This is a genomic window from Roseovarius pacificus (assembly GCF_900142665.1).
GTDB lineage: Bacteria > Pseudomonadota > Alphaproteobacteria > Rhodobacterales > Rhodobacteraceae > Roseovarius > Roseovarius pacificus.
In genome coordinates this window covers 1-52,132 of the sequence record NZ_FRBR01000019.1, presented here as the reverse complement: position 1 = coordinate 52,132, position 52,132 = coordinate 1, and the positions used below count along the sequence as shown (strand labels likewise).

Genomic DNA, 52,132 nt, shown 5'->3' with positions numbered 1-52,132 from the left:
CGGTTCAGCGCTTTGTCCGCGATCGGAAGCGGGCTGGTGCCGGTTCGGGCGAGGCGTTTATCCCGCTGCACTTTGCGGCAGGTGACGCACTGCAACTGGCACTGTCAGAACAAACCGCTTGATCAATCTTTCCTGTCCGGAGCTTTATTGCTTCGGCACAAATCCCTTGTTCGCTTGATTATCACTAAGCGCCGAGGCAATAAGGCCGCTGAAATTCCTGCCCGAAACTCTAGCAAATCAGTTTAATCTGACAATGCCCGTTCAAGAAATCCCTTGCAAACAGGAGCCGTCCACAAATGACAGTGCCCCGTGAGGGCGGGGTCGGGCAGCGGGTAAGCGGCCTCAAGTCAGATCGCTCTGACACCGCCAGATGGGTTGCTCTGATACCGGCAAGTCACATATTAACAGAGGGTCACGGTTTGGCAGTGACGATCAATGACCCGCCCGGGGTTCGGCGGAAACTGCGAAAGGGCACAAGTAAATCGTGAGCGTTTCCAATCATGTGCAACAAGAGTTTTCGCGGCCTCGCGAACTCGAGCGAAATTGCTCGGTCCGTGGCACCGTAGAACTTGTGATCGACAGTTGGTCGTTTCTGATCATCCGGGAGGCATTTTTTGGTATTCGCCGGTTCGATCGTTTTCAACAGCGTCTCGGCATTCCGCGTCAGACCTTGACGAACCGGCTGAATGCGCTGATCGAGAACGAAATCCTTGTCGTTGGGAAAAAAGAAGGTGAGGCGGGCCGACAATACTTTTTCACCGAACGTGGCAAGGACCTGTTCCAGATCATGCTTTCTCTGATGGAGTTCGGGGACCGCTGGTTGAGCGGAGATGCAAAACCGCCGCTTCAGATGATCCACACGACTTGCGGTGCTGAAATGCACCCGATGACCGTTTGTTCGGAGTGTCTTGAGCCGGTCGAAACCCATACCGTTCATTTCCGGGACGGTCCTGGTGCCGGATACTCTCCTGTGTCGGAACGTCCGCGTACCAGGCGCAGTTCCGACCCCAAGGTACTGGAACGTGTCCGGCCCTGTTCGGTGGCGCGATCCCTTCAGATCATCGGCGACAAGTGGAGCTTCCTGGTTTTGCGCGAGGCCTATTTTGGTGTTCGTCGATATGACGAAATGCGCGAAAAGCTAGGGATTGCGAGCAATGTGCTTGCCGACCGTCTGGCGCGGCTGGTCGATGCCGGTGTCTTTGATCGGGTGCCATACGGCTCTGGCTCACGGCGCTGCGAGTACAGGTTCACGGATATGGGGCGTGCGCTATACAAGCCAATGATCGTGATGATGGCCTGGGGTGATCGTTGGCTCAATCCGGATGCTGCCCCCCTTCGGCTTCGGCATCGAACCTGCGGGAACGATTTCACCCCGCAGGTCGTGTGCAGCGAATGCAAGGAACCGCTCAAGGCGAATGAAACGGATTACTTCCTTCGTTATGATTTGAGCGTGCCCTGATCTTCAGTGCCGGTCAGAGTCTGGTTTCTCAATCATTGCGGCAATCCGGGCCTTGGTTTCTCCCCAGACACCGCGCCGAAAAAGCATGACGCAGGCCATGAAGATTATGCCTATGACGAGCGAGACGGGCAGGCCGCTGGTGGCGAGGAAATGTTCGAGCGCCACGACGAAGGTCGATCCGATGATCGGGCCGACGAAAGTCCCCAGCCCACCGATCAGCGTCATCAGGACGACTTCTCCGGACAGGTGCCAGGAGACGTTGTTCAGGGCAGCCAACTGGAACGACAGCACTTTGAGAGAGCCGGCCAGTCCGGACAATGTGGCAGAAAGAACGAAGGCGATCAGTTTATAGCGGGCAACGTCAAGTCCAAGCGACACAGCGCGCGGTTCGTTCTCGCGGATAGCCGCTAGGATATGTCCGAAAGGCGAATGGATGCATCGCCAGATCAACAGCATACCGAGGATGACAAAACCAAGGACGACGAAATACATCGCGCGAATGTCACTCAAATCTATTAGGCCGAGTAATGTACCGCGCGGGATCGCCTGAATCCCGTCTTCGCCGTTCGTAAAGGGCATCTGGACGGCGAGGAAATAGATCATCTGGGCCAGCGCCAGAGTGATCATGGCGAAATATATACCATAGCGCTTGATTCCGATCAGGCCCATGAAGAGGCCCAGGATAGCGGCAAAGCACATTCCTGCCAGAACAGCGATTTCGAATGGCCAGTCCCACGCCTTGGCGGTGTGGGCTGTCACATAGGCCGCTCCGCCGAAGAACGCCGCGTGGCCAAGCGAAAGCAGACCAGCGTAACCCAGTACGAGATTCAGAGCCGAGGCAAACAGCACGAAGCAAAAGACGTTCATCAAGAACAGCGGGTAGACGGTGAAGGGCGCGACCAGCAGCGCGGTGGCAAGGACCAGAAGGGCAAGCCAACGGACTGCGCGGTTGTTCGCGAATGACAGGGTTTTGTGTAAAAGGGTGGTCATCTACGCCTCCCGTCCGAAAAGGCCCGCCGGCCGGATGATGAGAACGATCGCCATGACCACGAAGATCACGATGGTCGATGCAGAGGGATAGAAGGTTTTGGTCAACCCTTCGATGACGCCAAGCGAGAGCCCGGTCAGGATCGATCCGCCGACAGAACCGAGCCCGCCGATCACTACAACCGCGAAGACCACTATGATCAGGCTGGACCCCATGCCGGGCGATACCTGATAGATCGGCGCCGCCAGCACGCCGGCAAACCCGGCGAGCCCCACGCAAAAGCCATAAGTCAGGGTCACCATCAACGGGACGTTGATGCCGAAGGCTGTCACGAGAGACGGGTTTTCGGTTGCCGCGCGCAGCCAGGCACCAAGGCGTGTCTTTTCGATCACCAGCCAAACCAGGAGACAGACCAGGAGCGCGGCAATAATGACCCAAGCGCGGTAGATGGGCAGGATCATGAACCCCAGTTTGAACACGCCAGTCAATTGCTCTGGCACCGGGTAGGGTTTCCCGGCCGAGCCATAGATGTAGCGAAACAACCCTTCGAGAGCGAGAGCCAGGCCAAAGGTGAAAAGCAGCGAATAGAGATGGTCGACCTTGTAGAGATGCCGCAATGCCAGTCTTTCGACCACAACGCCGAACAGTCCAACGACAAGCGGGGCAACGATCAGCGCGGCCCAATAGTTGATACCAACCGTCGATAGCAGAATCCACGTAATGAAGGCTCCCATCATGTAGAGTGCGCCATGCGCGAAATTGATGACGTTGAGCATTCCGAAAATGATGGCGAGCCCAAGGCTCAGCACCGCATAAAACGATCCGTTAATCAGCCCGAGCATGATCTGCCCGAGCAAAACGACCACGGGTACGCCGAAGAGTTCCGGCATTTCTTCCTCCCTTTCAGACGCCGAGGTAGGCGTCGATCTTCGACATGTCCGCGTCCAGCATGTCGTTGCTGAATTCGTCGACAATGCGGCCCTGTTCCATTACGTAGTGCCGGTCGGCACAGCCTGTGGCGAAGCGTGTATTCTGCTCCACCAGAATGATCGTGAGACCCATGGATTTTAGCGTCTTGAGCGCATGTGCGATGTCATCGACGATAACCGGAGCAAGGCCCTCGGTCGGTTCGTCGAGCAGGATGAAATCCGCGCCGGTCCGAAGTATGCGGGCGATGGCCAGCATCTGTTGTTCACCACCTGACAGCCGCGTGCCAATGGTTCCATCTCGTCCCTTCAGATTGGGGAACAATTTGTAGATGTCGGAGATGCTCATCCCGCCGGGTTTGACGACCGGAGGCAGGACAAGATTTTCTGCCACATTGAGCGATGAAAAGATGCCGCGCTCTTCCGGAACATATCCCAGGCCGAGTTTTGCAACACGGTGCGGTGGCGTTGACAGGAGATCGTTCCCATCCAGAATAATCTTGCCCTTGCGTTGACGCACGACGCCCATGAGCGCCCGCATCATTGTTGTTTTGCCTGCGCCGTTCCGCCCCAGAAGGGTGACGACCTCGCCGCGGTTCACGTGAAACGAAGCGCCATGCAGGATGTGGCTTTCGCCATACCAGCTGTGCAGGTCTTCGACGTCGAGCCTCAGGTCAGTCATGGCTCCCTCCGATATACGCCTGCCGGACTTCGGGATTGGCGGATACGATGTCATAAGTCCCTTCGGCGATGATCTCGCCGCGCCTCAGAACGGTGATCATGTCGGAAATGTCTGCGACGACGGACAGATTATGCTCGACCATCAGAACGGTTCGGCCCTTGGCAACCTTTTGAATAAGCGCGGCGGTCCTTTGTATGTCTTCCTGCCCCATGCCAGCCATCGGTTCGTCCAGAAGAATAACGCGCGGGTTCATAGCCAGTGTCGTCGCCAACTCCAGCGCCCGCTTGCGCCCATACGGCAATTCGACAGCAATGCGCTTTGCGTAGGTCTCCAGACCAATGTCCGCCAGAAGCGCCATGACTTCATCGTCGTATTTCTTCAGGCGGCGGTCGGAGAGCCAGAAGTCCATGGTTTCTCCATGTCGAGACTGTAGAGCGATCCGGACATTTTCCAGTACCGACAGATGAGGGAAAACGGACGATATCTGGAAAGACCTGACCAGACCCTGCCTCGCGAGATTCGCTGGACTGGCGTGTGTGATTTCCGATCCGTCGTAGAAAATCTGCCCGGAGCTCGGAGACAAGAACCGGGTTAGCAGATTGAACAGGGTGCTTTTGCCGGCTCCGTTTGGACCGATCAGGGCGTGGATCGAACCTTCTTTCACCGCGAAATTAACATCATTGACGGCAACGAACCCGCTAAACGATCGCGTTAGCCCGCGCGTCTTCAGGATGGCCTTTTCGGTCTCCATTCTCTCTCCCTGTTTCTCGCCAAAACGTTCCGGGTTCGACGGGAACTCTCCTCATTTAACTTGACGACGTTACCCTTTTAAGTCTAATAGTGCAAGTATATGATTTTAAACAATGGAAGAAATGAATCAAAATATAGCCATTTAACTTGCTTTGTATCAAAGTATGGCGAGTTAAATAGTTCGATAAAGCAACTAAAAATGCTGCGACGCAGCATAAGGGAGGAGCAAATGAAGAAACGAATCACGTCTCGGTTCGTCGGATCGGTTGCCGCTGGGATTTTAGCGGCCGCGCCCGTGTGGGCATCTGATGATCAGGTCAAGATAGGTGTGCTGACGGATATCAGCGGTCAGTTCAGTCATGAGTCCGGCAAGGGCGCTGTTACCGCAGTCCAGATGGCGGTCGAGGATTTTGGTGGTGAGGTGTTGGGGAAGCCGATCGAAGTGATCTTCGCTGACCATCAGAACAAGCCCGAGATCGCCGCGGCGACTGCTCAGGAATGGTACGAGAGCGAAGGTGTCACTCTGATTGGCAACCTGATCAACTCAGGTATCGCACTCTCGGTCGCGCAGATCGCTGCCGACAAAAATGGCATCGCGATCGTGACCGGATCGGGGTCGTCCCGCCTGTCGGGTGCAGGTTGCACGCCGAACTCGATTCACTATGCCTATGACACTTATGCTCTCGCCAACGGGACGGCGAATGAACTGGTCGGCGAAGGCAAGAAAAGCTGGTACTTTCTGACTGCCGACTATGCATTCGGCCACGCCCTCGAAGCTGACGCATCTGCTATCGTGGCAAAGGCGGGTGGCGAAGTTGTTGGGAGCGTTCGTTATCCGATCGAAACGTCCGACCATTCGGCGTTCATGTTGCAGGCTCAGGCTTCACCGGCGGATGTCGTGGCCATTGCCGGCTCTGGCACCACCTTCATCAACGCGGTAAAATCCGCGCGCGAATTCGGGTTGGCCGATACCGGCAAACTGACTGCTGGTTTGTTGGTCTGGTTGACCGATGTGAAGGCACTGGGGCTTGAGGCCGCGCAGGGGATGATCCTGACCAACGCTTTCTATTGGGATCAGGACGACGAAAGTCGCGCCTTTGCCGAACGGTTCAGGGAAAAGATGGGGGTCATGCCGCATATGGGGGATGCGGGCGATTATTCCTCGACGCTGCACTACCTGAAAGCGGTCGAAGCCGCTGGCACCACCGAAGCACAGGCCGTCATGGCCAAGATGCGCGAAATGCCGATCGACGATTTTTTTGCCAAAGGCGGAAAAATTCGGGAAGACGGTCGAATGGTGCATGACATGTATGTGTATCAGGTGAAGACCCCCGAGGAATCCACCAGCGAGTGGGATGTGTACAAGCTGGTGCAGAGCATTCCGGGTGATCAGGCTTTCCGGCCTTTGTCGGAAAGTGAATGCCCACTGGTCAAGTAACCCAGAATGAAATCGCGCCAGCGCCTTCGGGTGCTGGCGCAATATACTCGGTGAAGTCATGAAACTTGAAGACAGTGTCATCTTGCCTTGCGGTCGTGAAACTGCATGGGCCGCACTCAACGATCCCGAAATTCTGCGCCAATGCATCCCTGGATGTGAAGAGCTGACACAGGATGCGCCGGATCATATGACTGCCAAGGTCACCCTGAAGGTCGGGCCGGTAAAGGCGCGCTTTGCAGGCGACGTCACGTTGAGCGAGATCAATGCGCCTGAGAGCTATGTTCTGTCGGGTGAGGGGAAAGGCGGGGTTGCCGGCTTTGCCAAAGGATCGGCCCATGTCCGCCTTGAAGAGGCCGGGCCGGAGGAGACTGTCTTGCATTATTCCGCCAGTGCCGATGTCGGAGGCAAACTGGCGCAGATCGGCTCCCGGTTACTGGATGCCACCGCGCAGAAGTTGGCCCGTCAGTTCTTTGACAAGTTCCGTGACGCCGTTGCGGATGATGAGGCAACCGACGCATGAGCGATATTCTATGCGAGATCGACGATGGCGTGGCTGTGGTGACGATCAATCGTCCGGCGCTGCGCAATTCGGTGACCTACGCCATGTGGCGCGAGTTCGGTGATCTGTTTGCCCGGCTTTCGGATGACCGGGGTGTGCGCTCGATCGTTTTGACCGGGGCGGGGGAGGATTTCTCGGCGGGGGCCGATATCGCAGAATTTGCCACAGTTCGCGACGATCTGGCCAAAGCCAAGGACTACGAGGTCGCGGTCGACTACGGTTGTGCGGGAATCGCGCATGCCTCCAAGCCGGTGATCGCCGTGAACCTCGGTTACACCCTTGGGGGCGGTGCCCATCTGGCGATGTCGGCAGATTTCAGGTTTGCTCATTCCGAAGCCAAATTCGGTATTCCCGCCGCACGGCTGTCAATCGTCTACGGCGTTCAGGCGACGCGCAAATTGCTGTCGCTGGTCGGGCTGACCGAAGCCAAGCGTATCTTGTATTCAGGTCAACGGTTCGGGGCGGAACACGCACTGAGGATCGGGTTTGTCGACCGGGTCTGTGCGGATCCTATGGCAGAGGCGCTGGCTTATGCCCGCGATCTACGCCGAATGGCGCCGCTGACGCAGGGCGGGGCAAAGTACATTCTGAACGGTCTGAGTCTCGGTACCTTCGACGCCGACGTGGCCGACGGGTTGATCGACGCTGCGGCGGCAAGTCGCGACTACGCGGAGGGGCGTACTTCCTTCGCGGAGAAACGCGATCCCAAATTCGAGGGGCGCTGACATGAAGCCGGCGTCTTTCGAATACCTTCGTCCTGGAACTGTGGACGAAGCCATTGCCGCGCTCGATCATGAGGATGCCAAGATCATCGCGGGTGGCCAGAGTCTTGTACCGATGATGAACTTTCGTCTCGTGCAGCCCGAGCGGCTGGTCGATATCAACGGTATCGCAGACCTCGGACAGGTGACTGCCGTAGATGGCGGTGTTCGCATCGGGGCCTTGGTGCGGCATGCGCAGGCGGCGCGGGACACGATGCTGGGCACAGCCTTCCCGATCATTGGCGAGGCGATGCGGCATGTCGCACATGTGGCCATTCGCAACCGAGGTACTATCGGCGGATCGCTGAGTCATGCCGACCCCAGCGCCGAATGGCCCCTTCTCGTCAGTCTTCTCGATGGAGCGATCGAGATTACAGGCAAGTCCGGTGTCAGGACATGCGGCACAGAGGAGTTCTTTTTTTCCCCGTTGATGACGGACCTTGAGGAAGACGAACTGTTGACGGGCGTCGTTTTGCCTTCCCTGCCGGACGGGGCGGGGATGGCATTTGACGAGGTGTCGCAACGTGCGGGGGATTTCGCAGTTGTCGCTTGCGGGGCAGTGGTTGCCATGGATGGTCCGTGCATCGGATCGGCCCGTCTGGCTTTGGGGGGGCTGGGGGACACGCCGCTGCGCGCGACAGAGGTCGAAGTGGCTCTGACCGGTGCGACTCTCGACGATATCGCCGGCATCGTGGCCGACTGCGCCGTGGACCTCGAACCAAATGACGACATGCATGCGTCGGCCGGTTATCGGCGGTCTCTCGCGCCGGTTCTGGCGCGGCGGGTGCTGATCCGGGCAGCCGAGCGAGCGAAGGGCAAGACATGACCGCGATCGATATCACCCTGACGGTGAACGGAGAGACAATGACGACCCGTGCTGAGCCGCGCATGCTGGCCAGCGATTTCCTGCGAGAGAAACTTGGCCTGACGGGGACACATGTCGGGTGTGAACACGGCGTCTGTGGAGCCTGCACCATAAAGTTGAACGGCGTGACGGCGCGATCCTGCCTTCTGTTTGCCGGGCAGCTTGACGGGGCTGAAGTGACCACGGTCGAAGGGCTTGGCTCTCCGCGGCGGATGCATCGGATTCAGGAGGCATTTCGCAAGCATCACGCCCTGCAATGCGGCTTCTGCACGCCGGGTTTTTTGATGACGGTGTCCGAGATACTCGAAACCGAGGAGTTGCGTACCGATGACGATATTCGTGATGCGCTTTCGGGCAATCTGTGCCGATGCACTGGGTACGAGCATATTGTTCGGGCCGTGCGGGAACTGGTGAATGAAAGAGATGGGGTGACGGCATGAAGATGCATGTGCTTGACGGTGGACGCTTGCAGATGCGGCGGCGGATTTACGTGCCTGATGCGGACAAAACCGAGACCATCGAACTGCCCGTCATTGCCATCCTGTTCCGGCATCCCGAGGGTAATGTCCTGTTCGATACCGGTTGTCATCCTTCGGTTTCCGAAGATGCCGAGGCACGATGGGGTAAGCTTGCGGGCGTGATGACGCCTATTGGGGCGCATTCGCAAAACGTAGTCGACAGCCTGTCCGCCATGGGTCTTCAGCCGAGCGATATCGACGTGGTCGTCAATTCGCATTTCCACCCGGATCACTGTGGATGCAACGAATTCTTTACCGAAGCCCGTTTCGTCGTTCACGAGGCCGAACTGGCGGCAGCGAAGGCGCCCGATGCACCGACACAGGGGTATCTTCCCCGGGAATGGGATCACTCGATGCCAATGAAAACGGTCGGCGAAGGCCACGACGTGATGGGCGACGGTCGTCTAATCTGTGTCCACTTACCGGGGCATACGCCGGGATTGATAGGGCTGCTGGCCGAGTTGGAAAAGACAGGCAAGGTGCTGTGTGTTTCGGATGCGGTCAGCCTTCGCAGGAATCTCGATAATGACGAAATCCCGAAGAATGCCGGCGACCCGGAGGCCCTGCTGGCGTCCTATGCACGTATCCGCGAATTCGAGGCCGCAGGAGCAATGGTTATCTGTGGGCATGACGACGAGCAGGTCCGGCGCCTTAAGATGGGGGAGGACGCGTATGACTGATGCTCCCCCGGCAGATCAGTCTCAGACGGTTCGACCGAAATACATCGGCAAGAAGGTCGAGCGGTTCGAAGATCCCCGGTTGCTCACTGGTCGCGGGCTCTATTCGGCGGATATCAAGGCCGACCGGATGGTGCATGTCGCTTTTGTTCGATCCGATCAGGCACATGCCCGGATTGTTTCAGTCGATACTGATGATGCCGCGGCAGCGCCCGGTGTGATCGGTGTTTTCACCGCCGCTGATTTCCCTGAGCTTCCCGAACTCAGCGCTCCGTCGGCGATGAAGGACTATCACGCAACGGTTTGTCCGGTGATCGCCCGGGATGTTGTCCGCTACGTTGGCGAGGCCGTCGCGGTGATCGTGGCGCAGGACCGCTATCTGGCAGAAGATGCCGCGGCATTGGTCATGGTTGATCTGGATCCACTGGGTGCAACAGCCGATCCGGTCGCGGCGCTGGAACCGGATGCCGTGGCGTTGCATGACAACGTGCCTGGAAACAAGGTGCTGGAGCGGGTTTTCGAAACAGGCGATGCTCCGGGAGAGATCGCAAAAGCACAGCACAAGGTTTCAGCAAGATTTCGCATGCGTCGCAAGGCGCCGCTGGCCATGGAAACCCGTAGCTATGTCGCGCAATACGATTCGGGACGCGACCAACTGGTCTTGCATACATCGAGCAATACGCCGGGCGTCGTTCGTGACGAACTGGCCCGGCTTTTGAACATTCCCGGCAACAGGTTTCAGGTGGTTTCACCCGATGTTGGCGGCAGTTTCGGGGGCAAAGGATCAGTCTATCCCGAGGAAGCTATTGTCGCCATGTTGGCCCGCGATTTGGAGCGGCCTGTCAAATATGTATCGGACAGGCTTGAGGATCTGACATCAACAAGTCAGGCCTTCGATGAAATCGTCGAGGCGACACTCGCTTTCGACAAGGACGGAACCTTCATTGCGTTGGATGCCGAGGTGATCGGCGATATCGGAGCCTATTCCATCGTCCCGTGGACTGCTGCCCTGGAGCCCGTGCAGGTTGTCAGCTTTCTGCCGGGGCCTTACCGTACGCCGCATTATCGCGGTCGTGTGCGCGGGGTTTGCACGCCGAAACCGCCAACCGGGCCTTATCGCGGCGTTGGCCGTCCGGCAGCGGTTTTCGCAATGGAGCGGCTGGTGGATATGGCGGCGGCCACGCTGGGACTTGAGGCGGACGAGATTCGGCGGCGCAACCTTGTTGGGCCCGAGGAATTTCCCTTTCGGATCGGATCCGGCATCAGATGGGATCGGTCGGGTTTTCTGGAGTGTCTGGAGGACGCCGCGTCATCCGTCGATGTCGCAGACTTCCGCAAGCGGCAGGCCGAGGCCCGAAAAAGGGGTAAATGGCTGGGCCTCGGTTTCGGGACCTATGCCGAACTTACCGGGATCGGATCGCGGATCGCTGTGGCACCGGGCATGCCGATCAATACCGGAAACGAAACCGCTTCGGTTCGGGTCGATGCAACCGGGGCCGTGACCGCGACCTTTGCAACCGCTTCACATGGGCAGAGTCTTGAAACGACATTGGCGCAGATTGTGGCCGAGGAACTGGGCGTCAGACCTTCCGATGTGACGGTCAAGCAAGGCGATACGGCGCTGACCCCCCACGGGACGGGGACTTACGCCAGCCGCTCTGCGGTCATAGGCGGTGGGGCGGCCATCGTATCCACCCGCAGTTTGCTGAAAAGGGTCAAGGAAGCGGCAGGGGCACTTTTCGATGTAGACCCGGACACGGTCGAGACTGGCGATGGCGAGATATTTGTGCCTGAAACAAATCACAGGATCACGTTTCCTGAGCTTGCTCAAGCTGTATATTCCGACATGAAGGCGCTCCCGATGGAGGCCCGCAAGCCACTTGAGGCGCAGGAAAATTTCGACCCATACCTTGGTACGACGACTGCCGCCACGCATGTCGCCGAAGTCGAGATCGACTCGGAAACGTTGGCCATTCGGGTGACCCGGTTCATCGTCGCCGAGGATTGCGGACGGATGATTAATCCGCTGGTCGTTGATGGGCAGGTGCATGGCGGTGTTGTGCAGGGTATCGGCGCCGCGCTTCTGGAAGAGCTGCATTATGACGACACAGGGCAATTGTTGTCTGCAACCCTGGCGGATTACCTGATCGCAACCGCAGCCGAAGTTCCGGCACTGGATGTGCATCACCTTGAAACCGAACTTCCCGAAAACCCCGGTGGTTTCAGGGGGATGGGAGAGGGGGGCACAATCGGTGCCCCGGCGGCTATCGCGAATGCGATATCCGATGCGGTCGCGCATCTTGGGATCGAGGTGCAGGAACTCCCGATGACACCTAACAAACTGTTCAGGCTGATAGCCGAAAAACAAGGAAAGGACTGACCCATGGACTTCAATCTGAAGGGCCGCGTGGCGCTGGTAACCGGCGGCGGACGCGATACCGGGGGCGAAATATGTAAAACGCTTGCGGCCGAGGGGGCGATCGTGGCCGTCAACTACCGCAAGTCCGAGGGCGAGGCAGCGTCGGTTGTGAAAGAAATCGAGGCAGTGGGTGGCACAGCCAAGGCCTACAAAGCGGACATCAGCGACTATGATGCCGTAAAGGCTATGGTTGCCGAGATTGTCGCGGATCACGGAAAGGTCGATATCCTCGTCAACAATGCGGGCTATGTGAAATACGGCAAGTTCATCGAGTCGACGCCCGAGGATTGGAAAGCGCAGATCGATGTCTGCCTGTATGGTGCGATCCACTGCTGTCACGCCGTTGCACCTTACATGATCGACAACAACTGGGGCCGGATTATCAGCCTGATCGGCGATAGCTCCCGTATCGGTGAAGCGAACCTGTCGATGGCCGCAGCCTCGCGGGCGGGAACCGTAGCACTTGGCAAGTCGCTGGCCCGTGAACTGGGGCGGAACAATGTCTGTGTAAATTCGGTTTCACTCGGATTGGTGCAGACCGCACATTCGGATGCGGAGTTTTTGGCAAAGAACATGGAGAAAATCGTCAAGGCTTACCCGTTGCGACGGATCGGTACGCCAGAAGACATCGCGCCGCTGGTCACCTTCCTGGCATCGGATCAGGCGTCGTGGATCACTGGTCAGGTGATCAGTTCAAACGGCGGGTTCAGTATGGCCTGAGGACCGCGCAAAAAAGGGAGGAAAAACGTGATCCGTACAGATCTGATAGCGCCGATAGCTGATCTTCTGGATAAACAGGCTCGGGCGTATCCTGAAAAGATTGCTTTCGAGGACCGGCACCGCAGCGTGACCTATGCGACGCTGGCGAGCGAGGTGACCAATCTCGCGGGTCATTATCTTGAACAGGGGCTGACGCCCGGCGGATCGGTCGGGGTTTGGCTGCCCAACTCCGTTGATTGGGTCGTGAGCGTACTGGCTGCGATCCGTGCCGGGGGCGTTGCGGTTCCGATTGCTTTTGACGCGAAGAACCGCGAGATGGCCTATCGGGTCGAAGATGCGGGGATCACTATCATGATAACCGCGCCGGTCATGGCCGAAGCAGTTGCCAGTCTTCACGCTGGTATTCGTCCAGACAGGGTGATCCTGAATGGCGTTGACGAAACCGCGGGCGACAGAGCAGCCGATCTTGCGTATCTCTGTGCAACTCCGGCTGCGTCCGTCGTGCCGGTCGATGATATCGATTCCGTGTCGATGATCGTCTACACGTCCGGGACGACGGGACAGCCCAAAGGTGTGATGCTGTCGACGCGATCGATGCTCTGGGTGAATGCGGCGTGCTGGGCTTCTATCTTTGAGGTGGGTCCGGAAGATAGAATTCTGTCGCCTTTGCCGCTGTTCCATTCATACGCGCTCAATTTCTGCGTTCTGTCAGTTCTTGCCAATGGCGCGAGCGAATTCATCATGGAGCGGTTCTCGACAGACGAGGCGATGGACCTTCTGGAACAAGGTGAATTCACCAAGATGCCGGCGGTCCCTACAATGTTTCATTACCTCATGCTGGCCGCGAAAGAGCAGGGGCGCAACCCGTTCCATAGTGTGAAGCGCTGTGTGTCGGCCGGGGCGATCATGGCGGCATCACTGAATGAGGCTTTCGAAACCGAATTCGGAGTGGAGCTTCTGGATGGTTACGGCATCACCGAGACGTCAACCATGGTCACCATGAACTGGCCCGGCTCCAAGCGCGTGCCCGGGTCCTGTGGACTGCCCTTGCCGGGCCTGTCCGTGCGGCTGGTGGATATGGACGACCACGATGTTCCGTTTGGAGAAGAAGGCGAACTGATCGTACGGGGCCCGAACGTCATGAAAGGCTATCACGACAAACCCGAGGTGACGGAAGGCGCGCTGAAAGGGGGGTGGTATCGCACTGGCGATCTTGCCCGGATGGATGCGTCAGGCTTTCTGACGATCACCGGGCGTCTGAAGGAACTTATTATTCGGGGTGGTCAGAACATTGCACCGGCAGAGGTCGAGGAAACTGTGCAAAAGCTGGACGGTATACGCGACTGCGCCGTGGTCGGAGTGCCCCACGAAACCTTGGGTGAAGTGCCGGTTGCCTTCATCGTCCCCGAAAACGAAATGCCCCTGCTGGCTGATGTGCGTGAATTCTGCGCCCGCACTCTGTCCTCTTATAAGTTACCCGCAGATGTCTTGTTGGTTTCCGAAATACCTCGCACTGGCTCGGGCAAGATCATGCGTTTTCGGCTGTGCGAAGCATATGTGCAGAAAAAGGAAAAAGTGGAGACCTGAGTATGCAGCCATTTGTTTTCAACACTACAAAATCCATCGTTTTTCAGCCTGGTGCATCCTCTGATCTGTCAGGTGTTGCAGGGAAATTGCTGGGCGAGACGGTTTTGTTCGTTACGGACCCGGGATTGCGCAAACTGGGGCTGTGCCAAGCGGGACTGGCTTCTCTTGAAGCAAACGGTCACGAGGTCACTATATTCGATCAGGTTGAGGCCGATCCGTCCCGGGCGACGCTTGAGGCGGCCGTGGAAGCTGGCAGAAAGGCTGGCGTTACAGGCGTTGTCGGGTTTGGCGGTGGATCTTCGCTGGATGTGGCAAAGGTGGCCTCCCTGTTGTTGGGCTCCGGCGAGGATCTGGATGAGGCCTGGGGCGTAGGTCAGGCCAAGGGCCCGCGCCTTCCGCTGGTTCTGGTGCCGACAACGGCTGGAACTGGCTCCGAGGTTACGCCGGTGTCGATTATCACTGTGGGCGAAGAGGAAAAGCGTGGGGTATCTTCACCGGTCATCCTTCCCGACGTTGCGGTTCTGGATGCGGACCTGACACTTGGCCTGCCCGCGTCGATAACCGCGGCAACCGGGGTGGACGCGATGGTACATGCGATCGAAGCTTATGCCTCGGCCAACGCGAACAACAATCCTCTCAGCCGGGTGCTGGCGCGCGAAGCACTTCGGTTGCTGGGGGCCAATATCCGGACTGTCGTTTCAGACCCCGGCAATGTCGAGGCGCGGGGCTCGATGCTTCTGGGATCGATGCTTGCCGGTCAGGCTTTTGCCAACTCCCCCGTGGCAGCCGTGCATGCGCTGGCCTATCCGATCGGTGGCACCTTTCATGTTCCGCACGGGTTGTCCAACGCGCTGGTCTTGCCGCATGTGCTGCGCTTCAATGCGCCTGACGCTTATGCACTTTACGCCGAGATCGCCGCGGATGCTTTCCCCGAACTGGCCGCAATCGAAGGAGCTCAGGCGCGTTGTTCGGCCTTCATCGATGCCTTGGCGGATTTGTCTCGGGACCTTGGCATGCCAACCCGTCTGCGGGACGTGAACATTCCCGAAACGGCGCTTGGGAAGATGGCGGAGGGTGCGATGCTGCAAACGCGGCTACTGGTCAATAACCCGCGCGAAGTTGTCGAGGCGGATGCGCTAGCCATCTATCAGGCGGCCTGGTGATGCCGGCGCCGCGCCCGAAACGGGCCGAATTTCCCGCCTTTCGCCAGCTGCCGACCCGCTGGATGGATAACGACGTCTATGGTCACATGAATAATGTGGTGCATTATTCGCTGTTTGACACGGCGGTGAACGGCTGGCTGATCGAGCAGGGATTGCTTGAACCGCGCAAGAGTGAGACTTTCGGGTTGGTTGTGGAAACAGGCTGCAAATACTACGCTGAAATGCAGTTTCCGGACATCGTTCACGCCGGGTTGCGAATTTCCAGGATTGGCACCTCCTCGGTCCGATTTGAAATCGGGTTGTTTCGCAATGACGAAGAAGAAGCCGCTGCCGAAGGGTTTTTTGTTCATGTCTATGTGGGGAGGGAAACGCATCGCCCCATCGCCATCGAAGGCCATCGGCGCACCGTTTTCGAAACATTGACCCTCTGATTGGGTGTCAGAATCAAAATGTCGGTTTTGACTGTGTCAGCAGGTCGTATCTGACCTTGTACATATGGCCAAATTATGCGCCGTGCATATTGGTGAACGGCTTATTTGGTGGTGTCAGACCAATTCGACCTAGTCTCAGCTAGGGCAGGGACGCTGCCCCTTATGTCATGCAAAGACCGCGCCACGCGGCGAGAGCAGTGGCGCGGTTCAGTTTGAAATTTGATCTTGAGTAGAGGCTTCGTTCCGAGTTGAAATGGTTGAAAACCGAAGAATGGACGGCGGCGAATTTCTGCAGACTTCGCATGTGCCGGAAGCGGGTCATGGCACGTTCTCGTCGCCGGAATGGTTGATGCGAATTCTCGGCACGATTGTTCAACCAGCGCCCCGTCATCTGGCGGTCGGCATTGCCGATTGCCTTCATGGCGGCACCATAGGAGCGGAGCTTGTCAGTCACGACGTGTTCGGGCCGACCATAGCGTCTCATCAATTTCCTGAGGAATTTCAATGCCGCTTTGCGATCGCGTTGCTTTGAAACAAAGGCGTCCAGCACTTCGCCTTCGTGATCGACTGCGCGCCACATGTAGTGGGTCTCGCCGTTGATTTTCACGAACACCTCGTCCAGATGCCATTGCCGGTTCGACCAGGCCCGCATTCTCTGAATACGGCACCGCCGGATCTCCGAGGCGGATTCCGGGCCAAACCCGTTCAACCAAAACCGGATGGATTCATGGCTGACGTCTATACCGCGTTCGTGGAGCAGGTCCTCGACATTTCTCAGCGATAGCGGAACTCGCACGTACATCATCACTGTCAGGCGGATAACCTCAGGAATGGTGTTGAAGTATTTGAACGGATTGCGTTTTTCAATGGAGGCAAGGTAGAGCGGCAGGTAACCAGCCTCAAGTCAGGTTGCTCTGACACCGCCGAATCTCCTCAAATGGCCTACTGAGACTCGAACCGCATTGCCCGCAAATCTTGGCGATGCGGTGCGTCTCTGATATGAAAAACCTCAGGTAACCTTCGGAAAACGCCCGGAAAATAGGGGCGAAACCGAAGGGGCAAAATGAGACGGGTGTGGGTGGCGGAGGAGGTGTCCGCCAATACACTTTCCGGGATATTCCGAAATATACCGATAGTATTCGTAATTTCAGGTGCTTATTGGCGTCCTGCCTTCCATGTTGTTCCGATAGTTTCCGTTTACTTCCCACAAAAAGTGTGGGAAGAAATGAGGGAAGCTATTCAGGCTATGCACGGGGCGGACAATGGCGAATATGGACAAAATCAGCAAACGGCACCCGGAAAAGGCGCTGTCTGCCGTGTTTGTGCGCCAGGTAGTCGAACCGGGCAAATATTCCGATGGCAATGGCTTGTTTCTTCTGGTGCAGCCGAATGGCTCAAAGTCATGGGTGCAGCGTATCACCATTCGCGGCAAGCGAAGGGATGTAGGCTTGGGTGGCGTGGGATACGTTTCCCTAGCCGAAGCCCGCGAATTGGCGCTGGAAAACAAGAAGCTGGCGCGGGCCGGTGGCGACCCGTTGCAGGCCAAGCGCGAGGCGCAAGCGGTGCTGACGTTTGCCGAGGCCGCGCGCAAGGTTCACGAAATCCGCAAGCCGACATGGCGCAACAAGAAGCACGCGGCGCAGTTTATCACTACGCTGGAATCCTACGCCTTTCCAAAGATAGGGCCGGTTAGGGTTGGCGACGTGACTACGGCGGATGTGCTGGCGGTGCTGCAACCGATATGGCTGGAAAAGCCCGAAACCGCGCGACGGGTGCGCCAACGGATTGGCGTTGTTATGAAATGGGCGATTGCGCAAGGCTGGCGGCAAGACAACCCTGCCGAAAATATCGGGCAGGCATTGCCCAAGCACGAAACCACAAAGAACCATCGCAAGGCGCTTCCTTATGCCGAGGTGTCCGAGTGCATCGCGGCAGTGCAGGCATCGAACGCATGGCCCGCAACAAAGCTGGCGTTGGAGTTTCTTATCCTGACTGCAACCCGCTCTGGCGAGGTGCGCGGCGCGCTCTGGGAGGAAATTGAATTTCACGGCGGGGATGCCGCTACATCCGCTACATCTGCTACATGGGAAATCCCGGCCAGCCGCATGAAGGCGAAAAAGGCGCATCGCGTGCCACTGTCAGGCCGCGCGCTGGAAATCCTGAAAGAGGCTGAGGCATTGCGCGGCGCATCCGGGCTGGTGTTTCCGTCCGCGCGGGATAAGCCGCTATCCGACATGACGCTTTCAAAGCTGGTGAAAGAACAGGGCTTTGATGTGCATGTTCACGGTTTTCGCACTTCATTTAAGACTTGGGCGCAAGAGCAAACGAATTTCCCAAATGAAGTTTCAGAAGCCGCCCTTGCCCATATGGTGAAGGATAAAGCCGAGGCCGCTTATGCTCGCTCTGACATGTTCGATAAACGGCGCAAGATGATGGAAAGCTGGGCGAGGTATTTGGAAGCGCGCGGCGGTGAGGTTGTTACTTTTGAGTTGAAGCGCAACAATTGATCAAGGCTATGGCGTGTTAAAGCGTCCTACTCATATTTTCTTAAACATTCCGTTGCGGTAGCTTCGGGCATGACGGCCATCTGCAACAGTAAGATCGCCTCCAACTCCGTGTGATCTGATTCTTTCCTTGAGTGCAAATCGCCGAAGAAGGCATACTTGCACAGTTGAGATTAGAAATTGGCAGCATGAAACTCAAATTAAATATGCCTTAGAAACGATAGCCCTATGTCCGGATGATGAGGCCAATTCAGGGGAAGCCTATAGAGATGCAAATGAAAAAACAGATTAAATCTTTAATTATTGGTACCAAGTTTGAGAAGCCTGCGCGTAGCTTGGCAAGGCTATTGCCATCGTATAGAAAATCCGCTGGCTGGTCAGCACGTGTTAAGCGTGACGAGATAGCGATCGACAAGATTCTTGAAGAGTACCTAAATCCGAAGTCAAACTGTGTTGATGTAGGTGCAAATCACGGTTTTTTCCTGCGTCGTTTTACCGAAGGCTCGCCATCTGGAAAGCACTTCGCATTTGAAGCTTTACCTCATCTCGCAGAGGCACTTAAGGCTAGGTTTCCAACTGTCGAAGTGCATGCTTGCGCATTAGGAAACAGAAATGGCCTCGCCGCATTTTATCATGTTGCGGAAGATGAGGCATGGAGCGGGCTGAGGCCACAATCGCACCCGAACAAGAAAAAGCCAGTGCGCATCGAGGTGCCAATTCGTCAACTTGACGAGCTTATTCCTAAGAAATTGAATATTGATTTTATCAAGATTGATGTGGAGGGTGGAGAGAAGGATGTTTTCTTGGGCGCAAAGGAAACGATTAAGTCAAGCCGCCCTGTGATTCTTTTCGAGCATGCACTGATACATACAGCAAACTACGACACAACGAGCTCTGATATTTATCAAATTCTTGTCGAGCGATACAGCTACAGAATCCGGACAGTTGCAGAATCTAGTTTTTTAGAAAAGCAGGATTTTTTGAGGATTGTTGAGAGCTCTCATTCGTCAGAGTACGGTTTAGATGCTCATACAAACTTCCTTGCGATGCCCTCGTAGTGCCTAGTGTTCTCTTGCATTTTGGTTTGACCATTAATTGCAACCATTTTGCTGTGAGGCTTCCCAACTGAGCTGGCTCATTGCCATAGCTTCATTTCGTGGCGCTGAATCTTCTACCACATATAGACGGGAAACCTCGAGGAGCATCCCTATTGGGTAGCACTGGCAGAAGTTTCTCCGGATTTACCCAACAAAAATGTTGAGCGCGAATCGTATCCCAAGTTATTGTGCATAGGCGTTAACTGGAACGCGTTCGATACCTTAAGAATTGCTGCATCTAAAAAATAGGAATTACTTACGCAGCACAAATCGGCCTCGCCTTGATACGGGGCCGGACTTGACGCTTAGGCATCACGCATTCAGAAACATATTAGCCTTGTTTGGAAGTGTTCAGAAACAAGGCGCTCCGCAGGACTGTTGGCGCAGACCTACGGAGCGGGGTTAGGATAAGCTTTTCTCGGACTTTTCCTAACCCCCTTTGAGCACGAAAGACCGGCGCAAAGCAAGTCGAAACAGATTTGCTCGCCAGAACAAAGGGGCAGTTTTCATGACTGACGCCATTCTTCGCCGCCCTGATGTGGAACGCATCACAGGGCTTTCTCGCTCAACACTTTACGCCATGATGGCCGAAGGTGAGTTTCCCAAGCCGATAAGGCTGGGCAAGCGCGCTGTCGGCTGGCGTAAAGCCGATATTGCCGCATGGCTTGAAAGCCGCACAACCGACGCAGCATGAACCATGAGGGGCAAAAGAGTAGCGCCGTGCAGCGGGCAGGCTGGCACGGCGCAGGATGTATCGTTTGCGAATGCGACGAACACCCGAAACATAACAGGCAAGCGCAGCAAACGCCATAGCAGCGGCACCGCCTATTGCATATCGCCCAGCGCAGGCAGGGCTTTCTGCATCGTGGTGTCAGGCCGTGACCCTTGGGCGCTCGAACAATTGCGCAAGGCAGGGGCTGAGGGCTGCACGCCGATTCACAACCCCGCGCCACGTTGGGCTGCTTATGTCCACGATTTGCGGGCGCTGGGCGTGGAAATCGAAACCATCACTGAACCGCATGAAGGCGAGTTTCCCGGCACGCATGCGCGCTATGTGCTGCGCTCTGGTGTGTCGCTGGGCTGGAAAGGGGGTGCAGCATGAACAGGCTGCAAATCGCTTTCCTGATGCGCGCACATGGGCTGACAGAAGCGCAAGCGCACGCAATGGCGACTTTAATCTGGGGGGCGTGCGGATGATGGACGCAAAACAGATTACCCATGCCCTTCATGGCAAATGGTATCGCCGCTATGGCTGCGCGCCTTGCCCGGTATGTCAGGCCGAGGGCCGCAAGGGGCAGAACGCCTTGACGCTGGCCGATGGCGATGGCGGGCGGCTCTTGGCACATTGCAAGAAATCCGGCTGCACGTTTCGGGATATTCTGGCGGCGGCTGGGCTTGCCCCCGGTGACTATGCCGCGCCCGATCTGCTGGAAAGCCAAGCGCGCCAAGCCCAGGACCGGGCCGAGGCTGAAAAACGAGCCAAGCAAGCGCACCGGCTCTGGCAAGATGCGCACCCTATCGGCGGCACGCTGGCGGAAACCTATCTGAGGGGGCGGGGCATATCCTGCCCCCTTCCTGAAACCCTGCGTTTCCTGCCGGAATGTTGGCACCCGACCGCAAAGCGGTTTCCCGCGATGCTGGCGCGCGTGGACGGCGGTGAAGGCTTCGCAGTGCATCGCACCTACCTTGAGACCGATGGCAGGGGCAAAGCTGTCGTGGAGCCTGACAAGCTGATGCTGGGGCGTGTCTCTGGCGGCGCTGTAAGGCTGACAGAGGCGCACGGGCCGCTTGTGGTGGCGGAGGGCATCGAAACCGCCCTGAGCCTTGCCTGTGGCCTTCTGGGCAAGCCAGCGACCGTTTGGGCGGCATTGTCCACGTCAGGCATGCGAGGGCTGCATCTGCCCCCTAAGCCGCATCGGTTGACGATTGCCCCCGATGGCGATGCCCCCGGAAAGGCGGCGGCACATGCCTTGGCCGAACGCGCGCACGCGCTGGGCTGGCAGGTGTCGCTCTTGCCCGCACCGGATGGCCGCGACTGGAATGACATTCTGACAATGAAAGGGGAAGCCGCATGAGTGCCCCCGAACCTATCCCGTTCAAATCCGAAGGCCCGCAACCTTTGCTACGGGAAATCCCGCAGGGCGGGCCTTACCCCGTTAATGCACTAGGGCCGCTGCAAGGGGCCGTAGAGGCCGTGCAGGGCATGGCCCTTGCACCTGTTGCGATACCTGCGCAATCGGCGCTGGCGGTGGCATCCTTGGCCGTGCAGGGCATTGCCAATGTGGAAACGCTTGGCGGGCCGCGCCCCCTTTCGCTCTACTGCCTCACCATCGCCGCAAGTGGAGAGCGCAAATCAAGTTGCGATGCACCTTTGATGGACGCTTTGCGGGAACACGAAAAGGAACAAGCCAAAGCCCAGCGCGATGATGTGCTGGCATGGCAAAACGCCCATGCGATTTATAGCGAGGAGCGCAAGCGCATTTTGGGCGAAATCAAAAAGGGCAAAGGCGAGAATAAGACGGCGGCGCGCGCTGACCTGGACGGCTTGGGGGCGGAACCGTCCGCACCGCCTTGCCCTGACCGCGTGGTGACGGAGCCGACCTTTGAAGGGCTGACCCGGCTCTTTGCAACCGGGCAACCGTCGCTTGGCATCTTCTCGGATGAAGGCGGGCAATTCCTTGGCGGACATGCCATGAACAGCGACAACCGGCAAAAGACGCTGACCGCCCTAAACGATTTGTGGCAGGGCAACCCCATACGGCGCACGCGGGCCGGTGACGGGGCATATGCGCTTTATGGGCGGCGGCTGGCGGTGCATCTGATGGCGCAACCGGGTGTGGCGCGGGCGTTCATGGCTGACCCGTTGGCGGCGGATAGCGGTTTTCTGCCCCGCTTCCTGATTTGTGAACCGCAAAGCAACATAGGAACGCGGTTGCATGCGCAGGTAAGGCCAGACAATGGCGCATTGGCGGCGTTTTCGGACCGGCTGCGCACAATCCTTGAAACGCCTATGCCGATGGACGCGGAAACCCGTGAATTGCAGCCACGCACCCTTGCGCTGGGCGGCGATGCGCGGGCGCTCTTGATACAGTTTGCGGATGCTATCGAGATGGCGCAGGGCAAGGGCGGCAATCTCGAACACATCACCGGCACGGCATCGAAGGCGGCGGAACAGGCCGCACGCATTGCAGGGGTTTTGACGCTCTGGCGGGATTTGCAAGCGGCTGAAGTGTCCGCGCAGGATATGGCCGATGCAATCACGCTGGCGCAGTTCTACCTGACCGAAGCGGCACGGCTGGCAGATGCGGCAAATGTATCGGCTGAAATCGACCGGGCCGAGCGGTTGCGCAAATGGCTTCTGGAAAGCTGGCCGGAGGCGGACATCATGCCGCGCGAGGTGCTGCAATATGGGCCGAACGCTTTACGCGATAGCAAAACGGCAACGGCGGCTTTGACAATATTGGAAAAGCACGGATGGCTTGTGCCGCTCGAACCGAACACCGTTATTCGCGGGGCGACGCGCAAGCTGGCATGGCGTATCGTGCGAGGGGGCGGCGATGTGGTTTGATGTGCAAGCCGCGCTGAAACATCTGGACGGGGCTGAAATGCCCCGCTCCAATTCCGCGCCCCCGGCAGAACCGCAAACCCCGCGTGTAGCGAATGTAGCGGGTGTAGCAGGGGTGCAGGCTGAAATTCCCAAAACGCCGCCCAGCGCAAAACCGCCAAAAACAGCCTTTCCCTACGGCGCATCCGCAGGGGGAAGGCCGCTCACCTATACCGGGCGCGTGGTGTCGCTGGAGGCGTGGCGCAACCTGACAGAATGGGAACGGCACGGGCCGCGCGGGCGGCTCTGGTGTGGCGTCAATCGGCGCTGGGAAACCAAGAGGAAAAGACATGACGAAAAAGACTGAAAAGCAAGAATCCGACGCGTTGGATATCCCCCAGCGCAAGCCGCCCAGGGCGGCGCTTGAATGGAAAGAGGATAACACCCTCGGAATAGAAATTTCTGGCGACTACATGCGCATTCTGGACGCAGCCGAACACACGAGCGTTGCAAATTCCATCGTTGGGCAGTTGTCGGTGCTTGGCTCACATGGCAAGCGCATCGACGCTGAGGCAACCGATTTTGCGCTGGGCTTTGTGGATGCCATGAAGCCCAAGGATGCAGCCGAGGTGCTTTTGACAACGCAAATGGCGGCAATCCATCAAGCGACAATGATGATGGCGCGCCGTTTGAACCATGTAGAGAACCTACCGCAACAAGACTCAGCCGAGCGGGCTTTGAACAAGTTGGCCCGGACCTTCGCGGCTCAAATGGATACGCTCAAGCGGTATCGCTCAAAGGGAAAACAGACAGTCAGGGTTGAGCGTGTTACTGTTAACGAGGGTGGACAAGCAGTTGTCGGAAACGTGGAGAGATAGATTTTGTTTTGGGAAACAATAGCCGCAATATTTCTATTGTTTGTGACCTCACCCCTATGGATTTTCGCATCGTTCTTATGGGGGGTGATAATGGCAGCGTTTGCCTTCTTCTGGCGGGCAATGGATTTTTTTCTCAATGGGCCGATTGAGTGGGGGGAGATATGGCTTGTGCCCTTAGCTGCACTGTTTGCCGGTTTAGAGGCAGCTTGGAGCATTCCATCCTCTATGTGGAATTGGGCAAAGTTTGAGCACCCATGGTGGGCGGTTTGCATCGGCTTTGTTTTTGTCTTGTTTGCGAAAGGTAGTAGAAGTTAACTGACCCGCCAATGAAAAGGGGGAGGGCACATGTCAAATTCTGACGTTTACCCCATGCACCGTGCGCCTCGGTGTACCGCGACATCAAAACGCACCGGCCTGCCTTGTCGCAATCCAGCGGTGCGCGGCTGGGCTGTCTGTCGCATGCACGGGGCACGGGGTGGGGCAAAAACCGGTAAGGCACATCCAAACTGGAAACACGGGGAGCGCAGTCAAGACGCCGTTGCATTGCGCGGGTTTGTTAATCGCCTGATACGTGAAACGCTGGACACTGACGTTTGGGGGGGGTGACCCGCTAAAGGCACTGGAGGTGAGTTAAAATTCTGAACTTCAGCCGTCAGCGAGGAAAATTTTCTACCGGGCTATTGAATGGTTTCGCTTGACTGTCTAAGAACTAATTCCGTCGTCAATAGCAAACCTTAACGCAATCTCGTTCGAGATTCGATTGTCGGAATTTGTAAACCATACAGATTATTGCGCTTGCGCAAGACTGAAATCTAAATAGGACGCCGAAGCTTGGAATTAATAATCCATGCTGGGATGCATAAAACAGGAACTACGTCTGTTCAAAAATGGCTTGACAATCATGCTTCTGATTTAGCGCGCCATCGCATCTTAGCACTACCCCTTGAAAAGAGGATTTTGGTAAAAGACCCCCAATCGTTTGATGCCGATAGCTTGAAGAATGACCTTCGGATTGCGGAAGAAATGGGAATACAAAAAGTAATTATTTCCCATGAAGAAATCTCTACCTTTTCAATGGCTCAAACACGAACCCTTTCGAGGGTGCTGGAACCCTATCCCTTGAAATTTGTTGTTTGCTTTAGGCATTGGGTCAACTTTCTTCCTTCGCGATGGCGTCAAAACTGCATACGTCGGGATAGTGCTTCTTTTCCGAATTTTCTGGAAATTTTGCGCTCGAAACCAGAACGTTGCGATTTTCAAATGCATAGGGTCCTTAGAAATGCTGAAGAAAGTGGCGACCACGAGACGGTAGTCATACCTTTCGAGACTGCGGCAAAAATTGGAGGTGTGCCACGTCACATTCTTAGTGCTTGCGGCGTGCCTGAATTGTTATTGAAAGCAAATGATCCGAACGCTCTCAGGCTGAATACCGAAAGCGGCCAAAAGAACATCGAAATGATCCGACTATTGAACGGCGTATACGCGAGAAGTTATGGCTTAAGAGAAAATGAAATGCTTTTTTCTTTTGGCGCAAACTCACAACCCAAAGAGTATTTCGATTTCGGGCTCAATGGGTTCGCGAGCAAATTTTTGGCAAGTTACCCGGAGATACATGACGAACTGGGTAGAATGCTCGAATCCCGACAAACCTTGATACGTCTAAGCAGAAGTGATTTTGCAGACTTAGAATCAGATTTGGAGCGACATGCGCGCTCACATACAGCCCTTAAGCTCTGTGGGGATTTGTTTCCTGAAATTGAAGCCAAAGATATTTTGTGTAGTAAGCTCGAGTATATTGAATTGCCCGAAACTTTTCAGACAAAAATTGTAAAAGCAATCGACCGTTATAAAAAGAGACTTCGACTCCAAGAACGTTGGGTAAGGCATCGAAGAAAAATAAAACTTTTCTCAGGCACTTGATATGTAGCGATTCGACTCCAAAAAATTGACCGTCTCAAATAATCACGCTTTTAGTTATGCAACTTGAATGCAAGAAACCAACTCGCTCACAAATTCCGCTGCCATCCGAAACAATACGTGGGCAAAAATGTGGGAAACACCCCACCTGAAATCGGTTAGTGCACTGAAATTATAAGGAAAAATAGATTTAGGTGGCGGAGGAGGTGGGATTCGAACCCACGGTACGCTTTCACGCACGCCGGTTTTCAAGACCGGTGCATTCGACCACTCTGCCACTCCTCCGGTTCGCCCCTCCTACAGGGCCTTTCGCGATTCTGGAAGACACTGAAATCTGGGGAATTCCGCCGACATGTGCCTGGAAGCTTTTCTTGAGCCGGGCAAGGCGTTAGACTGCGTCGCGATGGCCTTGCGGCCATGCACACGCAACAACGCCGGATCAACCGGTTGGCAGCGCGCTGAGACGCGCGTCACAGGCAAGGGGCTCGTAATGGTGCAGTTTATCAAGGTCGGCAGGCAACGCTGGCGCGGCACGGCTATTCTGGCGGTTTCGGCGCTGACGGTGTCGGGATGTCAGGATATGGGGCAAATCAACCCGTTCAAGGCCAAACCGAAAGCCGAGGCCAGCGCCACAGCGGCGGAATCGTCGGTCAAACTGGTGGAGCGCGATGTCGAGGCCCCCGAGGTGTTTCAGGCCACCGATATGGGGCTTTGGGACGGGCGTCCCTCGCTTGGCGGGGTCTGGGTGGCGCATCCCGATGTCAAGGAACCCGAGCGGGTCATCATCCGCAATACGTCCAATTCGAAATTCGTGATCGGCGCGCTGTTCCGGCGCGAGCGCCAGAATCCGGGGCCGATCCTTCAGGTGTCCTCGGATGCGGCTGCGGCGCTCGGCATGCTGGCCGGGGCTCCGGTCCAGCTCAACGTGACGGCGCTGCGCCGGGAAGAGGCCGAGTCGTCCGATCCCGAGGCGGCAGCGCCTGCGTCCGGGGCCGTGGAGGCCCCGGCAGCGGTCGAAACCACCGCGCTCGATCCGGTCGCCGGGGCGTCTGCCGCGATCGAGGCCGCGCCGGATGGCAGCGCAACTGAAACCGCAGCCGCGGCGGTGCCCGCGCCGCAACCGGCACCCGCGCCGACGCCGCGCGCCTCGTCCCTGGACAAGCCCTATATCCAGATCGGCATCTTCAGTGTCGAAGAAAACGCCGAGAACACCGCGACGGCCATGCGCCAGAACGGCATGGTGCCGACGGTCAAGAAACAGAGCTCTCAGGGCAAGACCTTCTGGAGGGTCGTCGTCGGCCCGGCCACCAGCACGTCCGAGCGCAGTACCTTGCTGAACAAGATCAAGGGCGTCGGCTTCGACGATGCCTATCCCGTCACCAACTAAACAAGGACTGTCATGACCCGCATGTTCAGATTGCTTGTTCCGGTCGCACTGGCCCTTCTGCTGGCGCCGGTTTTCCCATGGTCCGCACAGGCCTTCGATACCCGTGCCAAGGCCGCGTATGTCATGGACGTGACCACCGGCACGGTCCTGCTGGCCCGCAACGCTGATGAACCGCTGCCGCCTGCGTCGATGTCCAAGCTGATGACACTGTACGTCACCTTCGAGGCGATCCGCGATGGGCGTCTGTCGCTGGACGAACACCTGCCGGTGTCGCGCCACGCGATGAGTTATGGCGGCTCGACCATGTTCCTCGATACGACCGACCGGGTGCGGGTCGAGGATCTGTTGCGCGGGATCATCGTGTTGTCGGGCAACGATGCCTGCGCCGTTCTGGCCGAAGCGCTCAGCCCCGACGGAACCGAGGCGGGGTTCGCCCGCTACATGACGCAGCGCGCCCAGCAGATGGGCATGACCAACTCGACATTCACCAATTCCAACGGCTGGCCCGCTGCCGGCCACCGGATGAGCATGCGCGACCTTGCCCTGCTGTCCCGCCGGATCATCGAGGATTTTCCGGAATTCTACCCGATGTTCGCCGAAACCGAATTCGCCTTTGACGGACGCGCGCCGCAAAACATCCAGAACCGCAATCCTCTGCTGCGGCTGGGGATCGGTGCGGACGGTCTGAAGACCGGCCACACGCAGGAAGCGGGCTATGGGCTTGCCGGGTCGGCCAAACAGGGCGAGCGCCGCGTGGTGTTCGTGATTTCGGGACTGGACAGCGCACAGATCCGCGCCGAAGAGGCGCAGGCGATCGTCAACTGGGCCTTCCGCCAGTTCGTCGAGAAATCCATTCTGGACGCGGGAACCGAGGTGGCCCGCGCGGATGTCTGGATGGGCGATGTGACCAGCGTCGGCCTGACCCCGGCCGAGGACATCAACACGCTGTTGCCGGTTCTGGGCGGGGACGACCTCAAGGCCGAGGTGGTCTATCAGGGGCCGGTACGCGCGCCCATCGCCAAGGGCGACGAACTGGGCGAACTGGTTTTCGCCCCCGAGGGCCTGCCCGAAACCCGCGTGCCGCTGGTCGCTGCGCAGGACGTGCCGCGCGGCGGTTTCATGGCGCGGCTGCGCACCGTGTCGGGCCTGTTGCTGACGCGGCTGAAACAGGGGCCCGAGGGCGCACTTTGAGCAAAAGCGGCTATTTCGTCAGTTTCGAAGGTATCGACGGGTCGGGCAAATCCACCCAGGCCCGTCTGCTGGCCGATCACCTGCGCGCCATGGGGCGCGATGTGGTGCTGACGCGCGAACCGGGCGGCAGCCCCGGCGCCGAGGATATCCGCAAACTGGTTCTGGAAGGCGACACCGACCGCTGGTCGCCCGAGACCGAACTTTTGCTGTTCACCGCCGCGCGCCGCGATCATCTGGAGCGCACGGTCAACCCGGCGCTGGCCGCCGGGCAGGTGGTGATCTGCGACCGTTTCGCCGACAGCACGCGGCTCTATCAGGGGCTGGCGCGGGCCGATCTGCGCGGGCTGGTCGATCAGCTGCATGACCTCGTCATCGGGCAGGATCCCGACCTGACCGTCCTGATCGACATGGACCCGAAGATCGGCCTGTCGCGCGCCCTTGCGCGCGGCGATGGTGAGGATCGGTTCGAATCCTTCGGCGGCGACATGCAGCGCAGGCTGCGGCAGGGGTTTCTGGAGCTTGCGCGCGAATTTTCCGAACGGTTCGTCACCATCGACGGCAATCGTCCGGTCGAGGACGTGTTCGCCGATATGCGCGACGTGGTCGGGGCCCGTCTGCCATGAGCGACGATACCGCCCCCCAGCCGGATCGCGTCGAAGGCGCGCCGCATCCGCGTGAAACGCCGCGTCTGATCGGGCAGGGCGCAGCGGAACGCGCCTTTCTCGATGCCTATAACGCGGGGCGCCTCCATCATGGCTGGCTGATCACCGGGCCGCGCGGCGTGGGCAAGGCGACGCTGGCGTGGTCTATCGCGCGCTTCCTGCTGGCCACGCCCGAGGGCGGCGATGGCGGCCTGTTCGGCGAGGCGCCGCCAGCGCCCGACAGTCTGGACATTTCCGCCGATCATCCGGTGGCGCGGCGTATTCTGGCGGGCTCCGATCCGGGGCTTTACCTTGTGCGCCGCTGGGGCGCGGGCACGTCCGACCGCGATCGGGAAAAAGCCTTTGAAGAGGGGCGTTTCTCGCAGGATATTCGTGTCAGCGAAATTCGCGGCCTCGCCAGTTTCATCCATCTCAGCGCCGCCGAAGGCGGGCGTCGCGTGGTGATCGTCGATGCCGCCGACGAAATGAACACACAGGCCGCCAACGCCCTGCTGAAAATGCTGGAGGAGCCGCCCGCGCGCACGGTATTGCTGCTGGTCAGCCATCAGCCCTCGCGCCTGTTGCCCACGATCCGCTCACGCTGCCGCGAATTGCGGCTCGGCCCGCTGAACACGCAGGACATGGCGCAGGCTCTGGCGCAGGCGGGTGTCGATCCGGGCACGGATGCCGGTGCGCTGGCGGAACTCTCCGCCGGGTCGGTGGGCGAGGCGGTGCGCCTGATCAATCTGGGCGGCGTGAAGATGTATCACGAGATCGTCGGCATCGTCGCCAGCATGCCCCGGCTGGACCGCCCCCGCGCCCTGAAACTGGCCGAGGTGGCGGCAACGCGCGGGGCCGGGGACAAGCTCGACCTGCTGCTGGGCCTGACCGATCTGTTCCTCGCGCGCATGGCGCGCGGCGGCGCGCTCGGCCCCCCGCCCGAGGCCGTGCCGGGCGAGGCCGACCTGATCGCGCGGCTGGCCCCCGATGCCCGTCGCGGGCGGGCCTGGGCCGAATGTGCGCAGTCCATCGGCGCGCGGGCACGTCACGGGCGGGCGGTCAACCTTGACCCCGCTTCGCTGGTCCTAGATACCGTGTTCAAGATTCAGCAAACGGCGGCGGGCTGAGCGGCCCGCGCAAAGGGCACAGATGAGCGACACGATCCAGATCACCGACAGCCATTGCCACCTCGATTTCCCGGATTTCGACGAAGAACGCGATCAGGTGATCGCGCGCGCGCTCGAGGCCGGTGTCACCCGCATGGTCACGATCTGCACCAAACTTCGGCTGGAGCCACAGGTGCGCGCCATTGCCGAAACCTACGCGCCCGTCTTCTACGCCGCTGGCACCCATCCGATGAGCGCCGCGGACGAACCCCTGGCCACAGTGGAAGAGCTGGTCAAACTGGCCGAACATCCCAAGTTCGTCGGCATCGGTGAAACCGGGCTCGATTACCATTACACCGCCGACAGCGCCGAGGTGCAGCGCCAAAGCCTGCGCATTCATATCGCGGCGGCCCGCGAAACCGGCTTGCCGCTGATCATCCACGCCCGCAGCGCCGATGACGACATGGCCCGCATTCTGGCCGAGGAGCACGCCAAAGGCGCCTATTCCTGCGTCATGCACTGTTTTTCCTCTGGTGCCGAACTGGCCCGCGCGGCGCTCGACCTCGGGTTTTACCTGTCGATGTCGGGCATCGCGGCCTTCCCGAAATCCGGCGACCTGCGCGAGATTTTCGCCACCGCCCCGGTGGATCGCATCCTCGTGGAAACCGATGCGCCCTATCTCGCGCCGCCGCCCTATCGGGGCAAGCGCAACGAACCGGCCTATACCGTCCACACCGCTCAGGTCGGGGCCGAGGTGTTCGGCATGGAGTGGCCCGAATTCGCCGCGCAGACCCAGGCCAATTTCGACCGGCTGTTCTGCAAGGCCGCGCAATACAGGGCGGCCGCCTGATGGCCGAACGCCGCTTTACCATCCTCGGTTGCGGCTCGTCCGGCGGGGTGCCCCGCCTTGGCGGGCACTGGGGCGAGTGTGATCCGACGAATCCCCGCAATACCCGCCGCCGCTGCTCGATGCTGATCGAACAGGAAGGGCCGGGCGGGATCACCCGTGTGCTGATCGACACCTCGCCCGATCTGCGTGCGCAGCTTCTGGGGGCCGGGGTGGGAGAACTGGACGCGGTGGTTTACACCCACAGCCACGCCGATCACGTGCATGGCATCGACGATCTTCGCATGATCGTTTTCAACATGAAGCAACGCCTGCCGGTCTGGGCCGATGGCGATACGCAGAACGCGCTTTATGCGCGTTTCGGCTATGCCTTCATCCAGCCCGAGGACAGCCCCTATCCCCCCATCCTCGACATGCACACGATCAACGGCGACGTGACCATCGACGGCGCGGGCGGCCCCGTCACCCTGACCCCGTTCGAGGTCAACCACGGCGCGATCGAGGCGCTCGGGTTTCGCATCGGCGATCTTGCCTATCTGCCGGACGTGGCCCACATCCCCGACGATGTCTGGCCGGTGCTGGAGGGGCTGGAATGCTGGATACTGGATGCGCTGCGCCGCACGCCGCACCCGACCCATTCGCATCTGGAACAATCGCTGGAATGGATCGCCCGCGTGGCCCCGCGCCATGCGGTGCTGACCAACATGCATATCGACCTCGATTACCAGACCGTGGCCGATGAAACCCCCGATCATGTCATTCCCGCCTATGACGGCATGACGCTGACCTACAAGGTCTGAGCGCGATGCAGGCGCTTCTGGATGTCATCCTGCCGGTCTTCGTGGTGATCGGGTTCGGCTATCTGGCCGTCGTGCGCGGCTGGTTTTCGGATGCGGGCGTCGACGGGCTGATGAAATTCACCCAGAATTTCGCCATCCCCTGCCTGCTGTTCACCGCCATCGCCCGGCTGGACCTGGGCCAGCATTTCGACTGGCGCCTGCTGATCAGTTTCTATACCGGCGCGCTGGCGGGGTTCCTTCTGGGCCTGTTCGGGGCGCGGCTGATCTTTGGGCGCGAGTGGGAAGAATCCGTCGCCATCGGCTTTTGCTGCCTGTTTTCCAACTCGGTTCTTCTGGGCCTGCCGATCACCGAGCGCGCCTATGGCATGGATGCGCTTCAGGCCAACTATGCCATCATCGCGGTGCATTCGCCGTTTTGCTACGGGGTCGGGATTTCGGTGATGGAGATCGTCCGCGCCCGCGGCCATACCGGCCCGGCGCTGGTGTCCAAGGTGCTGCGCGCGATGTTCTCGAACGCGCTGATCCTCGGGATCGCGGCGGGGTTCGTGGTCAACCTGACCGGCCTGCCGCTGCCGGGGCCGCTCGATGACGGGCTGGACCTGATGGTGCGCGCAGCGCTGCCTGCGGCGCTTTTCGGCCTTGGCGGGGTTTTGGGGCGCTATCGCCCCGAAGGCGACCTGCGCCTTGTGCTCTATGTCTGCGCGGTTGGCCTGCTGATGCACCCGCTGATCACGCGCGGGCTGGGGGCGGCGCAGTCATTGCCCACGGATGCGCTGCGCTCGGCGACGCTGACGGCGGCCATGGCGCCGGGGATCAACGCCTATATCTTTGCCAATATGTACGGCTGTGCGCGGCGCGTTGCGGCCTCGGCGGTTCTGATCGCCACGGGGCTTTCGATCCTGACCGTCTGGATGTGGCTGGGCAGTCTGCCTTAGGATCAGCCGCAGAACTGACGATAGAGCAGGTCGATCAGTTCGCGGGTCTTGTCATCGGCCAGGCTGTAATAGATCGCCTTGCCCTCGCGCCGTGTCTTGACGCGGCCCTCTTCACGCAGGCGCGCCAGAATCTGGCTGACGGCGGCCTGACGCATCTGCAACAGCGCTTCCAGTTCTCCCACCGATTTTTCGCCCGACCCCAGATGACACAGGGCCATCAGCCTGCCTTCATGCGCCATGGTCTTCAGAAAGGCTGCCGCGTCCTTGGCGTTCTGCTTCATTTCGGCGGGGCTTGTGATTGGCTCTTGTGTCGTCACGGTGCGGTCCTGCTCTCTGTTCTGTTGGGCTTAACATGCCGTTACACAAAAGGCGAGATCACCATCCCTGACCGGGGGCACCGCCCTCGAACGCGTTGCCGTTCACATAGTCGCAAGGGGCTCCCTGCATCTCAAGATGAAGCCCGCTGCCCTCGTAAGGGTGGGCACGCGCCAGCGCCTCGTCAAGATCAATGCCCAGTCCGGGGGCTTCGGGCGGGGTCACAAAGCCGTTTTCGACCCGCAAACCGCCTTTTATCAGGGCATCGTGGAACGGGGTCTCGATGGTTTCGGCCATCAGCAGGTTGGGGATCGACGCTGCCAGATGGATATTGGCGGCCCATTCCACCGGCCCGGCATAGAGGTGCGGGGCCATCTGGGCGCTGTAAACCTCTGCCATGGCGGCGATTTTCTTGACTTCCCAGATGCCGCCAGCCCGCCCCAGGGCCGGTTGCAGGATGCTGGCCGCGCCCTGTCGCAGAACCGGGGCGAACTCGGCCTTGGTGCACAGCCGCTCGCCGGTGGCGACGGGAATGCCCACGGCCCGCGCGACCTCGGCCATTTGCGCGGGATTGTCCGGCGGGATGGGCTCTTCGTACCACAGGGGGTCATAGGGGGCGATGGCGCGGCCCAGTCGGATCGCTCCGGCGGCGGTGAACTGCCCATGCGTGCCGAACAACAGGTCGGCCCGGTCGCCCACCGCCTCGCGGATGGCCTTGCAGAACGCGGCCGAGACCGAGATATCGCTCATCGCGGGCATGTGGCCGCCATGGATCGTATAAGGACCGGCGGGGTCGAACTTGACGGCGGTATAGCCACGCGCCACGCAATCCGCGGCGGCTTCGGCGGCCTGATCGGGCGAGACCCAGAAATCCTGATCGTGATGGGGCAGGGGGTAAAGGTAGGTATAGGCGCGGATACGGTCGTTGACGCGCCCGCCCAGCAAGGCCCAGACAGGTCGCTCGCGCGCCTTGCCCAGAATGTCCCAACAGGCGATCTCCAGCCCCGAAAACGCGCCCATCACCGTCAGGTCGGGCCGCGCTGTAAAGCCCGAGGAATAGGCGCGGCGAAACATGAGCTCGATGTTCTCGGGGTTTTCGCCCTGCATGTGGCGGGCAAACACGTCCTCGATCACGGCGCGCATCGCAACCGGTCCGACCGAGGCGGCGTAACATTCCCCCCAGCCGGTGATCCCGGTATCTGTGGTCAGCTTGACCAGTATCCAATACCGCCCGCCCCAGCCCGGCGCAGGAGGTGCGGTGACGATGATATCCAGATCTTGCAGCTTCATGACGGCCCTCCGCATTGTGCCCGACACGGTGCCGCGTCGGGCAGAGGCGGGCAAGGGATAAAACGCCCTGTCCGCATCCGCTGTCGTGAAACCGGGGCAAGTACCCGAATTGAAACGAAAACACCTTCGGCATCTTAGCGCCATACGCCCGGCATGGCGGTGTGATTGGCGGGCTTGCCCCGTTCGGAAAAGACCTCCCTGTTTCCCGCGTGGGAACGGCCCTTCAGCAAATCTGCCTCTGGGTTGAATTTTTCTGTGCAAGGCGCACGCAAAGGGCGTAAGATCGCTCTTATGAAACGGTTTGTTAAACGAGTGTTCCAGGTCGCGTTTCTCCTGACGGTGGCTGTCCTGATAGCCCAGCTTGCATTTCCCTTACCCGACATTTCCAACCGTGCCGTTGCACAGTCTCTCCCGGCCAGCGCGGAAACCTCGCTTGGTGCCCGCGTTGCCGAGGGGCAGGCCGCCCGACCGGGGCTGACCGGGGTGCTTCCGCTGGAAAACGGGCGCGATGCGCTGGCCAGCCGGCTGGCCCTGATCGCCGCCGCCGAGCGCTCCATCGACGTGCAATACTACATCTGGCATGACGACACCTCGGGCATCCTGTTGCTCGAGGCGCTGCAACATGCGGCGGAGCGCGGGGTGCGCGTGCGGCTCTTGCTGGACGATAACGGGGGGCCGGGGCTCGATAGCTACATGGCCGCCCTGAACGCGCAGGAGAATTTCCAGATCCGCCTGTTCAACCCTTCCACCGTGCGCCAGCCGAAATTGCTGGGCTACGTCTTCGATTTCTTTCGCATGAACCGGCGTATGCACAACAAATCCCTGATCGTTGACGGGGCCGTGGCGATCGTCGGCGGGCGCAATATCGGGGACGAGTATTTCGCGGTGGGCGAGGATACGTTCTTTGTCGATCTGGATGTTCTGGCGGCGGGGGCCATCGTGCCGGTCACGGCGGCGGTCTTCGACGAGTACTGGAACAGCCTGTCGGTGTTCGAGCTCGAGCGGATCGTTCGCACCCCCGGCGATATCGCGGCGTTCGAGGCGCGGGTGCGGGAGGTGCGCGCCCGCGACACTGCCGGCACCCTGTTGCAGGACGCTGTCGATACCGCCACCGAATACGCGGCCGGCCGGAAACGGCTGGACTGGACGACCGTGCAACTGGTGGCTGACAGCCCGGTAAAGGGGCAGGGCATCGCCACGCGCGATCAGTTGATGATCACCCGCCTCGGCGCCATTCTGGGCGATATCGAAACGCGGCTCGATCTGGTGTCGGCCTATTTCATTCCGGGTGCGGCGGGCACCGGATTGTTTTCGGATATCGCCCGGTCAGGCCGCGATGTGCGTATCCTGACCAACGCCATGAACACGACCGACGTTCTTCTGGTGCACGCGGGTTACAGCAAATACCGGCGCGAATTGCTCGAGGCGGGCGCGCGTCTTTACGAACTCAAGCTGCGCGGCGGCACCTCCGGGGCGGATCTTCACACCCTGCCGATGGGCCTGTCGGGGGCCAGCCTGCACGCCAAGACCTTTGCCGTGGACGGCAAGAGGGTATTCATCGGCTCGTTCAATTTCGATCCCCGCTCGGCCATGCTGAACTGCGAGATGGGCTTCCTCATCGACAGCCCCGCGATGGCGCGTCAGGTCCATGCGATATTCGACGGGCCGGTCGAAACCGTCAGCTACCGGCCCGCCCTCACCCCGGAACACAAGATGATCTGGCAAGAGCGCAGAACCGACGGAGAGAGCACCGTCTATCAGGAAGAGCCCGGCGCAACATGGTTTCAGCAGATCGCAATCGTCGTGATCGGCCTGTTGCCGGTAGAGTGGATGTTATGAACTCGTTGTAGAAAATTCATTGGAAGGAACAGATCATGGGACATTGGATTTGGTGGATGATTGCCGGCATCCTGTCGGTCGCGGGGGGAATTCTGGCTCTGGCGAACCCGCTGGCCGCCTCCCTTACGGCAGAGCTTCTGGCGGCGTGGTCCTTCATGCTGGTCGGGCTGATCGCCATATTTTCCGCGTTTCGCGATCAGGGCTGGGGCGCGCGCATCCTTGCGTTGCTTCTGGGTATCCTGATGCTGGTTCTGGGGCTCAGCCTCGTGGCCAACCCGCTTGAGGGGCTGTTGTCGCTGACCTATGCGGTGGCGGTGGTGCTGATGGTGGCCGGGCTGTTCCGGCTCATCCTGGCCTTCCGGGCGGAAATGCGGGCGTTTCGCTGGGTGCTGGCCCTCTCGGGGGCGCTGTCGATCGTACTGGCGCTCCTGATCTTTTCGAACTTCCCGCAATCGGCGGCTGTGGTTCTGGGCGTCTATCTGGCGATCGAGCTGATTTCGAACGGCGTGGCGCTGGTGGTGATCGCGCTGGCGCGCAAGGCGGTTGGATAGGCTGTCGCCTGATCATGGCCCCCCACGGGCGATGCGCGCTCAGCCGAACAGGATGACGTTGCGCCGCGCATTGCCCGATTTCGTGTCGGCAATCGCCTCGTTGATCTGATCCAGCCGCCAGCGGTTCGAGATCAGCTCGTCCAGCTTCAGGCGGCCTTGCCGATAGAGGTCGATCATCCACGGAATATCGCGCCCGATCACCACATCGCCCATTTTCGACCCCACCATGGACTGCCCCGCAGCCGCCAGGTTCCCGGCCTCATAACCCGAAACCGCCCCGCTGGCGGGCATGCCCACCATGATCACCTTGCCCCCGCTCGCCAGGTAATTCGGCGCCTGATCGTAGACCGGGGCCGCGCCCACCGTGACCAGAACCGCATCGGCGCCCCGGCCCATGGCCTGTTTGGCGGCCTCCCACGGCGCGCTTTCCGAGGCCAGAACCCCATCGGTCGCGCCAAAGGCGCGGGCATCGGCCAGTTTCTCGGCGCTCATGTCCACGGCGACGATGCGGCGCGCCCCCGCGATGCGCGCGCCCTGAATGGCGTTGAGGCCAACGCCCCCCGCGCCGATCACCACTACGTCCTGTCCGGCCCGCAACTGCGCGGCATTCACCACCGCACCGATGCCGGTGATCACCCCGCAGGCCAGCAGGCTGGCCGCGTCCATCGCCATGTCGCCGGGGATTTTCACCACCTGTGACTGATGCACCACCACCTTTTCGGCAAACGCCCCGCAGGCCATCGCCTGATGCAGCTTTCCGCCCGCATCGGTCCTTAGCGCGCCATGATCGCCGTCAAAAGGCGTTTCGCATCCCGTCGGCCTGCCTGCGCCACAGCTTGGGCAGGCCCCGCAGGCGCGGATCAGGGTGACGATCACCGGATCGCCTTCGCTCAGGCCCGCCACGCCCGCCCCCACGGCGCTGATGCGCCCCGCAGCCTCGTGGCCATAGACCGCCGGCAGGCTGCCGCCCCATGCCCCGTCGGCATAGGAAATATCCGAATGGCAGATCGCCACCGCCTCCAGCGTGACCTCGATCTCGCTCATCTGCGGGGCGCGCAACCGGACCTCCTCGATCACCAGCGGTTTGCCGAATTCGTGGCACACGGCGGCCTTGATGGTTTGCATGTCGTCCCCCTGTCGATTCCTGACGGACAGGGTCGGGGCGGCGGCGTCCACGTGCAAGCGGAATTGCGACCTTTGAGGGCGAAAACGGCCCGTTCAGGCGGGGCCGCGCGCGATCCGGTCCAGCCGCCGCGCCAAATCCTTGGGGGCGGCGAAGAACGGCGAATGGCTGGTGGGCATCTCGCTCACGTCCTCGGGCGGCCAGCCCTCGGTCATGGTCTGCTGGTATTCCGGCGGGATCGCGTGATCCTCGGCGCAGCGGATATAGGATTTCGGCACGCTGGCATAATTCGTCCCCAGCCGGATCGGCGTGGCCTGCGGCCTGATCGCCTGCACGCACAGGCGCTCGCGGGCATAGGCCTCGGTGCCCTCGGGACAATCGTGATAGAGCGCCTCGAAGAGCTTGCCCTCGCGAAAGGTAAACCCCAGCCCGTCGGGCGTTTTTTCGATGGCCGCCAGCAGGGGCTGGCGCGGGGCCTCCAGCCGCATATCCACCAGTGAGACACCGTCGCGTGGCGCATAGGCGCAGAGATACACCAGCCGCGCGATCCTGGCGGGGTCTTTCTCGGCCGCTGCCGAAATCGGAAAACCGGCCATGGAATGGCCCACCACGATGGCGGGCGCGTCGATGGCCGCCAGGATCGCATCGGCATACGAATCCAGCGTGATGTCCTCGATGGGGCAGGGGGTGTCGCCATGCCCCGGCAGGTCGATGGCGCGCGCCCTGTGCCCCAATGCCTCGAGCGCCGGGATCACGTCGCGCCAGCACCATGCGCCGTGGCATGACCCGTGGATCAGCAGGAAGTCAGACATGCCCCACCTCCTTCAGGAACTCGCCAAGAACCTGCGCAAAGGCTTCGGGGTGGTCGATGCAGGGCAGGTGCCCCGCCTGCCGGATCAGGTGGAATTTCGAGCCGTGAATCAGATCGACGGTTTCGCGCACCAGATCGGGCGGGGTCGATCCGTCCTCGGACCCGGCAATGCCCAGCGTCGGCAGGCGCAGCCCGCTGGTGGGCGTGTAGAAATCGGTGCCCGCAATCGCCGCGCTGCACCCGACATAGCCCTCGGGCGGCGTGCGCAGCAGCATCTCGCGCACCGGGGCAAGGCGCGCTTCGTCCTCGCGGAAGTGTTTGGAGCACCACCGCTCCAGCGTGGCCTCCGCCAGCGCGGCAACCCCGCCTTCCCGCACGGCGGCGATGCGCTCTTCCCACATGGCGGGCTGGCCGATTTTGGCGGCGGTGTTCGACAGCACCATCGCGCGCACCTGATCCAGCCGCTTGACGGCCAGCCCCTGCGCCACCATCCCGCCGATGGACAGCCCCACGAAGACGCAATCGCGCACCTCCAGATGGTCCAGCAGCCCTTCGGCATCGCGCACCAAAGCGCCCATCGTATAAGGCGCAGGCGGGCAATCGCTTTGCCCGTGCCCGCGCATGTCATAGCGGATGATGCGCAACCCCTCGGGCAGAAGCGGCAGAACCTTGTCCCAAAGGCTCAGGTCCGTGCCCAGTGAATTGGCAAACACCAGCGGCGCACCGTCCGGTGTGCCGTCTTCGCGGTAATGCAGGGTGATGTCCCCCAGATCGGCCATCGGCATGTGCTGCCCCTCCTTGTCCTTCGCTTCCCCCCTTGAACCCCGCCCCCGCGCCGCCGTCAACCGGGGGGGCGGGAGAGGGCGAGGCGATCGACCCCGCAAGACAAGGTTTGAACGAGGGCCTGCCAGCGGCTCCGCCATTGCTTCCCCTGATCAATGGCCGGAACGCCGATCCTCCCTGGCCGATGCCTAATACGACAACCCGACATAGTTTTCGGCCAGCGTGGTCTGTGCCGCCTCGCTGCCGGCCAGATAGGCCAGGTCGGCGCGTTGCATCTTCAGGTCGAACGCGGTCTGAGCCGGGAAGCGGTGCAACAGGTTGGTCATCCACCAGCTGAAGCGCTGGGTCTTCCAAGTGCGCGCCAGCGCGGTTTGCGAATAGGCCTTGAGCCCCGCATCGTCCCCGTCGCGGTAATGCCGGGTCAGCGCGTGATAGAGATACTGCACGTCACTGGCCGCCGTGTTCAGGCCCTTGGCCCCGGTGGGCGGCACGATATGCGCTGCATCCCCACACAGGAACATACGCCCCCAGTGCATCGGCTCGGACACGAACGATCGGAGCGGCGCGATATCGCGCCCGCTCAACGCGCCGCCGGGCAGGGCGTTGGCCACATCCGCGGGCAGGCGGCGCGCAAGTTCCTCCCAGATGCGCTCGTCCTCCCACTCCTCGGGGCTGTCCGAAAGCGGCACCTGCAAGTAATAACGCCCGCGTTCGCCGTCCTGTAGCGAACACAGGGCGAATCCCCGTTCCGACCCGGCATAGAGGAATTCCTCCACCACCGGCGGCGCGTCCGACGTCACCCCGAGCCAGCCGAAGGGAAAAGTCTGCTCGAAGGCCTGCGCCGTGTCGTCGGGTAGTTCCTTGCGGCAGGGGCCGTGGAACCCGTCGCACCCGGCGATGAAATCGCAATCCAGCCGGTTCATCTGCCCGCCGTGCAGGAAGGTCAGGTAAGGCTGGTCGCTGTCGATATCGTGCGGCTTCATGCCCGCGCATCCGTGCAGCGTGCTCAGCCCCATCGCATCGCGCGCCGCGTATAGGTCCTGCGTGACGCGCTCTTGTCCGTAGATCGTTACCGAACTGCCGGTCAGGGCCTTCAGGTCGATGCGAAAATCATGTCCGCCGCCCGCGATGCGGATGCCGTCATGCACCAGCCCGCCGTCTTCCAGCGGCGCGCCGACACCGGCCTCGTGCAGCAGGTCGGTCAGCCCGCGCTCCAGCACGGCGGCGCGGATGCGCGACAGCACGTCGTCGCGCTCGTAGCGCTCCAGAACGATGGTTTCGATTCCCTGCGTCTGCAACAACTGCGCCAGCAGCAGGCCCGCCGGCCCCCCGCCCACGATGGCTACCTGAGTGCGCATGACGTCCTCCTTTCGCCGCTTGGGTCGCCCCATAGGGTAAAGCAACGCCCCGCATGTCGTAAATGATCTGGCGCAAGACAGGCGGTGGCGCGGGATGATAAGGGGCACCGGCCTGCCGGGCAGGGCGGCAGCGCAACCGGTACGGCGCGATTGGCAGCGCCCCGAACGCCGCCTAATGTGGGGACATGACCGGGCGGAACAAGGACGATCCACACCATGCGCTCAACCAAAACCATCCATGTGATATCCGCCCATGCCGAGGGCGAGGTGGGCGATGTGATCGTCGGCGGAGTCCTGCCGCCGCCGGGCGACACCATATGGGAGCAAAGCCGCTGGATCGCCCGCGACCGGACCCTGCGCAATTTCGTCCTGAACGAACCGCGCGGCGGCGTCTTCCGCCATGTGAACCTGCTCGTGCCGCCCAAACACCCCGAGGCACAGGCCGCATGGATCATCATGGAACCCGAAGACACCCCGCCGATGTCGGGCTCCAACGCGATCTGCGTGGCCACGGTTCTTCTGGATGGCGGGCTGATCCCGATGCGCGAACCCGAAACCCACCTGACGATTGAGGCGCCCGGCGGGCTTGTCCGGGTGCGCGCCGAATGCCGCAATGGCAAGGCCGAGCGCATCTTCGTCACCAACGTTCCGTCCTTCGCCGCCAAACTCGACCAGACGCTCGAGGTCGCGGGGCTGGGCCGCCTGACTGTCGATACCGCCTATGGCGGTGACAGTTTCGTGATCGTCGATGCCGCCGCGCTGGGCCTGTCCCTGACAGCGGACGAGGCGCATGACATCGCCACCATGGGTGTGCGCATCACCAACGCGGCCAATGAACAGCTCGGCTTTGCCCACCCGGAAAATCCCGACTGGCGGCATATCTCGTTCTGCCTGTTCGCCGGGCCGCTGACCCAGGGCGAAAACGGGCTGGAAACCGGGGCCGCCGTGGCCATTCAGCCCGGCAAGGTCGATCGCTCGCCCACCGGCACGGCGCTGTCGGCGCGCATGGCGGTGTTGCAGGCCCGTGGCGTGATGAAAACCGGCGACCGGCTGAGCGCGCAGTCGCTGATCGGCTCCACCTTTTCCGGGCGCATTCTGGAGGAAACCACCGTGGGCGGCACCCCCGCCATCCGCCCCGAGATATCGGGGCGCGGCTGGATCACCGGCATTCACCAGCACATGCTCGACCCATCCGACCCATGGCCCGAAGGCTACAGGCTCAGCGATACATGGGGCGCGCGTTAACAAGGATTGCCCAATCCCCGACTTTGAAAAGCGAGTATGCCTCAGACGACCCCCGGATCGCCTGCGATCCGGGTCGCGCCCGACCCCGCCCCCCAGGGCGGGCGCGAATTACATCACTGTTTCAGCGAGGTATGGCGTTGGCGCTTCGACGCGACGCTGACGCGGATGTCACCGCGCCCACCCTCGGGGCCGCGCCCGACCCTGCCGTTGCTCTCTTTCGGTCAATGGCGTGCTCTTCAGGTTCATCGCTTCAGGCCGGTGGCTTATCCCCGATCCAGCCGGATATGCGCCATGATCTGCCCGTGGTCCGAGGCCAGCTTGTTATAGGGCGCTTCGGGGTGCGAGCCATCTGTCAGGTGATCGTTGAAGGCGCTGAAATAGGTCATCTCGCCGATCCGCCCCGGATGATCGGGGTGGAAATCGCGGCTCATGTAGATCTGGTCGATGGATTCGAACACCCCGCCGAAGGCCGAGGTATAAACCATGTCGCGCAGTGATTTGCGCACGAACAGACGCTCCGCCGAATGCAGGCGCACGCGCTCGACATCCTCGGTGATCTGCTCGTTTTCCTCTTCCGAATAGCGATCCTTGCCGCTTTCGGCGTCATGGCGCAGCATCCAGGCGTAATTCCTGAACGGCGTTTCGCCGGTCACGATTTCCGAACTCACCGCATGTTCGCCGTCGTTGAAATCGCCCAGCACCATCACCGGGTTGCCCTTGTGGATTTCCGCCACGATCTCGCGGCGCAGCACCCAGGCTTCGGCCATGCGGCGCAGGGCGGCGCGCAAACTGCCCATCGCACGTCCCACCGGGTCATAGCGCGTCAGGTCCTCCTCGGGGGCATAGGCCGCGCCATCGGGCCTGATATATTCGCCCAGCTTGGATTTCAGGTGGCAGTTGAACACGGTGATCACCCGCCCGCCCACCGGAATGCGCGCCCTGAGGATCGGGCGCGACAGGCGACGGACCGTATACTGCCCCGCATCCTCGCGCGGCAACCCGCGCAGGGGCTGGAACGGAATGACCAGCGGTTCGTCCAGATCCTGTATGATCTCGGGCGGGCCGTCGAAGCCGAACCGCGACAGGATCGCCACGCCGGGCCGCCTCTCGCCGGGAATGCCCTGATCGGCGGCATTGGGCGCAAAGGCCAGCGCGGCGTCGTCATAGGGCTCGATCCTGAGCTTGCGGAAAATCACCTTGCGGTGATAGCGCTTTGACCGATCGGGCACCGTGGCCGCGTTCAATGCGGTCGCGCGCTGATTGGTTTCCCCGATCACCGCGCGCAGGGCGTCCTGCTCGAAAATTTCCTGAAACCCCACGATATCGGCATTCATCGACAAAAGCTGATCCGCCATCCAGTCCTCTTTCCACGCGTATTCCTCGGGCGTGTAGGTCTGGAAGCGGTAATATTCCCGGTCCGGGCCGATCAGGTTCTTGACGTTGAAACTGGCAATCGTGAACTCGGTCATGGGTCAGCTTTCAGGGTGTGGTTGCGGGCAGGATGACAAGCCTATCGTCATGCCCTGCCAACGCGGTGTCAATGAGTGGGACGATCGGGTTGTCTTCGATAACCCGCACCGCTCAGCCTCCGAACCTCTTTCCCGGATCGCCTGCGATCCGGGTCGCGCCCGACCCCGCCCCCAAGGGCGGGCGCGAAGGATACCAGCGTTCCATAAAACGTCGGCGTTGGCGCTTCGACGCGACGCCGGCGCGGATGTGACCGCGCCCACCCTCGGGGCCGGGCGCTCCCCTGCTGGTGCGCCCTTCACTCAACGGTGCAAATGTCAGGTGCACCGCTCACCCCCCGTCGCTTTGCAGGGCGCGGATGAACATGGGCGCATCGACATTCCCGCCCGAGATGGTGCAGATCACCGTATCGCCCTCGATCTGGTCGCGCCGGAACAGCGCGGCGGCCAGCGCCACAGCACCACCCGGTTCCGCCACCAGCTTGAGTCGCTCGAAGGCCAGCTTCATGGCGCGCAACGCCTCGTCCTCGCTCACGATCAGGCCGGGGCCGCACAGCCGCTTCATGATCGGAAAGGTCAACTGCCCCGGCTGCGGCGTCACGATGGCGTCGCATATCCCGCCCGAGGCGCGCGCATTGGACACGATCCGCCCCGCCGCCAGCGAGCGCGCGGCATCGTCGAACTCTTCCGGTTCGCAGGGGCGCGCACGCAGCCCCGGCGCCTCGGCCTCCAGCGCCAGCGCGATCCCCGAGGTCAGCCCGCCACCGCCGCAACAGATCAGCACATCGGCGCGCTCCACCCCTTCGGCGCGGGCCTGTTCGGCAATCTCCAGCCCGCAGGTGCCTTGCCCGGCGATCACCTGCGGCTCGTCATAGGGCCGGATCAGGGTCAGCCCGCGCTCGGCGGTCAGCCGGTCGCCGATCTTCTCGCGGTTTTCGCCGCCCACCCGGTCATACAGCACCACCTCGGCCCCGAGCGCACGGGTGTTGTCGATCTTCATCTGTGGCGCATCGGCGGGCATGATGATCACCGCAGGCACGCCGAATTCCCGCGCCGCCAGCGCCACGCCCTGCGCATGGTTGCCGCTGGAAAAGGCGATCACGCCGCGCGCCCGGACCTCCGGGTCCAGCGCCGACACCGCCGAGCGCCCGCCGCGATACTTGAAGCTGCCGGTATGTTGCAGGCATTCGGGCTTCACCAGCACCCGGCGGCCCGCGATCTCGTCCAGAAAGGGCGAGGACAACAGCGGCGTGCGCCGGGCATGGCCCTTCAGCCGCTCTGCCGCCGCGCGGATCATGGTAATGTCACTCATTGCGATACCTCCAGCAAGTCGCGGATCGCCTTCAGCGCCTCGGGCTCGTCCAGAAACGGCACATGGCCGCGGTCGGGCACCGTGGCGCAAATCAGCCCCGGATGCCGCTCCGCCATCCGCTCCACCGTTTCAGCGCTCAGCAGGTCCGAGTTTGCCCCCCGGATCACCGCCAGCGGCACCTCCTTCAGTGCATCGAACAACAGCCACAGGTCCGGGGCCTCGCCCACGCCCGCCTGACCGATCAGCGCATCGCGCAGTTTGGGATCGTATCGCAACGCCAGACCGCCGCCCGGCTGTTCCTCGAACATCGCCCCGGCCTGCGCGCGCCAGCGCGTCAACGGCACACCGGGAAACTGCGCCTCACTGACAGCCTTCAGCGCCTGTGCGGCCTCGTCCAGCGTCGGGGCATTGGGCGGCTTGCCGACATAGTCCATGATCCGCTCCAGCCCGTTGGGCGTGACCTCGGGGCCGATATCGTTCAGCACGACGCCTTGCAGCCTGTCGCCATGACCCGCCGCCAGCGCCATGGCAATCAGCCCCCCGCGCGAGGTGCCAAGGATCGTCACCCGGTCCAGCCCCAGATGATCCAGCAATTCGATCACGTCCTGTGCCTCGCGCAGGATCGAATAATTCATGAACTCTGGGTCATGATCCGATTGCCCCCGCCCGCGATAATCCAGCCGCAACAGGCGCAGATCCCCCAGATGCGGCGCGACGAAATCGAAATCGCGGGCATTGCGCGTCAGCCCCGCAAGGCACAGGACCGGACGGCCTGCGCCCTGATCCTCGTAATACAGGCTCAGCCCGTCGGATGTGGTGAAACGTGGCATGGTCTATCCCTCTGCAAGTGCCGGAATGCCGGTCAGGTCGCGCAACACGTGATGCGGGCGCGCGGGCAGGCGGTCCACCGGATCGCCCGCGCGATTGACCCAGGCCGTGGTGAACCCATAGCCCGCCGCCGCTGCGGCGTCCCAGCCGTTCGAGGACACGAACAACACCTCGTCCGGCGCGCAGCCGAACCGCTCGCCCACCAGATCGTAGACCACGCTGGCGGGCTTGAAGACGCCCACGCTTTCCACCGACAGCACATCGTCCAGCACATCGCCCACCCCGGCCGAGGCAACCGCCCCCTCCAGCATTGCGGGCGATCCGTTCGACAGGATCGCGGTGGCCTTGCCCTGCGCCTTCAGCGCATGCAGCATCTTCGGCACCTCGGGAAAAGCGGCCAGTTCCCAGTAAAGCTGCAACAGGCGCTCGCGCAGGTCCGGGTCGCCCTCCATCCCGCTGGCCTCCAGCGCCCAGTCCAGCCCGTCCTGCGTGACGGTCCAGAAATCGGTGTGCTGGCCCATCACCGCGCGCAGCCACGTATATTGCAGCTGTTTCTGCCGCCAGTGCTCGGCAATCTGCGGCCAGTGTTCGGCGAAACGCGCGCGCCCCGGTTCTTCGGCGGCGATCCGCGCGGCGGCGGCCACGTCGAACAGGGTTCCATAGGCGTCGAAAATACAGGTCGTGATCGGCATGATCCCCTCCGGCTGTCTGGCGTGACCCTTGCACGGATCGCCCCCCGCCGAAAGCCCCGTCGCGCGCCCGTGCGGGGCAGGGCGGCAGATGGTTTGCAATCGCGCGCGTGAATCACTACGTTTGGTCCCGATACGCATCAAGCACCCGCGCTGCGCGCGGCCTTGCAAACTCATCCCCCTTCAAAACAGATTGGAAAACGCATGACGCAAGTCAAAGAGGGCGATACCGTCCGCATTCACTATACCGGTACGCTGGCAGACGGCGCCACCTTCGACAGCAGCGAAGGCCGCGACCCGCTGGAATTCACCGTCGGCTCGGGCCAGATCATCCCCGGCCTCGACAAGGCGATGCCCGGCATGACCGTCGGCGACAGGAAAACCGTCGAGGTTCCCGCGGACGAAGCCTATGGCCAGCCCGATCCCAACGCCCAGCAGGCCGTGCCCCGCGCCGACATCCCCGCCGACATTCCGCTGGATCTGGGCACGCAATTGCAGGTGCAGACCCCGCAAGGCCAGGTGATGCCGGTGACGGTGGTCGAAGTGACCGAAGACCAGGTGACGCTCGACGCCAACCACCCGCTGGCCGGCAAGGACCTGACCTTCGCCATCGAACTGGTCGAAATCGCGTAAGCCATTACGCTTTCGCAAGCGATGTTCAAGCGCGCGCCGGGGTTTCCCGCGCGCGCTTTTCTTTTGCGCCGCAGGCAGTAGGCTGGCCCGGTCAACCGCCGGAGCCTGCCCATGCCCACAGCCACCGAAAAGCTGCTTGCCCGTATCCGCGTTCTTCAGGACGAGCTGGAACAGGAATTCACCCGCCGCCGCGCCCAGTTTCGCTATCGGCTGGAAAATGACCGCGTGGTGTTCGAATCCGAGATTCGCCGCCATCACCGCGAATTTCGCGTGCGCCTTGGCACATTCCTGCGCCAGACGCGGCCGATGGTGGTTCTGACCGCCCCGGTGATCTACAGCCTGATCCTGCCCTTCGTGCTGCTCGATCTGTTCGTCACGCTCTATCAGCGCATCTGTTTTCCCGTCTACGGGATCGCACGGGTGAAGCGCGCCGATTTCATCCGCATCGACCGCCACCACCTGGCCTATCTCAACGGGCTGCAAAAGCTGAACTGCATCTATTGCGGCTATTGCAACGGGCTGATCGGCTATGTTCAGGAGGTCGCGGGCCGGACCGAGGCCTATTGGTGCCCCATCAAACACGCCGCCCGCGTCGGGGCGCATCACGCCTATTACGCGCAATTCGTCGATTACGGCGATGCCGAAGGCTTCGGCGCGGGGTTGCAAGCCTCGCGCAAGCAGATCACGCAGGCCGGGTTGTCGGGAATATCGCCGCCAGAGTGACCCCCGTAGGGTGCGCATTCATGCGCACCGCCCCGCGCGTTCAATTCTTTAACCGATCTCCAGCAAAACCGCCCCGGTGCGTCCCGGCGTCATTACCGCCTCATGCGCTTCGGCGCAGTCGGCCAGCGCATAGCGCGCACCGATTTCCGGGCGCAACGCGCCGTCTTGCAGGGTCTTGTGCAATGTCGCAATGGCGGCGTCCCGCGCGGCGTCGGGCAGGATGTAGATCAGCGTGATGTCGATTTTCAGCGCCTTGAACAGATAGGCGCCAAAGGGCAGGGTCGGGGCCATCTGCTTGCCCGATCCGTAGACCGCAATCGTTCCCAGAGGGGCCACGATCTCGGGCAGGACCGCGATGTTTTCGCCGAATTCCACCTCGACCGCCCGATCGACACCGCGCCCGCCGGTGATCTCCATGATCCGGGCCGTCAGGTCGGGATCGCGATACTCCAGCACATGATCGGCCCCCGCGGCGCGCACCCGCGCCTCCGCCCCTTTCGAGCAGGTGGCGATCACCGTCGCGCCGCCCCACCGGGCCAGTTGCACCGCAATATGCCCCACCGCGCCCGCACCGCCGGAAATCAACAGGGTCTGCCCGGCCACGTCGCCCCCGCCAAACACCGTCTGGCAGGCGGTCAGCCCCGGAATACCGAGGACCGCGCCGGTGGCAAGGTCCACGCCGTCCGGCAGGGGCACGGCCTGCGCCTGGGGCAGGGCGATATATTCGGCGGCGGTGCCACAGGCGCGCTGCCATTGCCCGTTCCAGATCCAGACCCGTTCGCCGATACGGGCGGCATCCACCCCCGCGCCGACGGCTTCGATCACGCCCGCGCCATCGGAATGGGGGACGATCTGCGGGAAGGGCGGTTTTGTCACACCGGGGCGAATTCCGGCGCGGGCCTTGGCGTCGGACGGGTTCACGCCCGACCATGCCAGCCGCACCAGAACCTCGCCCGCGGCGGGGGCGGGCGGCTCGATCCGGGTCAGGGTCAGGACATCTGAGGCCGGGCCGAACCGGTCATAGGCTATCGCGCGCATGGGCACTTCCTTTGTCGGGGATGGTCGGGGCCGCGCCGCGTGTCAGGCCCCCTGAATGGCGCGGCACATGGCCTCAGCCCTTGCGGCGCAGGCGGATCACCACATCCACGGATGCGATCTCGGCCCCCTCGGGCGCTTCGGGCAGGCGGGTGATTTCCAGCTCCTCGGCGGGGGCGTCGCTCAGCCGGTTCTCGTCTTCCCAGAAGAAATGCGGGTGATCGTGGGTGTTGGTGTCGAAATAGCTTTTCGATCCGTCGACCGTCACTTCCTGAATCAGCCCGGCCTCGCAAAAGGCGCGCAGCGTGTTGTAAACCGTGGCCAGCGATACGCTGTCGCCGCGCTTGTGCGCCTCGGCGAACAGGCTTTCGGCGGTGACGTGGCGATGCTGCCCGTCTCCCACCAGCATTTCGGCCAGAGCGACACGCTGACGGGTCGGGCGCAGCCCGGCCCTGGTCAGCCAGTCGGTTTCTCGGTTTTGTCCGTGCGCGTGCATTTTGGCCTCAATTCAGGTGCTACCTGCTAATATAGTGTGCAGAGGCACATGATTTCAAACAAATTTCATATTGCCGCTCCGGCGCGGGCGCGGTCCGACATGCTTGCAAGGGGGTTTGGGGGGGTGATACAGGGTTGCCAACCAGTTTTGAATATTCACGAAAGGGGCCGCCTGCATGGCCGACTATCCAAGCAGTTTCGACCGCGACGACCTGCTGAAATGCGCACGGGGCGAATTGTTCGGCCCCGGCAACGCTCAACTTCCCGAACCGCCGATGCTGATGATGGACCGCATCACCGACATTTCCGGCGATGGCGGCCCGCACGGCAAGGGCCATGTGGTGGCCGAGTTCGACATCACCCCCGACCTGTGGTTTTTCAAATGCCACTTTCCCGGCAACCCGATCATGCCGGGCTGCCTGGGGCTCGACGGGCTGTGGCAACTGACCGGCTTCAACCTGGGCTGGCGCGGCTGGCAGGGGCGCGGCTATGCGCTCGGTGTCGGCGAGGTCAAGCTGACCGGCATGGTCCGCCCCGACCGCAAGATGCTGACCTATTACGTGGATTTCACGAAAGCCGTGCAAACTCGGCGCCTCACCATGGGCGTGGCCGACGGACGTGTCGAGGCCGATGGAGAATTGATCTATCAGGTCAAGGACATGAAGGTCGCGCTGTCGGAAAGCTGAAGCCAAACGGGAAAGCAAGGAGTGCGCAACATGCGTCGCGTCGTCGTCACAGGTCTGGGGGTCGTCTCCAGCATTGGCAATTCCGCCGAAGAGGTTCTTGCGTCGCTCAGGGCCGGGACATCCGGTATCACGGGCTGTGAGGAAATGAAGGAGCACGGCTTCCGCTCGCAGGTGGCCGGAACGCTCAGGATCGACGTGGCCGAGCATGTCGACAAACGCACCCTGCGCTTCATGGGGCCGGGCGCGGCCTATGCCCATATCGCCATGGGGCAGGCCATCGCCGATGCGGGGCTCGAGGAGAGCGATGTCGTCAATCCGCGCACCGGGCTTGTCGCCGGGTCGGGCGGGCCGTCCACCTCGGCCATGCTGGCCGCGCACCAGACGGTGCTGGAAAAGGGCAGCCCGAAACGCATCGGGCCTTTCGCCGTGCCCAAATGCATGTCGTCCACGATTTCGGCCAACCTCAGCACGGCCTACAGGATCAAGGGCATCAACTATTCGATCACCTCGGCCTGTTCGACCTCGCTGCACTGCATCGGCAACGCCGCCGAGCAGATCATGATGGGCAAGCAGGACGTGATGTTCGCCGGCGGCGGCGAGGAACTGGACTGGACCCTGTCCTGCCTGTTCGACGCGATGGGCGCGATGTCCAGCAAATTTAACGACACCCCCGACAAGGCCAGCCGCGCTTTCGACGCCAACCGCGACGGGTTCGTGATTTCCGGCGGCGGCGGCATCGTCGTGCTGGAAGAGCTGGATCACGCGCTGGCCCGCGGTGCGAAAATCTATGCCGAGGTGACCGGCTATGCCGCCACCTCCGACGGGCACGACATGGTCGCGCCCTCGGGCGAGGGCGGCGAGCGCGCCATGCGCCTCGCGCTGTCCACGCTGCCCGAGGATCGCAAGGTCGGCTACATCAACGCGCATGGCACCTCGACGCCCGTGGGCGACGTGGGCGAGGTCGAGGCCGTGCGCCGCATCTTCGGCGAGGGTAACACCCCGCCGATCAGTTCCACCAAGTCGATGACCGGCCACAGCCAGGGCGCCACCGGCGCGCAAGAGGCGATCTATTGCCTGCTGGCGCTGGACAACGATTTCATCATCCCGTCGATCAATGTCGAAACGCTGGACCCGGCCATTCGCGACGGCGAAATCGCCACCGCCCGCGTCGACAATGCCGGGCTGGATACGGTGATGACCAACAGCTTTGGTTTTGGCGGCACCAACGGATCAATGCTACTCAGCAAATACCATGGATAAATTGACATGAGCAATTCGATGCAAGGCAAGCGTGGCCTGATCATGGGGGTGGCCAATGACCGCTCCATCGCGTGGGGCATCGCCAAGGCGATGCACGAGGCCGGGGCCGAACTGGCCTTTACCTATCAGGGTGACGCCTTCGGCAAGCGGGTTCAGCCGCTGGCCGAAAGCCTTGGCTCGAAACTGTTGCTGGATGTCGACGTGACGGACGACGACTCGCTTGATGCGGCCTTCGCGCAACTGGCGCAAACCTGGCCGACGATTGATTTCCTGGTGCACGCCATCGCCTATTCCGACAAATCGGAACTGACCGGGCGGTTCATCAATACCAGCCGCAAGAACTTCAAGCACAGCCTTGAAATCTCTGCCTATTCCTTCATCGACGTGGCGCGCCGCGCCTATCCGATGATGAAGGAAAACGGGGGCACGCTGCTGACGATGACCTATCAGGGCTCGAACAAGGTTGTGCCGAACTACAACGTGATGGGCGTGGCCAAGGCGGCGCTGGAATCGGCCACGCGCTATCTGGCCAACGATCTGGGCCCCGACGGTATCCGCGTGAACGCCATTTCGCCCGGTCCGATGAAAACCCTTGCCGGGGCGGCCATCGGCGGTGCGCGCAAGACCTACAAGCATACCGATGTCAACGCGCCGCTGCGCTCGAACGCGACACTGGAATCGATCGGCGGCACGGCGGTGTACCTGGCCTCCGATGCCGGGGCCTTCACCTCGGGCGAGGTGATCCATGTCGATGGCGGCTATCACGTTCTGGGCATGCCGCAGGCCGAAAACCTCTAGGGTCCTGACCCTAGGCGGCGTCTGCATTTAGGGGATTCCCAAATCAGCCTCCGTTTGATTCAAGATCAAAAACGGGAGGCGATCTTGAGCAGACGGACTTTG

General features: G+C 61.1%; 54 protein-coding genes and 1 tRNA gene. 37 read left to right on the top strand and 18 right to left on the bottom strand.

The genetic code is table 11. The features are described from left to right. Positions 1-484: 484 nt before the first annotated feature. A complete protein-coding gene (locus tag BUB53_RS19925) occupies positions 485-1,459 on the top strand; it encodes a winged helix-turn-helix transcriptional regulator (protein ID WP_200797829.1) in 975 nt (324 codons plus the stop codon). A gap of 3 nt (positions 1,460-1,462) precedes the next feature. On the opposite strand, the gene BUB53_RS19920 is transcribed toward BUB53_RS19925, so the two are convergent. The 4 genes from BUB53_RS19920 to BUB53_RS19905 are packed head-to-tail and all read right to left on the bottom strand — an operon-like array spanning position 1,463 to position 4,806. Continuing rightward, complete coding sequence (locus BUB53_RS19920) at positions 1,463-2,449, bottom strand: branched-chain amino acid ABC transporter permease (RefSeq protein ID WP_073037467.1); 987 nt, start codon at positions 2,447-2,449, stop codon at positions 1,463-1,465. Next, positions 2,450-3,337, bottom strand: a complete 888-nt coding sequence (locus BUB53_RS19915; protein WP_073037464.1) for a branched-chain amino acid ABC transporter permease — start codon at positions 3,335-3,337, stop codon at positions 2,450-2,452. It lies immediately after the preceding gene. Between the two features lie 13 nt (positions 3,338-3,350). Further along, entirely contained in the window at positions 3,351-4,055 is a 705-nt protein-coding gene (locus BUB53_RS19910; RefSeq protein ID WP_084729363.1) for an ABC transporter ATP-binding protein, read from the bottom strand. Next, positions 4,048-4,806, bottom strand: a complete 759-nt coding sequence (locus BUB53_RS19905) for an ABC transporter ATP-binding protein (protein WP_073037455.1) — start codon at positions 4,804-4,806, stop codon at positions 4,048-4,050. The genes BUB53_RS19910 and BUB53_RS19905 overlap by 8 nt, the downstream gene beginning before the upstream one ends. Before the next feature lie 228 nt (positions 4,807-5,034). Between BUB53_RS19905 and BUB53_RS19900 the strand changes: the two genes are divergently transcribed. Genes BUB53_RS19900 through BUB53_RS19850 form a run of 11 tightly spaced genes read left to right on the top strand, consistent with a single transcriptional unit; the run spans position 5,035 to position 15,943 of the window. After that, positions 5,035-6,243: an ABC transporter substrate-binding protein gene (locus BUB53_RS19900; protein ID WP_073037453.1), complete on the top strand. Its 1,209-nt coding sequence runs from the start codon at positions 5,035-5,037 to the stop codon at positions 6,241-6,243. A 58-nt stretch (positions 6,244-6,301) separates the two neighbouring features. Continuing rightward, positions 6,302-6,763 (top strand): CoxG family protein, encoded by a 462-nt coding sequence (locus BUB53_RS19895; protein WP_073037450.1) that lies wholly within the window; start codon positions 6,302-6,304, stop codon positions 6,761-6,763. After that, positions 6,760-7,527: an enoyl-CoA hydratase-related protein gene (locus BUB53_RS19890; protein WP_073037447.1), complete on the top strand. Its 768-nt coding sequence runs from the start codon at positions 6,760-6,762 to the stop codon at positions 7,525-7,527. Before BUB53_RS19895 ends, BUB53_RS19890 begins: the two co-directional genes overlap by 4 nt. Before the next feature lies 1 nt (position 7,528). Beyond that, positions 7,529-8,389 carry an FAD binding domain-containing protein gene (locus tag BUB53_RS19885; protein WP_073037444.1) on the top strand — a complete coding sequence of 287 codons (861 nt, stop codon included), beginning with the start codon at positions 7,529-7,531 and terminating at the stop codon, positions 8,387-8,389. Then, complete coding sequence (locus tag BUB53_RS19880) at positions 8,386-8,868, top strand: (2Fe-2S)-binding protein (protein WP_073037443.1); 483 nt, start codon at positions 8,386-8,388, stop codon at positions 8,866-8,868. The genes BUB53_RS19885 and BUB53_RS19880 overlap by 4 nt, the downstream gene beginning before the upstream one ends. Continuing rightward, the gene (locus tag BUB53_RS19875) at positions 8,865-9,626 is read left to right on the top strand and encodes an N-acyl homoserine lactonase family protein (RefSeq protein ID WP_073037442.1); all 762 of its coding nucleotides are present in this window, start codon (positions 8,865-8,867) and stop codon (positions 9,624-9,626) included. The genes BUB53_RS19880 and BUB53_RS19875 overlap by 4 nt, the downstream gene beginning before the upstream one ends. Continuing rightward, positions 9,619-12,003, top strand: coding sequence for a xanthine dehydrogenase family protein molybdopterin-binding subunit (locus tag BUB53_RS19870; protein ID WP_073037440.1), 2,385 nt, complete (start codon positions 9,619-9,621; stop codon positions 12,001-12,003). Before BUB53_RS19875 ends, BUB53_RS19870 begins: the two co-directional genes overlap by 8 nt. A 3-nt stretch (positions 12,004-12,006) precedes the next feature. After that, complete coding sequence (locus BUB53_RS19865) at positions 12,007-12,762, top strand: SDR family NAD(P)-dependent oxidoreductase (RefSeq protein ID WP_073037438.1); 756 nt, start codon at positions 12,007-12,009, stop codon at positions 12,760-12,762. A 27-nt stretch (positions 12,763-12,789) separates the two neighbouring features. Then, the gene (locus BUB53_RS19860) at positions 12,790-14,349 is read left to right on the top strand and encodes a class I adenylate-forming enzyme family protein (protein WP_073037432.1); all 1,560 of its coding nucleotides are present in this window, start codon (positions 12,790-12,792) and stop codon (positions 14,347-14,349) included. A gap of 2 nt (positions 14,350-14,351) precedes the next feature. Continuing rightward, positions 14,352-15,512 (top strand): iron-containing alcohol dehydrogenase, encoded by a 1,161-nt coding sequence (locus BUB53_RS19855; protein ID WP_073037430.1) that lies wholly within the window; start codon positions 14,352-14,354, stop codon positions 15,510-15,512. After that, the gene (locus BUB53_RS19850; protein WP_073037427.1) at positions 15,512-15,943 is read left to right on the top strand and encodes an acyl-CoA thioesterase; all 432 of its coding nucleotides are present in this window, start codon (positions 15,512-15,514) and stop codon (positions 15,941-15,943) included. The genes BUB53_RS19855 and BUB53_RS19850 overlap by 1 nt, the downstream gene beginning before the upstream one ends. A 160-nt stretch (positions 15,944-16,103) precedes the next feature. Here BUB53_RS19850 and BUB53_RS19845 read toward each other — a convergent pair whose 3' ends face one another. Continuing rightward, positions 16,104-16,811: an IS6 family transposase gene (locus BUB53_RS19845; protein ID WP_073037425.1), complete on the bottom strand. Its 708-nt coding sequence runs from the start codon at positions 16,809-16,811 to the stop codon at positions 16,104-16,106. Between the two features lie 403 nt (positions 16,812-17,214). Between BUB53_RS19845 and BUB53_RS19840 the strand changes: the two genes are divergently transcribed. The 10 genes from BUB53_RS19840 (at position 17,215) to BUB53_RS22590 (ending at position 25,886) form a co-directional block, all read left to right on the top strand. Then, positions 17,215-18,450, top strand: coding sequence for a tyrosine-type recombinase/integrase (locus BUB53_RS19840; RefSeq protein WP_327213563.1), 1,236 nt, complete (start codon positions 17,215-17,217; stop codon positions 18,448-18,450). Between the two features lie 272 nt (positions 18,451-18,722). Beyond that, on the top strand, positions 18,723-19,505 hold the full coding sequence (locus tag BUB53_RS19835) for an FkbM family methyltransferase (protein WP_159437879.1): 783 nt from the start codon (positions 18,723-18,725) through the stop codon (positions 19,503-19,505). 547 nt (positions 19,506-20,052) lie between these two features. After that, positions 20,053-20,238 carry a helix-turn-helix transcriptional regulator gene (locus BUB53_RS19830; RefSeq protein ID WP_073037418.1) on the top strand — a complete coding sequence of 62 codons (186 nt, stop codon included), beginning with the start codon at positions 20,053-20,055 and terminating at the stop codon, positions 20,236-20,238. 3 nt (positions 20,239-20,241) lie between these two features. Continuing rightward, complete coding sequence (locus BUB53_RS19825) at positions 20,242-20,646, top strand: winged helix domain-containing protein (RefSeq protein ID WP_229709607.1); 405 nt, start codon at positions 20,242-20,244, stop codon at positions 20,644-20,646. A gap of 91 nt (positions 20,647-20,737) precedes the next feature. Beyond that, positions 20,738-21,619: a DUF7146 domain-containing protein gene (locus BUB53_RS19820; protein WP_073037471.1), complete on the top strand. Its 882-nt coding sequence runs from the start codon at positions 20,738-20,740 to the stop codon at positions 21,617-21,619. Then, a complete protein-coding gene (locus BUB53_RS19815; RefSeq protein ID WP_073037417.1) occupies positions 21,616-23,112 on the top strand; it encodes a YfjI family protein in 1,497 nt (498 codons plus the stop codon). The genes BUB53_RS19820 and BUB53_RS19815 overlap by 4 nt, the downstream gene beginning before the upstream one ends. Next, positions 23,102-23,455: a hypothetical protein gene (locus BUB53_RS19810; protein ID WP_073037416.1), complete on the top strand. Its 354-nt coding sequence runs from the start codon at positions 23,102-23,104 to the stop codon at positions 23,453-23,455. Before BUB53_RS19815 ends, BUB53_RS19810 begins: the two co-directional genes overlap by 11 nt. Then, complete coding sequence (locus BUB53_RS19805) at positions 23,439-23,966, top strand: hypothetical protein (protein ID WP_073037415.1); 528 nt, start codon at positions 23,439-23,441, stop codon at positions 23,964-23,966. The genes BUB53_RS19810 and BUB53_RS19805 overlap by 17 nt, the downstream gene beginning before the upstream one ends. A 90-nt stretch (positions 23,967-24,056) precedes the next feature. Continuing rightward, positions 24,057-24,281 carry a hypothetical protein gene (locus tag BUB53_RS19800; RefSeq protein ID WP_143163291.1) on the top strand — a complete coding sequence of 75 codons (225 nt, stop codon included), beginning with the start codon at positions 24,057-24,059 and terminating at the stop codon, positions 24,279-24,281. A gap of 516 nt (positions 24,282-24,797) precedes the next feature. After that, positions 24,798-25,886, top strand: a complete 1,089-nt coding sequence (locus tag BUB53_RS22590) for a hypothetical protein (RefSeq protein ID WP_143163290.1) — start codon at positions 24,798-24,800, stop codon at positions 25,884-25,886. A gap of 192 nt (positions 25,887-26,078) precedes the next feature. On the opposite strand, the gene BUB53_RS19790 is transcribed toward BUB53_RS22590, so the two are convergent. Further along, a tRNA-Ser gene (locus BUB53_RS19790) sits at positions 26,079-26,168 on the bottom strand. Positions 26,169-26,373: 205 nt separating this feature from the next. On the opposite strand from BUB53_RS19790, the gene BUB53_RS19785 reads away from it, so the two are divergent. The 7 genes from BUB53_RS19785 to BUB53_RS19755 are packed head-to-tail and all read left to right on the top strand — an operon-like array spanning position 26,374 to position 32,790. Then, positions 26,374-27,270, top strand: a complete 897-nt coding sequence (locus BUB53_RS19785) for an SPOR domain-containing protein (RefSeq protein WP_073037469.1) — start codon at positions 26,374-26,376, stop codon at positions 27,268-27,270. Positions 27,271-27,282: 12 nt separating this feature from the next. Beyond that, positions 27,283-28,461 carry a D-alanyl-D-alanine carboxypeptidase family protein gene (locus tag BUB53_RS19780; protein WP_073037410.1) on the top strand — a complete coding sequence of 393 codons (1,179 nt, stop codon included), beginning with the start codon at positions 27,283-27,285 and terminating at the stop codon, positions 28,459-28,461. After that, the gene (gene tmk / locus BUB53_RS19775; RefSeq protein ID WP_073037409.1) at positions 28,458-29,084 is read left to right on the top strand and encodes a dTMP kinase; all 627 of its coding nucleotides are present in this window, start codon (positions 28,458-28,460) and stop codon (positions 29,082-29,084) included. Before BUB53_RS19780 ends, tmk begins: the two co-directional genes overlap by 4 nt. After that, positions 29,081-30,229, top strand: a complete 1,149-nt coding sequence (locus BUB53_RS19770; RefSeq protein WP_073037408.1) for a DNA polymerase III subunit delta' — start codon at positions 29,081-29,083, stop codon at positions 30,227-30,229. Before tmk ends, BUB53_RS19770 begins: the two co-directional genes overlap by 4 nt. Before the next feature lie 22 nt (positions 30,230-30,251). Next, complete coding sequence (locus tag BUB53_RS19765) at positions 30,252-31,058, top strand: TatD family hydrolase (RefSeq protein ID WP_073037407.1); 807 nt, start codon at positions 30,252-30,254, stop codon at positions 31,056-31,058. Beyond that, positions 31,058-31,855: an MBL fold metallo-hydrolase gene (locus BUB53_RS19760; RefSeq protein WP_073037406.1), complete on the top strand. Its 798-nt coding sequence runs from the start codon at positions 31,058-31,060 to the stop codon at positions 31,853-31,855. The genes BUB53_RS19765 and BUB53_RS19760 overlap by 1 nt, the downstream gene beginning before the upstream one ends. 5 nt (positions 31,856-31,860) lie before the next feature. Continuing rightward, on the top strand, positions 31,861-32,790 hold the full coding sequence (locus BUB53_RS19755; protein ID WP_073037404.1) for an AEC family transporter: 930 nt from the start codon (positions 31,861-31,863) through the stop codon (positions 32,788-32,790). 2 nt (positions 32,791-32,792) lie between these two features. Here the strand turns inward: BUB53_RS19755 and BUB53_RS19750 are convergent, their stop codons facing one another. Together BUB53_RS19750 and BUB53_RS19745 are read right to left on the bottom strand one after the other, a co-directional pair. Next, on the bottom strand, positions 32,793-33,071 hold the full coding sequence (locus BUB53_RS19750; RefSeq protein ID WP_073037399.1) for an ArsR/SmtB family transcription factor: 279 nt from the start codon (positions 33,069-33,071) through the stop codon (positions 32,793-32,795). A 94-nt stretch (positions 33,072-33,165) separates the two neighbouring features. Then, entirely contained in the window at positions 33,166-34,395 is a 1,230-nt protein-coding gene (locus tag BUB53_RS19745; protein ID WP_073037398.1) for a mandelate racemase/muconate lactonizing enzyme family protein, read from the bottom strand. Between the two features lie 291 nt (positions 34,396-34,686). On the opposite strand from BUB53_RS19745, the gene BUB53_RS19740 reads away from it, so the two are divergent. Together BUB53_RS19740 and BUB53_RS19735 are read left to right on the top strand one after the other, a co-directional pair. Then, positions 34,687-36,234 (top strand): phospholipase D-like domain-containing protein, encoded by a 1,548-nt coding sequence (locus tag BUB53_RS19740; protein ID WP_073037397.1) that lies wholly within the window; start codon positions 34,687-34,689, stop codon positions 36,232-36,234. Positions 36,235-36,269: 35 nt separating this feature from the next. Continuing rightward, the gene (locus BUB53_RS19735) at positions 36,270-36,785 is read left to right on the top strand and encodes an HdeD family acid-resistance protein (protein ID WP_073037396.1); all 516 of its coding nucleotides are present in this window, start codon (positions 36,270-36,272) and stop codon (positions 36,783-36,785) included. 39 nt (positions 36,786-36,824) lie between these two features. Here the strand turns inward: BUB53_RS19735 and BUB53_RS19730 are convergent, their stop codons facing one another. The 4 genes from BUB53_RS19730 to pobA form a co-directional block, all read right to left on the bottom strand. Next, positions 36,825-37,910 carry a zinc-binding dehydrogenase gene (locus BUB53_RS19730; protein ID WP_073037394.1) on the bottom strand — a complete coding sequence of 362 codons (1,086 nt, stop codon included), beginning with the start codon at positions 37,908-37,910 and terminating at the stop codon, positions 36,825-36,827. A gap of 93 nt (positions 37,911-38,003) precedes the next feature. Continuing rightward, a complete protein-coding gene (locus BUB53_RS19725) occupies positions 38,004-38,720 on the bottom strand; it encodes an alpha/beta fold hydrolase (protein ID WP_073037392.1) in 717 nt (238 codons plus the stop codon). Further along, a complete protein-coding gene (gene pcaD / locus BUB53_RS19720; protein WP_073037390.1) occupies positions 38,713-39,504 on the bottom strand; it encodes a 3-oxoadipate enol-lactonase in 792 nt (263 codons plus the stop codon). The genes BUB53_RS19725 and pcaD overlap by 8 nt, the downstream gene beginning before the upstream one ends. 186 nt (positions 39,505-39,690) lie before the next feature. After that, positions 39,691-40,860, bottom strand: a complete 1,170-nt coding sequence (gene pobA / locus BUB53_RS19715; RefSeq protein ID WP_073037388.1) for a 4-hydroxybenzoate 3-monooxygenase — start codon at positions 40,858-40,860, stop codon at positions 39,691-39,693. Between the two features lie 216 nt (positions 40,861-41,076). Here pobA and BUB53_RS19710 point away from each other — a divergent pair, with 216 nt between their 5' ends. Beyond that, a complete protein-coding gene (locus BUB53_RS19710; protein WP_073037386.1) occupies positions 41,077-42,105 on the top strand; it encodes a trans-3-hydroxy-L-proline dehydratase in 1,029 nt (342 codons plus the stop codon). Between the two features lie 263 nt (positions 42,106-42,368). On the opposite strand, the gene BUB53_RS19705 is transcribed toward BUB53_RS19710, so the two are convergent. The 4 genes from BUB53_RS19705 to BUB53_RS19690 form a co-directional block, all read right to left on the bottom strand. After that, positions 42,369-43,574, bottom strand: a complete 1,206-nt coding sequence (locus tag BUB53_RS19705) for an endonuclease/exonuclease/phosphatase family protein (RefSeq protein WP_073037384.1) — start codon at positions 43,572-43,574, stop codon at positions 42,369-42,371. 328 nt (positions 43,575-43,902) lie between these two features. After that, positions 43,903-44,883, bottom strand: coding sequence for a threonine ammonia-lyase (locus BUB53_RS19700; RefSeq protein ID WP_073037382.1), 981 nt, complete (start codon positions 44,881-44,883; stop codon positions 43,903-43,905). Then, on the bottom strand, positions 44,880-45,713 hold the full coding sequence (locus BUB53_RS19695; RefSeq protein WP_073037380.1) for an alpha/beta fold hydrolase: 834 nt from the start codon (positions 45,711-45,713) through the stop codon (positions 44,880-44,882). The genes BUB53_RS19700 and BUB53_RS19695 overlap by 4 nt, the downstream gene beginning before the upstream one ends. 3 nt (positions 45,714-45,716) lie before the next feature. Further along, a complete protein-coding gene (locus BUB53_RS19690; RefSeq protein ID WP_073037379.1) occupies positions 45,717-46,403 on the bottom strand; it encodes a haloacid dehalogenase type II in 687 nt (228 codons plus the stop codon). A 201-nt stretch (positions 46,404-46,604) separates the two neighbouring features. On the opposite strand from BUB53_RS19690, the gene BUB53_RS19685 reads away from it, so the two are divergent. Together BUB53_RS19685 and BUB53_RS19680 are read left to right on the top strand one after the other, a co-directional pair. Further along, complete coding sequence (locus BUB53_RS19685; RefSeq protein ID WP_073037378.1) at positions 46,605-47,033, top strand: FKBP-type peptidyl-prolyl cis-trans isomerase; 429 nt, start codon at positions 46,605-46,607, stop codon at positions 47,031-47,033. Positions 47,034-47,144: 111 nt separating this feature from the next. Continuing rightward, entirely contained in the window at positions 47,145-47,756 is a 612-nt protein-coding gene (locus BUB53_RS19680; protein ID WP_073037377.1) for a hypothetical protein, read from the top strand. Between the two features lie 48 nt (positions 47,757-47,804). Here BUB53_RS19680 and BUB53_RS19675 read toward each other — a convergent pair whose 3' ends face one another. After that, positions 47,805-48,794, bottom strand: a complete 990-nt coding sequence (locus tag BUB53_RS19675) for an NADPH:quinone reductase (RefSeq protein ID WP_073037376.1) — start codon at positions 48,792-48,794, stop codon at positions 47,805-47,807. A 73-nt stretch (positions 48,795-48,867) separates the two neighbouring features. After that, positions 48,868-49,287, bottom strand: coding sequence for an iron response transcriptional regulator IrrA (gene irrA, locus BUB53_RS19670; RefSeq protein ID WP_073037375.1), 420 nt, complete (start codon positions 49,285-49,287; stop codon positions 48,868-48,870). Positions 49,288-49,462: 175 nt separating this feature from the next. Here irrA and fabA point away from each other — a divergent pair, with 175 nt between their 5' ends. From fabA to BUB53_RS19655, 3 genes are read left to right on the top strand one after another with little or no spacing between them, the layout of a single operon-like run. Next, positions 49,463-49,972, top strand: a complete 510-nt coding sequence (gene fabA, locus BUB53_RS19665; RefSeq protein ID WP_073037373.1) for a bifunctional 3-hydroxydecanoyl-ACP dehydratase/trans-2-decenoyl-ACP isomerase — start codon at positions 49,463-49,465, stop codon at positions 49,970-49,972. Positions 49,973-50,002: 30 nt separating this feature from the next. Further along, positions 50,003-51,232 (top strand): beta-ketoacyl-ACP synthase I, encoded by a 1,230-nt coding sequence (gene fabB, locus BUB53_RS19660; RefSeq protein ID WP_073037371.1) that lies wholly within the window; start codon positions 50,003-50,005, stop codon positions 51,230-51,232. A gap of 6 nt (positions 51,233-51,238) precedes the next feature. Further along, positions 51,239-52,030, top strand: a complete 792-nt coding sequence (locus BUB53_RS19655) for an enoyl-ACP reductase FabI (RefSeq protein WP_073037369.1) — start codon at positions 51,239-51,241, stop codon at positions 52,028-52,030. Positions 52,031-52,132: the final 102 nt, after the last annotated feature.

What these genes read in the sequence shown, in the direction of transcription:
- BUB53_RS19820 (WP_073037471.1), top strand. Translation starts at nt 20,738, where the DNA reads ATGATGGACGCAAAACAGATTACCCATGCCCTTCATGGCAAATGGTAT.
- BUB53_RS19825 (WP_229709607.1), top strand. Translation starts at nt 20,242, where the DNA reads ATGAGGGGCAAAAGAGTAGCGCCGTGCAGCGGGCAGGCTGGCACGGCG.
- BUB53_RS19655 (WP_073037369.1), top strand. Translation starts at nt 51,239, where the DNA reads ATGAGCAATTCGATGCAAGGCAAGCGTGGCCTGATCATGGGGGTGGCC.
- BUB53_RS19835 (WP_159437879.1), top strand. Translation starts at nt 18,723, where the DNA reads ATGAAAAAACAGATTAAATCTTTAATTATTGGTACCAAGTTTGAGAAG.
- BUB53_RS19785 (WP_073037469.1), top strand. Translation starts at nt 26,374, where the DNA reads ATGGTGCAGTTTATCAAGGTCGGCAGGCAACGCTGGCGCGGCACGGCT.
- BUB53_RS19870 (WP_073037440.1), top strand. Translation starts at nt 9,619, where the DNA reads ATGACTGATGCTCCCCCGGCAGATCAGTCTCAGACGGTTCGACCGAAA.
- BUB53_RS19890 (WP_073037447.1), top strand. Translation starts at nt 6,760, where the DNA reads ATGAGCGATATTCTATGCGAGATCGACGATGGCGTGGCTGTGGTGACG.
- BUB53_RS19805 (WP_073037415.1), top strand. Translation starts at nt 23,439, where the DNA reads ATGACGAAAAAGACTGAAAAGCAAGAATCCGACGCGTTGGATATCCCC.
- pobA (WP_073037388.1), bottom strand. Translation starts at nt 40,860, where the DNA reads ATGCGCACTCAGGTAGCCATCGTGGGCGGGGGGCCGGCGGGCCTGCTG.
- BUB53_RS19830 (WP_073037418.1), top strand. Translation starts at nt 20,053, where the DNA reads ATGACTGACGCCATTCTTCGCCGCCCTGATGTGGAACGCATCACAGGG.
- BUB53_RS19815 (WP_073037417.1), top strand. Translation starts at nt 21,616, where the DNA reads ATGAGTGCCCCCGAACCTATCCCGTTCAAATCCGAAGGCCCGCAACCT.
- fabB (WP_073037371.1), top strand. Translation starts at nt 50,003, where the DNA reads ATGCGTCGCGTCGTCGTCACAGGTCTGGGGGTCGTCTCCAGCATTGGC.
- BUB53_RS19840 (WP_327213563.1), top strand. Translation starts at nt 17,215, where the DNA reads ATGGACAAAATCAGCAAACGGCACCCGGAAAAGGCGCTGTCTGCCGTG.
- BUB53_RS19700 (WP_073037382.1), bottom strand. Translation starts at nt 44,883, where the DNA reads ATGAGTGACATTACCATGATCCGCGCGGCGGCAGAGCGGCTGAAGGGC.
- BUB53_RS19760 (WP_073037406.1), top strand. Translation starts at nt 31,058, where the DNA reads ATGGCCGAACGCCGCTTTACCATCCTCGGTTGCGGCTCGTCCGGCGGG.
- irrA (WP_073037375.1), bottom strand. Translation starts at nt 49,287, where the DNA reads ATGCACGCGCACGGACAAAACCGAGAAACCGACTGGCTGACCAGGGCC.
- BUB53_RS19855 (WP_073037430.1), top strand. Translation starts at nt 14,352, where the DNA reads ATGCAGCCATTTGTTTTCAACACTACAAAATCCATCGTTTTTCAGCCT.
- BUB53_RS19745 (WP_073037398.1), bottom strand. Translation starts at nt 34,395, where the DNA reads ATGAAGCTGCAAGATCTGGATATCATCGTCACCGCACCTCCTGCGCCG.
- BUB53_RS19885 (WP_073037444.1), top strand. Translation starts at nt 7,529, where the DNA reads ATGAAGCCGGCGTCTTTCGAATACCTTCGTCCTGGAACTGTGGACGAA.
- BUB53_RS19705 (WP_073037384.1), bottom strand. Translation starts at nt 43,574, where the DNA reads ATGACCGAGTTCACGATTGCCAGTTTCAACGTCAAGAACCTGATCGGC.
- BUB53_RS19765 (WP_073037407.1), top strand. Translation starts at nt 30,252, where the DNA reads ATGAGCGACACGATCCAGATCACCGACAGCCATTGCCACCTCGATTTC.
- BUB53_RS19685 (WP_073037378.1), top strand. Translation starts at nt 46,605, where the DNA reads ATGACGCAAGTCAAAGAGGGCGATACCGTCCGCATTCACTATACCGGT.
- BUB53_RS19740 (WP_073037397.1), top strand. Translation starts at nt 34,687, where the DNA reads ATGAAACGGTTTGTTAAACGAGTGTTCCAGGTCGCGTTTCTCCTGACG.
- pcaD (WP_073037390.1), bottom strand. Translation starts at nt 39,504, where the DNA reads ATGCCGATGGCCGATCTGGGGGACATCACCCTGCATTACCGCGAAGAC.
- BUB53_RS19920 (WP_073037467.1), bottom strand. Translation starts at nt 2,449, where the DNA reads ATGACCACCCTTTTACACAAAACCCTGTCATTCGCGAACAACCGCGCA.
- BUB53_RS19875 (WP_073037442.1), top strand. Translation starts at nt 8,865, where the DNA reads ATGAAGATGCATGTGCTTGACGGTGGACGCTTGCAGATGCGGCGGCGG.
- BUB53_RS19880 (WP_073037443.1), top strand. Translation starts at nt 8,386, where the DNA reads ATGACCGCGATCGATATCACCCTGACGGTGAACGGAGAGACAATGACG.
- BUB53_RS19865 (WP_073037438.1), top strand. Translation starts at nt 12,007, where the DNA reads ATGGACTTCAATCTGAAGGGCCGCGTGGCGCTGGTAACCGGCGGCGGA.
- BUB53_RS19850 (WP_073037427.1), top strand. Translation starts at nt 15,512, where the DNA reads ATGCCGGCGCCGCGCCCGAAACGGGCCGAATTTCCCGCCTTTCGCCAG.
- BUB53_RS19690 (WP_073037379.1), bottom strand. Translation starts at nt 46,403, where the DNA reads ATGCCGATCACGACCTGTATTTTCGACGCCTATGGAACCCTGTTCGAC.
- BUB53_RS19770 (WP_073037408.1), top strand. Translation starts at nt 29,081, where the DNA reads ATGAGCGACGATACCGCCCCCCAGCCGGATCGCGTCGAAGGCGCGCCG.
- fabA (WP_073037373.1), top strand. Translation starts at nt 49,463, where the DNA reads ATGGCCGACTATCCAAGCAGTTTCGACCGCGACGACCTGCTGAAATGC.
- BUB53_RS19680 (WP_073037377.1), top strand. Translation starts at nt 47,145, where the DNA reads ATGCCCACAGCCACCGAAAAGCTGCTTGCCCGTATCCGCGTTCTTCAG.
- BUB53_RS19750 (WP_073037399.1), bottom strand. Translation starts at nt 33,071, where the DNA reads ATGAAGCAGAACGCCAAGGACGCGGCAGCCTTTCTGAAGACCATGGCG.
- BUB53_RS19895 (WP_073037450.1), top strand. Translation starts at nt 6,302, where the DNA reads ATGAAACTTGAAGACAGTGTCATCTTGCCTTGCGGTCGTGAAACTGCA.
- BUB53_RS19905 (WP_073037455.1), bottom strand. Translation starts at nt 4,806, where the DNA reads ATGGAGACCGAAAAGGCCATCCTGAAGACGCGCGGGCTAACGCGATCG.
- BUB53_RS19730 (WP_073037394.1), bottom strand. Translation starts at nt 37,910, where the DNA reads ATGCAAACCATCAAGGCCGCCGTGTGCCACGAATTCGGCAAACCGCTG.
- BUB53_RS19755 (WP_073037404.1), top strand. Translation starts at nt 31,861, where the DNA reads ATGCAGGCGCTTCTGGATGTCATCCTGCCGGTCTTCGTGGTGATCGGG.
- BUB53_RS19780 (WP_073037410.1), top strand. Translation starts at nt 27,283, where the DNA reads ATGACCCGCATGTTCAGATTGCTTGTTCCGGTCGCACTGGCCCTTCTG.
- BUB53_RS19725 (WP_073037392.1), bottom strand. Translation starts at nt 38,720, where the DNA reads ATGTCTGACTTCCTGCTGATCCACGGGTCATGCCACGGCGCATGGTGC.
- BUB53_RS19910 (WP_084729363.1), bottom strand. Translation starts at nt 4,055, where the DNA reads ATGACTGACCTGAGGCTCGACGTCGAAGACCTGCACAGCTGGTATGGC.
- BUB53_RS19675 (WP_073037376.1), bottom strand. Translation starts at nt 48,794, where the DNA reads ATGCGCGCGATAGCCTATGACCGGTTCGGCCCGGCCTCAGATGTCCTG.
- BUB53_RS19915 (WP_073037464.1), bottom strand. Translation starts at nt 3,337, where the DNA reads ATGCCGGAACTCTTCGGCGTACCCGTGGTCGTTTTGCTCGGGCAGATC.
- BUB53_RS19800 (WP_143163291.1), top strand. Translation starts at nt 24,057, where the DNA reads ATGGCAGCGTTTGCCTTCTTCTGGCGGGCAATGGATTTTTTTCTCAAT.
- BUB53_RS19695 (WP_073037380.1), bottom strand. Translation starts at nt 45,713, where the DNA reads ATGCCACGTTTCACCACATCCGACGGGCTGAGCCTGTATTACGAGGAT.
- BUB53_RS19735 (WP_073037396.1), top strand. Translation starts at nt 36,270, where the DNA reads ATGGGACATTGGATTTGGTGGATGATTGCCGGCATCCTGTCGGTCGCG.
- BUB53_RS19810 (WP_073037416.1), top strand. Translation starts at nt 23,102, where the DNA reads ATGTGGTTTGATGTGCAAGCCGCGCTGAAACATCTGGACGGGGCTGAA.
- BUB53_RS19900 (WP_073037453.1), top strand. Translation starts at nt 5,035, where the DNA reads ATGAAGAAACGAATCACGTCTCGGTTCGTCGGATCGGTTGCCGCTGGG.
- BUB53_RS19710 (WP_073037386.1), top strand. Translation starts at nt 41,077, where the DNA reads ATGCGCTCAACCAAAACCATCCATGTGATATCCGCCCATGCCGAGGGC.